The 57,671-nt window shown below is 45.1% G+C and carries 52 protein-coding genes (2 of these 52 cut by a window edge); 39 read left to right on the top strand and 13 right to left on the bottom strand.

Translation table 11 applies throughout. The annotated features are described in order from the left end of the window. From JV36_RS0114175 to JV36_RS0114160, 4 genes are all read left to right on the top strand, one after another. A protein-coding gene (locus JV36_RS0114175; RefSeq protein WP_052010379.1) for a CsgG/HfaB family protein crosses the window boundary here: on the top strand, nucleotides 1-243 show its end. 429 nt of this gene lie to the left of the window's left edge; 243 of the gene's 672 nt are visible here — the last part of the coding sequence; its start codon lies beyond the left edge, outside the window; the stop codon is at nucleotides 241-243. Then, nucleotides 240-590 carry a DUF4810 domain-containing protein gene (locus JV36_RS0114170; RefSeq protein ID WP_442853194.1) on the top strand — a complete coding sequence of 117 codons (351 nt, stop codon included), beginning with the start codon at nucleotides 240-242 and terminating at the stop codon, nucleotides 588-590. Before JV36_RS0114175 ends, JV36_RS0114170 begins: the two co-directional genes overlap by 4 nt. A gap of 3 nt (nucleotides 591-593) precedes the next feature. Continuing rightward, nucleotides 594-1,268 carry a DUF799 domain-containing protein gene (locus tag JV36_RS0114165; RefSeq protein WP_032097680.1) on the top strand — a complete coding sequence of 225 codons (675 nt, stop codon included), beginning with the start codon at nucleotides 594-596 and terminating at the stop codon, nucleotides 1,266-1,268. A 312-nt stretch (nucleotides 1,269-1,580) separates the two neighbouring features. Continuing rightward, nucleotides 1,581-3,665 (top strand): TonB-dependent receptor, encoded by a 2,085-nt coding sequence (locus tag JV36_RS0114160; protein WP_032097681.1) that lies wholly within the window; start codon nucleotides 1,581-1,583, stop codon nucleotides 3,663-3,665. A 101-nt stretch (nucleotides 3,666-3,766) separates the two neighbouring features. On the opposite strand, the gene JV36_RS0114155 is transcribed toward JV36_RS0114160, so the two are convergent. Both JV36_RS0114155 and JV36_RS0114150 read right to left on the bottom strand, forming a co-directional pair. Then, nucleotides 3,767-6,712 carry a TonB-dependent receptor gene (locus tag JV36_RS0114155; RefSeq protein ID WP_032097682.1) on the bottom strand — a complete coding sequence of 982 codons (2,946 nt, stop codon included), beginning with the start codon at nucleotides 6,710-6,712 and terminating at the stop codon, nucleotides 3,767-3,769. Nucleotides 6,713-6,774: 62 nt separating this feature from the next. After that, entirely contained in the window at nucleotides 6,775-9,456 is a 2,682-nt protein-coding gene (locus JV36_RS0114150) for a glycoside hydrolase family 16 protein (RefSeq protein ID WP_032097683.1), read from the bottom strand. 674 nt (nucleotides 9,457-10,130) lie between these two features. Here JV36_RS0114150 and JV36_RS0114145 point away from each other — a divergent pair. Then, on the top strand, nucleotides 10,131-11,093 hold the full coding sequence (locus JV36_RS0114145) for a cation diffusion facilitator family transporter (RefSeq protein ID WP_032097684.1): 963 nt from the start codon (nucleotides 10,131-10,133) through the stop codon (nucleotides 11,091-11,093). A gap of 32 nt (nucleotides 11,094-11,125) precedes the next feature. On the opposite strand, the gene JV36_RS0114140 is transcribed toward JV36_RS0114145, so the two are convergent. Further along, nucleotides 11,126-11,878 carry a sulfite exporter TauE/SafE family protein gene (locus JV36_RS0114140; RefSeq protein ID WP_032097685.1) on the bottom strand — a complete coding sequence of 251 codons (753 nt, stop codon included), beginning with the start codon at nucleotides 11,876-11,878 and terminating at the stop codon, nucleotides 11,126-11,128. A 317-nt stretch (nucleotides 11,879-12,195) separates the two neighbouring features. Between JV36_RS0114140 and JV36_RS0114135 the strand changes: the two genes are divergently transcribed. The 3 genes from JV36_RS0114135 to JV36_RS0114125 all read left to right on the top strand — a co-directional run bounded on the left by JV36_RS0114135 (nucleotide 12,196) and on the right by JV36_RS0114125 (nucleotide 16,592). Next, the gene (locus tag JV36_RS0114135; RefSeq protein ID WP_032097686.1) at nucleotides 12,196-13,281 is read left to right on the top strand and encodes a methyl-accepting chemotaxis protein; all 1,086 of its coding nucleotides are present in this window, start codon (nucleotides 12,196-12,198) and stop codon (nucleotides 13,279-13,281) included. A 64-nt stretch (nucleotides 13,282-13,345) separates the two neighbouring features. Then, the gene (locus tag JV36_RS0114130; protein ID WP_032097687.1) at nucleotides 13,346-14,860 is read left to right on the top strand and encodes a sensor histidine kinase; all 1,515 of its coding nucleotides are present in this window, start codon (nucleotides 13,346-13,348) and stop codon (nucleotides 14,858-14,860) included. A gap of 148 nt (nucleotides 14,861-15,008) precedes the next feature. Further along, a complete protein-coding gene (locus JV36_RS0114125) occupies nucleotides 15,009-16,592 on the top strand; it encodes a methyl-accepting chemotaxis protein (RefSeq protein ID WP_032097688.1) in 1,584 nt (527 codons plus the stop codon). A 14-nt stretch (nucleotides 16,593-16,606) separates the two neighbouring features. Here the strand turns inward: JV36_RS0114125 and JV36_RS0114120 are convergent, their stop codons facing one another. The 3 genes from JV36_RS0114120 to JV36_RS0114110 all read right to left on the bottom strand — a co-directional run bounded on the left by JV36_RS0114120 (nucleotide 16,607) and on the right by JV36_RS0114110 (nucleotide 19,292). After that, a complete protein-coding gene (locus tag JV36_RS0114120; RefSeq protein ID WP_032097689.1) occupies nucleotides 16,607-18,034 on the bottom strand; it encodes an ABC transporter permease in 1,428 nt (475 codons plus the stop codon). Further along, complete coding sequence (locus JV36_RS0114115) at nucleotides 18,028-18,807, bottom strand: ABC transporter ATP-binding protein (protein ID WP_052010362.1); 780 nt, start codon at nucleotides 18,805-18,807, stop codon at nucleotides 18,028-18,030. The genes JV36_RS0114120 and JV36_RS0114115 overlap by 7 nt, the downstream gene beginning before the upstream one ends. A 197-nt stretch (nucleotides 18,808-19,004) precedes the next feature. Continuing rightward, complete coding sequence (locus JV36_RS0114110; protein WP_032097690.1) at nucleotides 19,005-19,292, bottom strand: YebG family protein; 288 nt, start codon at nucleotides 19,290-19,292, stop codon at nucleotides 19,005-19,007. Between the two features lie 343 nt (nucleotides 19,293-19,635). Here JV36_RS0114110 and JV36_RS0114105 point away from each other — a divergent pair, with 343 nt between their 5' ends. The 5 genes from JV36_RS0114105 (at nucleotide 19,636) to JV36_RS0114085 (ending at nucleotide 23,366) form a co-directional block, all read left to right on the top strand. Beyond that, nucleotides 19,636-20,808, top strand: a complete 1,173-nt coding sequence (locus JV36_RS0114105) for a GAF domain-containing sensor histidine kinase (RefSeq protein WP_032097691.1) — start codon at nucleotides 19,636-19,638, stop codon at nucleotides 20,806-20,808. A 179-nt stretch (nucleotides 20,809-20,987) separates the two neighbouring features. Then, complete coding sequence (gene rpsF / locus JV36_RS0114100; protein WP_032097692.1) at nucleotides 20,988-21,389, top strand: 30S ribosomal protein S6; 402 nt, start codon at nucleotides 20,988-20,990, stop codon at nucleotides 21,387-21,389. 11 nt (nucleotides 21,390-21,400) lie between these two features. Further along, nucleotides 21,401-21,628, top strand: coding sequence for a 30S ribosomal protein S18 (gene rpsR / locus JV36_RS0114095; protein WP_012519954.1), 228 nt, complete (start codon nucleotides 21,401-21,403; stop codon nucleotides 21,626-21,628). Between the two features lie 26 nt (nucleotides 21,629-21,654). Further along, a complete protein-coding gene (gene rplI / locus JV36_RS0114090; protein WP_032097693.1) occupies nucleotides 21,655-22,107 on the top strand; it encodes a 50S ribosomal protein L9 in 453 nt (150 codons plus the stop codon). Between the two features lie 176 nt (nucleotides 22,108-22,283). After that, nucleotides 22,284-23,366 (top strand): MBL fold metallo-hydrolase, encoded by a 1,083-nt coding sequence (locus JV36_RS0114085; RefSeq protein ID WP_032097782.1) that lies wholly within the window; start codon nucleotides 22,284-22,286, stop codon nucleotides 23,364-23,366. A 13-nt stretch (nucleotides 23,367-23,379) separates the two neighbouring features. Here the strand turns inward: JV36_RS0114085 and JV36_RS0114080 are convergent, their stop codons facing one another. After that, the gene (locus JV36_RS0114080; RefSeq protein ID WP_032097694.1) at nucleotides 23,380-24,015 is read right to left on the bottom strand and encodes an MOSC domain-containing protein; all 636 of its coding nucleotides are present in this window, start codon (nucleotides 24,013-24,015) and stop codon (nucleotides 23,380-23,382) included. Nucleotides 24,016-24,148: 133 nt separating this feature from the next. Between JV36_RS0114080 and JV36_RS0114075 the strand changes: the two genes are divergently transcribed. The 5 genes from JV36_RS0114075 (at nucleotide 24,149) to dnaB (ending at nucleotide 28,762) form a co-directional block, all read left to right on the top strand. Continuing rightward, complete coding sequence (locus JV36_RS0114075) at nucleotides 24,149-24,724, top strand: RNA polymerase sigma factor (RefSeq protein ID WP_032097695.1); 576 nt, start codon at nucleotides 24,149-24,151, stop codon at nucleotides 24,722-24,724. Beyond that, a complete protein-coding gene (locus JV36_RS0114070; protein WP_032097696.1) occupies nucleotides 24,717-25,298 on the top strand; it encodes a hypothetical protein in 582 nt (193 codons plus the stop codon). The genes JV36_RS0114075 and JV36_RS0114070 overlap by 8 nt, the downstream gene beginning before the upstream one ends. 14 nt (nucleotides 25,299-25,312) lie before the next feature. Beyond that, nucleotides 25,313-26,317 (top strand): DUF4097 family beta strand repeat-containing protein, encoded by a 1,005-nt coding sequence (locus tag JV36_RS0114065; RefSeq protein ID WP_081926634.1) that lies wholly within the window; start codon nucleotides 25,313-25,315, stop codon nucleotides 26,315-26,317. 213 nt (nucleotides 26,318-26,530) lie between these two features. Further along, nucleotides 26,531-27,121, top strand: coding sequence for a hypothetical protein (locus tag JV36_RS0114060; RefSeq protein ID WP_235207850.1), 591 nt, complete (start codon nucleotides 26,531-26,533; stop codon nucleotides 27,119-27,121). 255 nt (nucleotides 27,122-27,376) lie between these two features. After that, nucleotides 27,377-28,762 (top strand): replicative DNA helicase, encoded by a 1,386-nt coding sequence (dnaB, locus tag JV36_RS0114055; protein WP_032097697.1) that lies wholly within the window; start codon nucleotides 27,377-27,379, stop codon nucleotides 28,760-28,762. Between the two features lie 160 nt (nucleotides 28,763-28,922). On the opposite strand, the gene JV36_RS0114050 is transcribed toward dnaB, so the two are convergent. From JV36_RS0114050 to JV36_RS0114035, 4 genes are all read right to left on the bottom strand, one after another. Next, nucleotides 28,923-30,128: an OmpA family protein gene (locus JV36_RS0114050; protein ID WP_032097698.1), complete on the bottom strand. Its 1,206-nt coding sequence runs from the start codon at nucleotides 30,126-30,128 to the stop codon at nucleotides 28,923-28,925. Nucleotides 30,129-30,247: 119 nt separating this feature from the next. Continuing rightward, the gene (locus JV36_RS0114045) at nucleotides 30,248-30,685 is read right to left on the bottom strand and encodes a secondary thiamine-phosphate synthase enzyme YjbQ (RefSeq protein WP_032097699.1); all 438 of its coding nucleotides are present in this window, start codon (nucleotides 30,683-30,685) and stop codon (nucleotides 30,248-30,250) included. Further along, the gene (locus JV36_RS0114040; protein ID WP_032097700.1) at nucleotides 30,675-31,139 is read right to left on the bottom strand and encodes a chemotaxis protein CheX; all 465 of its coding nucleotides are present in this window, start codon (nucleotides 31,137-31,139) and stop codon (nucleotides 30,675-30,677) included. Before JV36_RS0114040 ends, JV36_RS0114045 begins: the two co-directional genes overlap by 11 nt. Beyond that, nucleotides 31,129-31,602: a transcriptional repressor gene (locus tag JV36_RS0114035; protein WP_032097701.1), complete on the bottom strand. Its 474-nt coding sequence runs from the start codon at nucleotides 31,600-31,602 to the stop codon at nucleotides 31,129-31,131. The genes JV36_RS0114040 and JV36_RS0114035 overlap by 11 nt, the downstream gene beginning before the upstream one ends. A gap of 735 nt (nucleotides 31,603-32,337) precedes the next feature. Between JV36_RS0114035 and nudC the strand changes: the two genes are divergently transcribed. From nudC to JV36_RS0114020, 3 genes are all read left to right on the top strand, one after another. Continuing rightward, nucleotides 32,338-33,171 (top strand): NAD(+) diphosphatase, encoded by an 834-nt coding sequence (gene nudC / locus JV36_RS0114030; RefSeq protein ID WP_081926633.1) that lies wholly within the window; start codon nucleotides 32,338-32,340, stop codon nucleotides 33,169-33,171. 298 nt (nucleotides 33,172-33,469) lie between these two features. Then, nucleotides 33,470-34,561 carry a uroporphyrinogen decarboxylase gene (gene hemE, locus JV36_RS0114025; protein WP_052010364.1) on the top strand — a complete coding sequence of 364 codons (1,092 nt, stop codon included), beginning with the start codon at nucleotides 33,470-33,472 and terminating at the stop codon, nucleotides 34,559-34,561. 75 nt (nucleotides 34,562-34,636) lie between these two features. Beyond that, nucleotides 34,637-35,173, top strand: coding sequence for a hypothetical protein (locus JV36_RS0114020; RefSeq protein WP_032097702.1), 537 nt, complete (start codon nucleotides 34,637-34,639; stop codon nucleotides 35,171-35,173). Nucleotides 35,174-35,227: 54 nt separating this feature from the next. Here JV36_RS0114020 and queG read toward each other — a convergent pair whose 3' ends face one another. Beyond that, nucleotides 35,228-36,385, bottom strand: a complete 1,158-nt coding sequence (queG, locus tag JV36_RS0114015) for a tRNA epoxyqueuosine(34) reductase QueG (RefSeq protein ID WP_032097703.1) — start codon at nucleotides 36,383-36,385, stop codon at nucleotides 35,228-35,230. A gap of 6 nt (nucleotides 36,386-36,391) precedes the next feature. Here queG and JV36_RS0114010 point away from each other — a divergent pair, with 6 nt between their 5' ends. From JV36_RS0114010 to JV36_RS0113945, 14 genes are all read left to right on the top strand, one after another. Continuing rightward, on the top strand, nucleotides 36,392-37,894 hold the full coding sequence (locus tag JV36_RS0114010; protein ID WP_032097704.1) for a bifunctional ADP-dependent NAD(P)H-hydrate dehydratase/NAD(P)H-hydrate epimerase: 1,503 nt from the start codon (nucleotides 36,392-36,394) through the stop codon (nucleotides 37,892-37,894). Nucleotides 37,895-37,974: 80 nt separating this feature from the next. Further along, complete coding sequence (tsaE, locus tag JV36_RS0114005; RefSeq protein WP_032097705.1) at nucleotides 37,975-38,457, top strand: tRNA (adenosine(37)-N6)-threonylcarbamoyltransferase complex ATPase subunit type 1 TsaE; 483 nt, start codon at nucleotides 37,975-37,977, stop codon at nucleotides 38,455-38,457. 58 nt (nucleotides 38,458-38,515) lie between these two features. Continuing rightward, entirely contained in the window at nucleotides 38,516-39,877 is a 1,362-nt protein-coding gene (locus JV36_RS0114000; protein WP_032097706.1) for an N-acetylmuramoyl-L-alanine amidase, read from the top strand. A gap of 92 nt (nucleotides 39,878-39,969) precedes the next feature. Continuing rightward, entirely contained in the window at nucleotides 39,970-41,925 is a 1,956-nt protein-coding gene (mutL, locus tag JV36_RS0113995; protein ID WP_032097707.1) for a DNA mismatch repair endonuclease MutL, read from the top strand. A 1-nt stretch (nucleotide 41,926) separates the two neighbouring features. After that, nucleotides 41,927-42,862: a tRNA (adenosine(37)-N6)-dimethylallyltransferase MiaA gene (gene miaA / locus JV36_RS0113990; RefSeq protein WP_032097708.1), complete on the top strand. Its 936-nt coding sequence runs from the start codon at nucleotides 41,927-41,929 to the stop codon at nucleotides 42,860-42,862. A gap of 77 nt (nucleotides 42,863-42,939) precedes the next feature. Then, nucleotides 42,940-43,191, top strand: a complete 252-nt coding sequence (gene hfq, locus JV36_RS0113985; RefSeq protein WP_032097709.1) for an RNA chaperone Hfq — start codon at nucleotides 42,940-42,942, stop codon at nucleotides 43,189-43,191. Nucleotides 43,192-43,208: 17 nt separating this feature from the next. Further along, nucleotides 43,209-44,498, top strand: coding sequence for a ribosome rescue GTPase HflX (gene hflX / locus JV36_RS0113980; protein ID WP_032097710.1), 1,290 nt, complete (start codon nucleotides 43,209-43,211; stop codon nucleotides 44,496-44,498). A 67-nt stretch (nucleotides 44,499-44,565) separates the two neighbouring features. Beyond that, nucleotides 44,566-45,717, top strand: coding sequence for an FtsH protease activity modulator HflK (gene hflK, locus JV36_RS0113975; protein ID WP_032097711.1), 1,152 nt, complete (start codon nucleotides 44,566-44,568; stop codon nucleotides 45,715-45,717). Between the two features lie 5 nt (nucleotides 45,718-45,722). Next, nucleotides 45,723-46,604: a protease modulator HflC gene (gene hflC, locus JV36_RS0113970; RefSeq protein WP_032097712.1), complete on the top strand. Its 882-nt coding sequence runs from the start codon at nucleotides 45,723-45,725 to the stop codon at nucleotides 46,602-46,604. Between the two features lie 307 nt (nucleotides 46,605-46,911). Further along, the gene (locus JV36_RS0113965) at nucleotides 46,912-48,513 is read left to right on the top strand and encodes an AbgT family transporter (RefSeq protein ID WP_326938234.1); all 1,602 of its coding nucleotides are present in this window, start codon (nucleotides 46,912-46,914) and stop codon (nucleotides 48,511-48,513) included. A gap of 185 nt (nucleotides 48,514-48,698) precedes the next feature. After that, a complete protein-coding gene (hemH, locus tag JV36_RS0113960) occupies nucleotides 48,699-49,778 on the top strand; it encodes a ferrochelatase (RefSeq protein WP_032097713.1) in 1,080 nt (359 codons plus the stop codon). A gap of 155 nt (nucleotides 49,779-49,933) precedes the next feature. After that, nucleotides 49,934-50,347, top strand: coding sequence for a DUF4112 domain-containing protein (locus tag JV36_RS0113955; RefSeq protein WP_032097714.1), 414 nt, complete (start codon nucleotides 49,934-49,936; stop codon nucleotides 50,345-50,347). Nucleotides 50,348-50,480: 133 nt separating this feature from the next. Continuing rightward, nucleotides 50,481-52,121, top strand: coding sequence for an acetolactate synthase large subunit (locus JV36_RS0113950; protein ID WP_032097715.1), 1,641 nt, complete (start codon nucleotides 50,481-50,483; stop codon nucleotides 52,119-52,121). 68 nt (nucleotides 52,122-52,189) lie between these two features. Beyond that, a complete protein-coding gene (locus JV36_RS0113945; RefSeq protein ID WP_032097716.1) occupies nucleotides 52,190-53,620 on the top strand; it encodes an aldehyde dehydrogenase family protein in 1,431 nt (476 codons plus the stop codon). Between the two features lie 115 nt (nucleotides 53,621-53,735). Here JV36_RS0113945 and JV36_RS0113940 read toward each other — a convergent pair whose 3' ends face one another. Continuing rightward, complete coding sequence (locus JV36_RS0113940; RefSeq protein WP_032097788.1) at nucleotides 53,736-54,095, bottom strand: DUF2237 family protein; 360 nt, start codon at nucleotides 54,093-54,095, stop codon at nucleotides 53,736-53,738. 205 nt (nucleotides 54,096-54,300) lie between these two features. Here JV36_RS0113940 and ubiG point away from each other — a divergent pair, with 205 nt between their 5' ends. From ubiG to JV36_RS0113920, 4 genes are all read left to right on the top strand, one after another. Then, nucleotides 54,301-55,053, top strand: coding sequence for a bifunctional 2-polyprenyl-6-hydroxyphenol methylase/3-demethylubiquinol 3-O-methyltransferase UbiG (ubiG, locus tag JV36_RS0113935; RefSeq protein ID WP_032097717.1), 753 nt, complete (start codon nucleotides 54,301-54,303; stop codon nucleotides 55,051-55,053). 461 nt (nucleotides 55,054-55,514) lie between these two features. Next, nucleotides 55,515-56,408, top strand: a complete 894-nt coding sequence (locus JV36_RS0113930; RefSeq protein ID WP_235207859.1) for a lipase family alpha/beta hydrolase — start codon at nucleotides 55,515-55,517, stop codon at nucleotides 56,406-56,408. Next, on the top strand, nucleotides 56,408-57,382 hold the full coding sequence (locus JV36_RS0113925) for a lipase chaperone family protein (RefSeq protein WP_032097718.1): 975 nt from the start codon (nucleotides 56,408-56,410) through the stop codon (nucleotides 57,380-57,382). Before JV36_RS0113930 ends, JV36_RS0113925 begins: the two co-directional genes overlap by 1 nt. A 115-nt stretch (nucleotides 57,383-57,497) precedes the next feature. Further along, nucleotides 57,498-57,671, top strand: the 5' portion of a protein-coding gene (locus tag JV36_RS0113920) for a glutathione S-transferase family protein (protein ID WP_032097719.1). It continues 435 nt past the right edge of the window; only the first 174 of its 609 coding nucleotides appear in the window; the start codon lies at nucleotides 57,498-57,500; its stop codon lies beyond the right edge, outside the window.

Below are 57,671 nucleotides of genomic sequence, written 5' to 3'. Positions count from 1 at the left end.
AAAGGAAAGTCACAAATTGCCTATGCCAAAGTCACGCTAAACGTTGTTAATGTAACTACGTCTGAGGTTGTGTATTCGGTAGCTGGAGCTGGCGAGTATAGCTTATCGGAAAGAGAAGTGATTGGATTCGGCAGTACCGCAAGCTATGACGCAACACTCAACGGAAAGGTACTAGACTTGGCAATTAGAGAATCAGTCAACAATCTTGTAAATGGTATTGAGTCGGGCGCATGGACACTGTGAAAATAAAAAAACTATTAATATCTTTTGCGTTTATTTTAACGGTAACTGGATGTAAAACCACAGAGCCTTTGTATTACTACGGAGACTATACTACTGCTGTGTACAGCTACTTAAAGGCTGAAGACACAACGTTAGAAGAGCAAATATCAGCACTTGAAAAGACCATTGAATTAGCGGCTGCAAAAGGGCGAAATATAGCTCCTGGCGTTCACGCCCATTTAGGCATGCTTTATTTTGAAACGGGTAATCCCCAGCTTGGAGCTTCTCATTTTGAGCAAGAAAAACAGCTTTTTCCTGAATCATCACACTATATAGAGTTTCTTTTAAACTCTGCACAAGGAGCATAAAATATGACTTTGCGTTTACTCATAGCGATTGCTCTTATTACGTCGCTAACCGCGTGCGTTAACATGCCCCCAGCTCATGATTACACTGCGTTTAAAGCTGCTAATCCAGAGTCTGTTTTGATTTTGCCACCAGTCAACAACACGCCTGAGGTTATAGCGCCTTTTAGCGTTATGACACGATTAGCTACGCCTATCTCTGAGTCTGGCTTTTATGTATTTCCAGTGGCGCTAGTTAATCAAACCTTTATCAACAATGGTCTAACCGAGGCCACCGATATACACGCGGTTGATACGTCAAAACTCAATGAAATTTTTGGCGCCGACACTGCGCTGTATGTATCCATTGAAGACTATGGAACCAGCTATGTTGTGATTTCTAGTGAAACTAGAGTAACCGTATCAGCCTCTCTTGTTGATCTTAGAACAAACCAGATGCTGTGGACTGGAAAGGCAACTGCGTCGAGTGCTGAACAGCAAAATGCTAATAGCGGTGGACTGGTAGGTATGCTTGTACAAGCAGCCGTTAGTCAAATATTTGAAACAGTAACGGACCGAGGCTTTGATATTGCTGCCATGACCTCTACACGACTACTATCTGCAACGAGCTATAATGGACTGCTTTATGGCCCTCGCTCACCTAAGTATGGACAACCAGTACCAAGTGAAAAAGCGAAATAACGTTCGCTAAAATAGAAACATCGCCGCTCGGTATTCAATCCGTAGTGGCGATTCTTGTTTCTTACCCTCAGTTTTTCACAAACCATCACATCAGCTACGTCTTTTCCATTAAGCATTATTAAAAATATGACTGCATCACTCGCAAATGCGACTCGTTTCCATTATCATCAGCAACATAAATGGTAACTATTCCTATTAACATTAAAAGACGCATTCAACGCGCAATGTTAATTGTGTAAGTCAAAAAGGGGATAACCCCTTATTGCATGCCAGAAACACACATAAAACTTGTAGAACACGTGGAGAATTATAGTGAAATTTAAACTTACGACTATTGCTACAGCCGTAATGTTAAGTCCTGCTGCCCTAGGGGTGGCAATGGAAGATATTGAAAGACTTACCGTTGAAGGGAAGTACCTCTCGGTAAACCAGTCTAACTCTATAAAAAGTCCAACACCTATTCTTGATGTCCCCCAAAGCTTATCTATTATGACGGCAGAAGAAATTACTGCCCGTGGTATTACAAGCGTGGGCCAAATTATCGATTACACCCCTGGGGTAAATACCTCTCAGGGCGAAGGACATCGTGATTCTGTTGTGTTTCGTGGTGTTCGTTCAACCGCGGACTTTTATATAGACGGAAACCGTGATGATGTTCAGTATTACCGTGCGCTGTATAATGTTGAGCAAGTAGAAATTTTACGCGGCCCGAATGCCTTATTATTTGGTCGTGGCGGTACGGGCGGTATTTTAAATCGCGTCTCTAAGAAAGCGACTATCGATCAGCAGTTTGTAAACTACAACGTATCTGCGAATACTTTTGGTGCTTATAACTTACAGCTTGATACTAACATCGACACGGGTGAAGATTCTGCAGTAAGAATTAATGCCATGTATGAAAGTTTAGATAACCATCGCGACTTTTTCGATGGCGATCGTTATGGTTTTAACCCTACAGCGCGCTTTCAGTTAAGCGATGACACTATTTTAGATTTATCTTATGAATATATCGATCACGAACGTTTTATCGACCGTGGTATTCCTACAGGTGCAAACGGCGAGCCGGTAGAAGCGTTTGAAAACATTGTATTTGGCGACCCTGAAAATAACTATCAAACGCTAGATGCCGATGTGTTTCGTGCCAATATACAACACAACTTTTCTGACAACCTAAAAGGTAACTTTAACGCTTTTTATGGTAACTACGATAAAGTGTATGCCAACTTTTACGCCGCTGATTTTGCGCCAGAAACGAATGTAGTTACACTCGATGGCTATATTGATGAAACTGAGCGTGAAAATCTTATTCTATCGGCAAACTTAGTCGGTGAGTTTGCAACAGGTAGCATTGAGCACACGGTGATTTTCGGTGGTGAATTTATTAACACCGAATCGGACCAAAATCGTTTAAACCCAGTCTTCGATTCTAATGGCGACGACCAAGAAGCTTTCTTGGTAAATCGTCCATTAGACTTCAGAGGTCTAACGGGGACTAACGCCGCTGGCACCACAGTTACAACTGCATTTTCAGCGCTTAACGACGATACTCGTGTAGATTTAGACGTATACTCTTTTTACGTACAAGACGAAATTGCCCTATCTGAAAACTTCGATCTTGTATTAGGAGCGCGTTTCGACAGCTTCGACATTAAAGTATTTGACGCTCGTCCTGACGTATTAGACACGCGCAACCGTACTGATGAAGAAGTCTCTCCTCGTGCAGGTTTGGTGTACAAGCCGCAAGAAAATATCTCAATTTATGCCAGCTACAGTGAGTCGTTTCTACCACGTAGTGGTGAGCAATATGCCAATATTAACGGCGATGCAGATAGCCTAGACCCTGATACGTTCACCAATCAAGAAATTGGTGTGAAGTGGGATTTCGCTGACAGCATGAGCTTTACAGCAGCGATATTTGAGAATGAGCAAACTTCATTAGATAACGACCCTACCGACCCTGAAGGCTTCATAGAAGTTGATTCTGACGTGTCAGGTTTTGAGCTTCAGCTGCAAGGTTACATTACAGATAAGTGGTTTGTTACTGCCAACTACAGCAACTTAGACGGTGAAAATGCCAGTGGCGTTGAGCTTCGTGAGCTTCCAGAAAACACCATGTCGGTATGGACAACGTACCAAGTAAGTGACGTGTTAGGCTTTGGCGTTGGCGCAACCTATCAAGATGAGAGTTTTGTGGTGACTGCTACCGACTCGCCAGTATTACCAAGCTATACGCGTGTCGATGCGTCAGCATACTACGAGCTAAATAACGGCATGCGTTTACAGCTTAATGTGGAAAACTTAACTGACACATTGTACTTCCCGAACGCGCACTCTAGACATCAAGCAACCGTTGGTGCGCCAATTAATGCAAGACTGTCTGTTATCGGTTCGTTCTAATAACTACCGAATAACGCTTACAAAAAAGGCCGCTTCATGTAAATGAAGCGGCCTTTTTTAATGGGGCGCATCTTAAAAGACGTGCCCCGTGTTAAACACACTTAGAACGTATAGCGAGCACCTAGCGTGTAACGAGGGCCATATTGGCGAGCAAACAAGAACTGCTCTTCAAAACGACCGTATCCACGTTCGGTTTCATCGTTAATGTTTATCCCTTCAAGGAATACCGTTAGGTGTTCATCAACGTCGTAGTTAATGCTTGCATCAACCTGTGCGTAGGTATCAAACTGAGTGGCTGGGTTATCTGATGAGCCCTGAGCTTGACCAATTCCCACTACGTAGTCTGAACGCCATGCGTAAGTGACTTTCACAGACAAACCATTTTTCTCGTAGAACACTTGGAAGTTGGCAGAGTCACTGATACCGACTAACGGGTCTTGCTCTTCAAGGTTATATGGGTCGTATTCAACGTCGCCGTCCACTAATGTGGCGTTTGCGCCAAAGCCAAAGCCGGTTTCGCCAAAGGTATGTTGAACCGCAAGCTCAATACCTTCTACGGTTTTCGCATCACTGGAGTTACCAGGCTGGGTGGTACGCCATGTAATTAATGGGTCATCTGCATTAGGCGTCACTACGCCATTTTCATCAGCAAATCCATTATCTACAAAGTAACCATAAATAGCGCTGTCAGTAGCCTGCGTGCCGGCCGCTTCAAGTGCACTTACCGCTTCGTTCCAACGTGGGCCTAAGTAAATATCGTTAAGCCCTTCAAACTGACGGTCTTGACCGGTCGTAGTAATGTAGTTTTCTACTGACTTTCTGAATAGACCAATTGACGCATAGCTAGCTTCGTCGTAGTACCATTCAAACGATAAGTCTAAGTTTGATGATTCAAATGGCAATAAGCTGGTGTTACCTGCTGAGGCCGTACGCGATCCAATTTTAGGGCTGCCGCTAAACGCTAGGCCGCCTTGCAATAGGCCGATAGGCGCGCGGGTAATTGATTTACCCCAAGAGAAGCGGGCTACTACGTCATCGGTCACATCAACTTTCACGTCAAACATAGGGAGCAATACGTCGTATTCGCCTGTGAAGTCCTGTACTTGCAGTCCGTCTTCAAATTGCGTGATCCACTCTGAAGCGGCTACCCAGTTAACTTGTTCTGGAACGCGAACTTCCGCAGAGCTTGGTACTTCAGTTTCCTCATAACGCACACCTGCATTTATCTGTACGTAGTAGTCGCCAACTTCAAAGTCCCACTCGGTCTGAACATAAATAGAGTTAGTAATTTCTTCAACGTTACTCACAGCAGGCGCACCCATGTAATAAGGGTCTGTAGAGTAGGCGTTTGCTTCGCCCACGACATCTGATGTGATAAACGCTAATTGTCGAGCAATAGCTTCGTCAAAATCATAGGTGTAGTAATAGCCAGGGTTCATGTTAGCACCGCCGCTACTAAAGGCGTCTAAGAAACCGCTGGTGTCGTTGCGTACGAACATGCTGTCTGGGAATATTTGCGTAAACGATGGGTTGAAGCCCGGGCCGCCACGCAGACCGCTCCACGCGGTAAAGCCGCTAAGCGCTTGCTCTGTGCGCGCAACACCAAAATCAACCTTCATTAATGGAATATCGAATGCAGAGTTATACCAGGTGCCATCCAGCTGGAATTGCTCAATGTCAGAACGACCAGGTGAGTAAATGAACTGACTAAAGTTAGAGTCAATTTCGCCCGGGGCAATTTCGTTAGTGCCGTTATTCCAGTTTACAAATACTTGAGGAATGTCACCTTCGCGGTAATCATAAACCTTAGAGCGAAGCTGGTTTGAACCAAGAATGATTTGACCGGAACTACCTAGCCCTTCGTCATATCCATTGTCAATTTCGTTGTATGAATCGTGGTAATCCACGGCAAAGTGCCAATCGTCGCTAACGGTCCAATCTAGATTAATACCGATTGAGCGAGCGTCTACACGGGTGGTATTTCTGCTTGCAGTGAATGAGCCGTCATCGCCGCTAATATCAGCATAAACAGCCGTGCCGTTGGCATCGAGCTCATATTCATTAATGTTAGCACCAAAGTTATTCCAAATACCCCAACCTACAGTATTAGTGCCTGTGGTAGCGCGAGAAGCGGTATAGTCTACTGTTGCTGTGAAATCATCAATGGGACGAAACTGGAACGTAACTTGTGCGTTTTGACGTTCGCGCTGTACATCGCTAATGCTGTAGTTCATATCTTTTGGAAAGAAGGCTGCATTGGTGATGTTAGAGCGGTTATCAACCACGTTTTCTGCGTCTAATTCAGGTAACGCATCATTTTCTTGCAGCTGCCAACCTTGAATATTGGCGGCTTGCTGTTGAAAATCGCGCTCTTGGTGAGAAAAAGACACACCAAAACCGAACATATCGTCGGCAAACGTGTTGCTGTAAACACCTGCGATTTCTGGCGTTACATCGTCACCTTCTTCGTTTGAGGTATCGTAAATGCCTTTCACTGAAAATGAAGCTTGTTGTCCGGACTGGGCAAGCGGCTTCATCGTAATGATGTTTACCGTAGCACCTAAACCACCACTTGGGTTCTCAGCGCGAGCGGTTTTTTGTAGCTCTAGCGTGTTTACACCTTCAGAAGATAGGTTAGACAAGTTGAATGAACGGGTGAAACCTGTTCCCGGCATTTGACGGCCATTAAGGGTAACTAAGTTAAATTCTGGGCCAAAACCACGTACTGTAATTTCGTTACCTTCACCGTTATTACGGCTAATGGTTACACCCGTTATGCGCTGGAGGGCTTCGGCTAAGTTAGTATCGGGAAACTTACCGAGTTCTTCTGCTGATATTGCATCAACAACACCGCTAGAACTGCGCTTCAAATCCATAGAGCGGATCATGGAACCGCGAATACCGCTTACTTGAATAACTTCTACTTCGCCTTCTTCAGGCGTCGCTGCTTCTGTTTCTTGTGCGTAGCTAGGCATAGCTAAAGTAGAGCCCAACAACAAAGCCATTGATGTGGCAAGCTGGGTCTTTTTAAAAGTTGTGTTTTTCATAATTGCCTACTAATTCTTATCAATTTGATGTGCCGCCAGGCTACTGGCGGCAAATTGCTTTATTACTGAGCTGCTATTTCTACATTATCAATGCGGTATACAGCGCCATTACCTGTATCCCAAGTAGGGAACATCATAAGAACGTTGATTGCACTGATATCTAAGCCTGCATCGTAAAGTGTTTGCAGCGGGAATGTGTATGTCTGCCACTCGCCTTCAACAGGCTCTACACCTTCAAGGCTTGATGACATTGGCAGCTCTACCGCAGAAGACGCGCCGATAGACTCAATTTTAAATAACCACTGACCTGATGTATCAATAGGCATTGCGCTTACTTTCATTTCAAAGCGAACTACGCCAGTTGAAAGCAGTGCCGATGCGTCGTAAGACACCTCTTCATCAGCAAGGAAACCCATTACCGTTGCTGTTTCACCAATTCTGAATTCAGCCACTGTACCGTGCTCAGCGTCGTCTACTTCTTCTGTTGGTGTTGAACCACCACAGCAATCCCAGATAGACCATTGTTCAGCTGCGGTGTCAGCAAAAATGTTCAAGCCTCCAGCTGGCGTTTCGTTGCCGCTGTCAGGGTGGAAGAACTTCGCATTATCAACACGGTATACCGCGCCTTCACCTGTACTCCACGCTGGGAATATCATGATGACGTCAATACCGCTTACATCTAAACCGCGAGATTGAAGTTCGGCAATAGAGAACGTATAAGTTTGCCACTCACCTTCAACCGGGGCTTGACCTTCCACACTGTCGGCAAGTGGAAGCTCAACGGCAGTGGCAGCATCATTGGATTCAACTTTGAATACCCAAGTAGAGTCTGGGTTAGTTGGTGCGCTTACAACTCTCATTTCGAACTGCAGTAAACCACCATCAGTAAGTGCAGTGGCGTCAAATGGTGTTGCACCACCGCCATCAATTGAACGAGTGGTAAAGCCCATGACTGTTGGCTCTGCACCTATACGGAATTCAGCAGTAAGACCGTGCTCTTCATCATCCATTTCTTCAGTTGGTGTTGAACCGCCACAGCAATCCCACATTGGCCAATTTGGATTTTGTCCATCTTCGAAGATAGTGAGCTCAGGATATGACGCACCGCCTTCTTGTGAGATTTCAACATTGGCCATGCGATATACCGCACCGCTGCCCGTATCCCATAGTGGGAATACCATGATTACGTCGATGGCACTGGTGTCTAGGCCTGCCTCGGCTAATACACTCAGTGGGAATTCGTACGACTCCCATACGCCTTGTTCAGGTGTGTCGCCTGCAACGTCAGCAGGTCCAACATAGCCATCCATCAAAGGAAGTTCAGCGAAAGTCGAGCCTTCAGAGCTCTCAACTTTAAACAACCAAGACGTTGCTGCATTGTTTGGTAAGGCAACCGCTTTAAGGTCGAACTTAATGCTGCCTGTTTCTTCCATTGGTGACGCGTCAAACGGTGAAGCTTGACCGTCAGGGTCGGTAATGAACGCTGAGCGGCTAATGAAACCCATTACCGTTGGCGCATCGCCAATACTAAATTCAAATACCTGACCTTCATCTGCATCTTCAACGAGTGCGGGTGTAGAACCACCACAGCAATCCCATGCCGGCCAGTTTGGATTAGGTGTACCGTCAAAAATGGTAAGGTTTTGAGCTATGCCAGTAGAAGGTGGTGATGGAATGGGTGCTGCACCTTCAACTAATGCATCTTCAAGTGAGTCGTAACCTGGGCGAACGGTTTCGCAGCCTTTACCTGTCATTGGGTCTGAACCACACTCGTACACGCGAACGTAGTCAACTTCAAGGCTTTGACCTTCTGCAAATGCGTCGGCATCGATACCGGTTTCATTGACAGACTCAGGCCATGCTCCACCAACAGCAAGGTTCAAAATAAGGTAAAACTCTTGGTCGAATGGTGCATTGTCCCAATGTGTTGTTAACTCGCCTGTGCCTTGTTCGAAGTATTCTGCATACCAGCCACGGTGTGAAAGGCCAGTTGCTTCGCCTTTACTGTTTTCACGTACTTCAGAGCGACGCTGAGTGGCATACAGGTAGCCATCCATATACCAACGAATTTCGCCTTCTTGCCATTCAATAGCATAGGTATGGAAATCGTCGGCAGGGTTAGCGCCACTAGGTAGTGAATAAGCTTGGCCCGAACTGTCGTTGTTAGGCCACTCTTGACCGTAGTGAAGTGTGCCGTAGATATGATTTTCAGGATTGCCGTCAATGTCTGCTGCTTTTAGGTTAACCGCTTCCATGATGTCGATTTCACCAGAGCGAGGCCATCCACCGTATACTTCATCTGTTGGCATCATCCAAAATGCTGGCCAAGAACCTTGTCCTTCCGGCATTTTTGCTCGCATTTCGATGCGACCGTATTTGAAATCACCTTTATAACGTGTATTCAGTCGCGCAGAAGTATAGGGCTTTGGTGCACCTTCTTCTGCTGGAAGCGCGACTATGTTTAACGTGCCGTCCTCAACAAAAGAGTTGCTTTCACTTTCTGTGTAGCACTGAGCTTCATTGTTGCCACCGCCGGCGCAATCTACTTCGTGAGTCCATTTGTTCTCATCAATGCTTGAACCGTCAAATTCGTCGCTCCATACAAGCTGCCAATCTGACACTGGTGCAGAGGCGTCTACCGCGTCTATATCAGTAGATGTGGTGGCACCGCCCCCACAGCCAAATAGGGTTGTGACTGACAACGCGGCAGCTACCCGCGTAATTTTAGATGCATGTTTAGTCATTGCTTTCAGCCTTGCTATAAATGTGTTGTTAAGTGTGTCGTTGAGTGTGTATTAACGACAGCCGCGATGGCTTTTGTGTTTTTGAAAGCGCTTACAAAATTAAGCGTAAAGATTTTGGAAGCGCTTACATTTTCCTAACATTAAGGGAGCGCAACGAAAAGATCAATCATCTTTTCAACTTTTTAACATTAAAACCGTTCACGAATTACCATATCGATAACATTTATTGAAAATGCCATCGCTGTTTGGATAGCGTCTTTAACGATCAGTATTACAGGATTTTTTACTCTATGTTTATGAATTTAATGTATAAAAATGGGTTTTAAATAATTCTTTGAAAAAGCACATAACCTGAAAACGAGTGAAGAGCGCAGGTTAAGTGATTGTGTTATCCCAGTTTTGTGAAAATTATGTTTATTATCACCATCACGAATAGACTAAAGTGTTAATAACACGTTTTTGGGTGAGTTAATTTGCAGTCTTTGTCAAAGATAGGTCGTGAAAATGTGTCTTTGATACATTGGTTCATGAAATTAATCGACAATGGTGTTTTATATAAGGCGTAAGCAGAGCCTATAGTTAAAACAGCCAGTTGATGTTTAAGCTATGTTTTATTTTATAACCCCGCTGTGAAAACACCTTTATTAGCCTAACCGTAAATGGAAAGATTCTCTATGCACCATCATCATGGACATTCACACTCAGGCCATTACCACAAGGGCCATGCAAGCGAAGATAGCCAACGAATTGGGTGGGCATTTTGGTTAAATTTCATCTTTACCATAATAGAATTTATAGGAGGGTGGCTAACAAACAGTGTCGCAATAATGGCTGACGCTGTGCACGATTTAGGTGATTCTTTATCTATCGGGCTAGCGTGGTACTTAAGTAAATTAGGTCATAAAGCCGCCACCGAAAAGTACTCCTACGGATTCAAAAGGCTGAGTCTGCTGGGGGCTATGATCAATGGACTAATTTTAATCGTCGGTTCTGTATGGATTCTGTTTGAAGCAATTCCCAGGTTATTCGAACCTGAAATGCCTGTTACTGAGGGCATGATAGCATTGGCAATATTAGGCATTGCAGTAAACGGGTTCGCCGCCTACAAACTCAGTGGCGGCCACTCCATGAACGAAAAAGTGCTCAACTGGCATTTGATTGAAGATGTACTGGGTTGGGGGGCGGTGCTTTGTGTGGCTATTTTACTGCAGTTTGTGCATTGGCCCATTTTAGATCCTATCCTTTCAATTGTTTTCACTCTGTTTATCTCTATCAACGTTGTCCGATATGTAATAAAAACAATGAAGCTGTTCTTACAGGGTGTGCCCGATTATGAGAGTCGCTTAGAAATTCGTAACACGCTGTTAGCGATTTCTCATGTTGAAGAAATTCACCATCTGCACTTTTGGTCTCTTGATGGCGATCAGCATGTATTAACCGCACATTTGGTAATTGAATGTAGCGTTGATACGCAGACTCTACTCAAGTTGAAATATGAAGTGGCAAAAAGTCTAGAGCCTTTTCATTTAGCCCACACCACCATAGAGTTTGAATTGCCTGGTGAACCATGCCGAGATGAGAAAGACCACCTCCACAGGCATTCCCATGACAATGCTCACGTGGAAATTGAGAATTAATGGCTACATCGATGAGAAAAACGAATATCGTTTTACAGCGTAATATTTTGAATGATAAGCAAGCTGCCGCTTAGGGTGAGCATAAGTAAGGCCAGTAATTTTATGTGTTTTGCAGAGACTTTTGCTGCCAGTAAACGGCCAATACGGGTAAAGAGTAAAACGATGGGAATGGCAAAAAGAGTTGAAAGGACAATGTCGTAGGAGGGCAGCGTACCAAAGGGCACCACAATTAAGCGCATTAGCGACGTTAAGCAGAAAAAAGCGAGCAAGGTAATGCGTATCTCTGTTATCGACCACTGCTGTCTGTAGCATTGAAATACCACAGGGGGGCCAAACGTAGAAAAAAGCCCGCCTAGTAGACCGCTCATTGCCCCCGCAACACCAAAACTTATTGAGGGTTCAGAGCGCTCGGCAGCGCTGCGTTTAATAACGAGCAGCCCACAACACAGTAAAATCACACTCCCTAACATAATATTGAGCCAGTGGGACATAGACTGAGAAAGATATTCCAGCAATACGTATCCCGCAGCCATAAATGGAATTGCAGTGACAAGCAGTATGTTGAAGGCGCGTTTGTTCACATGATGAGTGTTTTTAAAAACCAAGCTAACAGAGTTAAATAAACTCAAAAAGCTCACTAAAAACGTTGTTGCAGTTAGCGGCATAATATCTAGTAGTGTGAAGCTTGAGACAACGATTAAACCAAAGCCAAAGCCACTTAGTGTTTGCAACAATGTGGCTACGCCAAGAAGCGCAAACGTTAAAAGAAGTGTCTCAATAACCATGTGAAAAGCTCACCAGTAAATGTAGTTGTCGATATAAAGATAGTGGCGTTGATAGCGATGCTAACCTTACTGACTATGTTAACGCGTTTCTGTGAACGAAAGGGGTAACTTATAAGTTTATGTATGCCATTCGCCGAAAAGGGCTGCAAATGCGTTAATCCCTCTCGCTCACGCATATTTTATTAATGGGGTAGGTAAAACGGTCGATAATTTTAAACACGGTTTTACACTCGTATTCGACTTCAGATTAATAGTCACATCTACGTATTTTCTGTTACTCTGAATAAAACGAATAACAATAATTTTCGGAAAAACATATGTTTGTTTCACGCGGTAAGTATGATGAAAAAGAGGCGTTGGCTAAGCAATTAGAAACGCGTCTGCAAGAAACCTTAGATAGAGTCGCAGTATTAGAAGCTGAAAATACATCGCTGGCAAACGAAGTTGAACATTTACATGCAGCCTCTGCACAAATGAATGATTCTGTTTTGCTTAAATGCATTATCGATGCGCTTCAGCAAATTGATGGCATTCGAGAATCAGTGCTTGCTGCGTTTCACAATATTGATTCAGAAAATCAGTCTATTGCAGACATTGATAGCCTATTTACACACTCAGCATCGACGCTAAGCAATATTGTCAATGATATGAGCGGCTTGAATGTGCAGATGGGCAGTATGAGCGAGCGTATCTCCGGGCTTTCTACTACCGCTGACAATATTAATAAATTTGTCACTACTATCACCAGTATCTCAGATCAAACAAACTTACTTGCTCTTAACGCCGCTATTGAAGCAGCGCGAGCGGGCGATGCCGGTAGAGGATTTAGTGTTGTTGCTGATGAAGTAAGAGCCCTTGCCACTGAAACGAATAAGTCGGCTACCGAAGTATCTGAATTGGTTAATGGTATTATTCAAAGCACCGCTAAAGCGGTATCTGGCGTTAACGAGTTGCGCGGTAATAATGAAAACTTAGAAGCTGGCATCAATGAACTCAACGGCAGCTACGAGGGCATGGTGGCTCACTGTACCAGCATGAAGTCGACAATTACCAAAGGTTCTTTTAGTACGTTTATTCAAACTGTTAAGCTAGACCACGTGGTGTGGAAAGCTGATGTGTATGCTGTGCTTTGTGGCTACAGCGACAAATCTATCTCGGAATTGTCAGATCATTCAAGCTGTCGCCTAGGTCAGTGGTACAGAGAAAGTGCTAGCAGTACCATAGGCAAGACTGCAGCGTTTAGAGAGCTCGACACTCCCCATGCAGCCGTTCACCAAAGTGGTAAAGCAGCGATAGAAGCAAAATTGGCGGGTGATCAAGCTAAATCTGATGCTAAGCTTATGGAAATGGAGCAAGCAAGTGGGCGAGTCATGCAACTTCTCGACACGCTAGCCGGTTATTAGCGGTAATAATGACTATGTGGGTGCGCACGAGAAGCCACCCATTTAGATTTTAAGGTAGCTGACCGTGAGTGATGAGAACCAGAGCATTGCAAGTCAAAAGATAAGCGAGCTTGAAGCACGTGTTAACTCATTGGAGCGACAGCTCAAACGCCAAAAGCTAGCGCGGCAAAGTGCTGAAGCATTTTTGGAAACCTACTCTCAAGATGCTTACTTAGCAAATCAAGCCCTCAGAAAATCCCTTCAGGCCTCCAAACAAAGAGAGCGAGAGTTACTTTATTTAAGTCGCTCGGCTTCTCAACTTGGCGCTAACAGCACCGTGGCCTCTTTTATCTTTTCTGCATTAGAGTCTGCCGTGGAGTTTTGTCAGGCAAGCTGTGGTAAAGCAGTTATCATTAAAAACGGCCACATGGTCGTGGGTGATGATGACAAAGTGCTAACTTCAGATAATGGCTGGGTAGAAGCACCACAGCTCTCCACCCTTATTGTGGATGAGTTACCGTTAACGCTCACAGAGAGTTACTCACATTGGTGCGTTAATGCGGTGGAGCGCCAAGATGTAGGGCGTGAAGCCCGTGTTATCCATCTTATGCACCAACTTTCAGATAACGAATACGCGTGGTTAGCCCTTCTCACTGCCGATGATATCCTAGAGGAAGAAACGCTCTATATCCTCGACACCACCAAACATTACTTAAACTTTGGTCTTCGCGATAAAGACAAATCTCACAAGTTGAGTCATCAAGAAGCTGCCATCTCCTCGATGGAACAAGATAGAAAGCATTTAGAGGAGCGGTTGGTTAGCGCTGATAAAATGGCCATGTTAGGCCAGCTTGCCGCAGGTATTGCTCACGAAATAAATAACCCTATAGGTTATGTAAGAAGTAACACGGCGGTAGCGAAGGAAATATTCAGTGATTACCAAAGCGCATTAGATCAAATTGGTGATTTATGTCGAGATGCGGGTGGTCACATAGCGGAAACCTTCCAAAAATTAGAAAAAGACTTTTCTCTTGAAGATAGCGCAAAAGACATTGCCGAAATGTTTGAGGAGTCTTCTGAGGGCATTGAGCGAATCATCGATATAGTTAAAGCGTTGCGAAGCTTCTCATATCCCAGTTCTGGAAAGCCGGCGGATATCAGCGCTACAGAAGCCATGCAAACCGCAATTAAGTTGACGAATAATCTGCATCGATACAAAAACACAGTACATTTCAAAGCGCCTGAACACGATGCAACCTTCAAAGGTAATGCGGGGCAAATTCAGCAGGTGTTGGTCAACTTTCTAACGAATGCCATTTACGCCACCGCAGAAGGTAAAAGCATTACGCTGAGTGTTGAGGTGGACGAACCTATAGTGCGCCTCATTGTAGAAGATGAGGGGGAGGGAATGCCCCCCGAAGTGCTCAATAAAGTCTTTACGCCTTTCTACACCACTAAGCCGCCTGGCGATGGAACCGGGCTTGGTATGTCAATTTCACTCACGATTGTGGAAGAGCACGACGGAACGGTAGATATTTACAGTACTGAGGGTGTGGGTACCCGCGTTGTTGTTTCTCTTCCTCTTGCTGACGAAAGTTAGTTTTTTTCACCGAATTCCTACTTAAACACATAACGCGATACTAAAGTTTCATTAAAACTAGACGTTAACTAATATTGTTCTAGTCTTAAGTATTAGGAAGCAGTGCTGCACCAGCAGCAATGATGAGTTCTAATGGAGCCCGTGTTTAATGAGAAATAATCAGCCAGTTACTCAAAAAGAGTATAAGTTTCCTCCTCACTTCAGACTAATTTCGTCAACCGACAGGCGAGGTGTTATTCAGCATTGTAATGACGAATTTGTTGAAGCGAGTGGATTTAAGCGAGATGAGTTAATTGGTAAAAACCACAACTTAATTCGCCACCCGGATATGCCACCCTCGGTGTTCAAAGAAATGTGGGCAACCCTTGAGTCTGGTCAATGCTGGCTCGGATTAGTCAAAAATAGACGCAAAGACGGTGATCATTATTGGGTGTCGGCATTTGTCACTCCAGTTTATGATAAATCGACTATTGTGGGTTACGAGTCAGTGAGAGTGCCTGCACTTGCAGAAGAGGTTCAGCGTGCTACTGACATGTACGAGCGAATTCGTGCGGGCAAATCTGCCACATCAGTGTCTCATCAAATAGCACACCGCCTCGGTCATGTTTGGCCGTCGCTATTCATTGGCTTTGTCGGGGTCGCAGCGGTGTGGTTTACATCTAATACAATAGCCGCCGCTATTTCACTTATTGCATTGTTAGTGCTTATCAGTGCACAGGCTGCGAAAACGCGCAGAGAGTGGACAGAGTTCTTATCGTTAAGCCCTGAGAGCTACAGCAATGACATTGTGGCACAGACGTATTTTGCAGACCCTCCTCATATTGCACAGGCAAAGCTGGTTCTTGGCTGTGAACTTGCAAGAACACGTACTGCACTTACGCGAATAAAAGATGCATCCGCGGGGCTTGAAACCGTGTCTCGAACCACTCACACACAGGCTGAAAACACCAGTGCAGCTGTGGTGCAGCAAAATCAGGCTACTCAGCAAATAGCATCTGCGGTAACGCAAATGAGTCAGGCTATTCAGGAGGTTGCTGAGCGGGTAGAAAGCAATGCGAAGAGTGCTAGAACTGCTGCCATGAACGTGGACACGGGCAATAAAAAAGCCGAAGAGGCCATGCAGGCTATTGTGTCATTACGAGGAGCGGTTGAATCAATTTCAGAAACCGTGACTGAGCTAGCGCAGTCAACGAGCGATATTGGCGAGGCTGCCAATATTATTTCCGCCATCGCAGAACAAACAAACCTATTAGCGCTTAACGCGGCAATAGAAGCCGCGAGAGCGGGTGAACAAGGTAGAGGTTTCGCCGTGGTTGCCGATGAGGTAAGAACGCTTGCGTCTAGAACTCGAGACTCTACCGATAGAATTCACAATATTATCACTGAGCTGGCTGAGCGTTCAGACCGTGCGGTACGGGTATCTACCGATGGTTTAGCGTCGGCAGAGAGAGGCAGTTTGATAGTAGAAGAAACCCGCGGTGCCTTGTTTGAAATTAATAACGCAGTAAGCGGTATTGCAGACGCCACGGTGGAGATGTCATCAGCAGTTGAAGAGCAAAGCACGGTTGCTGAGCACATTAATCAACAGCTTGTCGATGTTGCAGACGGTGCTGAGGAAACCCAGCGTTCTTCAGAGGCCTCACTGGCCGCAAGCGATGATTTACGTGAAACGGTTAATCGCGTTCACGAGCTTATTTTGCGCTTTAGTACCGACAAGCGTGTGGGAGAGTAACAATAACTTGCGTGTTATTGACTGTTTAATTCAGCGTGTAAGCCGCGTTTATACGCGGCATAGGCTGGAAAAAATGACACTATGTAAGTGCTTAATAATACAAGTATAACTATTGCTAGGCTGTTTGAAGACAGAAGAGTATCACTTAAAAATAAGCCAAACTCAGCGCTTAACCATGGCTTGAGCACAGTGAGCAAGCCTGTTACCAGCAGCATACTGACACCGCATCCAGCCAACGCGATAAGCAGCGCCTCTAGCTGTACTAATATAAGAAGGGCGGCTGGACTTGCGCCAATAGTGCGTAGTACCGCGATTTCTTGATAACGCTCTCGCATGGTCGCCAATAGCATGGTGGCTAGGCCAATAAGGGCTGACACCACAATAAGTGAAGACAACAGCAAAAGCAGGGCCTCCACATTCCCCATAATTTGCCATAACTCAGCGAGTGCCATGCCCGGCAGTATGGCGAGCACGGGTTCATTGCTTCGCTGATTAAGTTGATATTGTAGTTGCAGAGCGGTTACGCGATTTTTAAGTCCCAGCATCACCGCAGACACCGATGAAACATTATTGTTTTCAACGTTCATCTCACCCATGCGTTGGCGATCAGGTTCCTCTTCGTGGGAATGGGGGGGATTATCGCCCTCGTACGACTCTTTTTCATGGCCAGCTTCTTCGTGACTGATTCCTTTATGCTCACTGTTACCGTGAACAGCAGTTTCACCGTCAGTATGTGCGTGTGCCTGAGCGTGTAAGTTTGACGGGCGCTGGATGGATTGGGATGGCTTAACTATGCCGGAATGGCCAGCATGTTCATGGGCTCTTTCAAGGCCAATAAGCGTGACATACACCGCTTTATCAACAGGAGTGCCTGTTTTCTCTAACACGCCAGCCACTGAAAAAGGAAAGCTGTCGTGCTGACGAAAGGACACATTTCCTAAGCCATGAGATATAACAATACTATCGTCAACGCGGTAACCTAAAGACTCTGCAACGTCAGCGCCAATAACTGCTGAGCCCACGTGGGCGAATGGGCCCCCTTCAGCAAACACCAAAGGTTGTTTATCGCCATATTTGAAATGCTCAAAGTAAGCGTTAGTAGTACCGATGACGCGATACCCGCTGTGTGTATCGCCAAGCGATAAAGGAATTAGCCAAGATACACGGGGGTCGCTGTTGAGCGAAATTACGCTGTCCCAACTAATCCCTTTCGACGGTGTGGTTAAGTTAAAGACAGACGACAGCAATAAATTAAGCTGGCCGCTTGGCGCTCCTACAATCACATCAACGCCCGACACCGTGCGCGTGAAACTGTCTTTCACCTGAGAACGAATAATATCAACACTAAGCAGTAAACTCACACTAATCACAATGCTCACTAACGTAAGAAGTGCAGTGTTCTTGCGGCGCTTTAAACTTTCTATCGCGATTGTGGTTAACACGGTGATACGTCCCTAGAGGCAGTAGGCACATCAGTGACTTTTTGATGATTCGGGGTAAATTGGTGCATACTTATATGCCTTGAGAAATACTTCTTTAAGTAAGGGTCGTGACTGACAAAAACCAACGCACTGTTTTTGGCGAGTTTTTTTAGCACGTCCATGAAGCTATCTCTTGCTTTGGCATCAAGGGCTGATGTGGGCTCATCGACAATTAAAATATCAGGCGTATTGATGAGTGCGCGGGCAATGGCAACGCGTTGCTGTTGACCCACGCTTAGGGTGTCTGCTTTCGCATTTAACAGTTGGTTTGATAGCTGTAAGTCGTTAAGTAGCGTCAATATCCGCTCATCAAGGGCTTTGTCCTTTATATTTGCACCGGCAAAATAGAGCGCGGCCTTAATATTTTGTTTAACAGACAGGTAGGGAATGAGATTAAACTGCTGAAACACAACGCCAATATTGTTAGCGCGAAATCGATCCCGCTGCTTATTAGAAAGTGCAGAAAAAGGCTGTTCCAAGAGTGATATTGTACCGCTGTCAGGTGTAAGTGTGCCGCTTAGCAAGTTTAAAAACGTGCTTTTGCCGCTTCCCGATGGGCCGGAAAGAAACACATGCTCTCCACGGTACAAATGCCACTGATCTATTTCAATAAAAGGGCGGGCTCTTTCACTATGAGCAGCGTTATGGGAAAAGCTAACGTTATCTATAGCAATGGCAATGTTATAAGAACCGTTTGTCTTTGGGCTTTCTGTTGCACTAACGCCTGCTTTCACGCTAACTCCTAACTACTATCTCAATCTTCATTCTTCTATATTATCGAATAACGAAGTGACTTACATGTCTTAGATGTTCAGCCCTAATCAAGATTATTGAGATAGTAAGTCATAGAAAGCGAGCCCTAGCTTTAGGGCAGCTTAATATAAAGGCAGGAGCAAGCACCGTAGAAAGCACGCGTGCTAACGGCTGTTTGCTAGCCGTTAGCTTTGAGTTTTACCACTTCTGCGCTTTCGTCTTCCAGTACGCTTTCAGCAGACGAGCCCTTAAATATTTTACTGATCTTGTCTTTGTTTTTAGACAGCAAGATTGAGAGTTCTTCTAACGCGCTGTCATCAAGACCAATACCCTTCGCTTGGATATATTGCGCTAAGTTATCTGCTGCATCGAGCATCTTGTCGTACTGATCAGCTTCTTTTTTGTCGGTAGTTACCAATTTTTCTACCCCTTTGTGCGTAACAACATACTGTGTGGTAATGGCCATGGTAGGTCCCCTTCTTTTAAGTTCTCGAAAACTGTACAGTATTTAACTGTATAAATAAACAGTTATTAGGTTAATTCTTCTTCGCTGCATAATATTTAATATTCGCTTTTTAAAATGTACGTTGTGTAGAGCACTCGGGACGTCACAGCCAATTCATAAACATAAATAACACCTTTTATTTTGTAGGGTTCAGTGTCACCATATGGATGGGGACAATGCTAATTCCATGGCGATGCTGCTTTTTCTTCAATGGCCTTTTAAGAAACAAATTGAGAGTAAAAAACAGATTGAGAATAAAGAATAGATTGAGAAACGGAATACTCAAAAATGGAGAAAGCTGCCCGTGAGCATTAAAGTCCCAAAGGATATTAGCGTTATACAAACTATTGATGTTATTCCGCACATTATGGAAATGCTTGCGGATGTAACAGGATTACGATTTATTTGTGTGGCTCGAGTAACCAAACAAGAATGGACTATGTGTTCTGTACTCGACCGTATCGAGTTCAATCTGAACCCAGGTGACAAGCTTGATATACAAACCACCTTCTGTAATTCGGTAAGAATTTCTCAGCAGCCCATTATTATTGAACATGCGTCTGAAGATGACGAGTTTAAGCAAAGCCCGATCCCACAAATGTATGGCTTTGAAAGCTATTTCTCATACCCTATATACGATACTGACGGCAATTTTTTTGGCACTATTTGCGGTTTAGACCCTCGTCCTGCAACGCTTAAAACCGAACTTATTACTAATCAGATATCTTCTTTCGCTGCACTCATCTCTCGCCAAATCAGAATAAGCGAGGCCCTAGAGGATACAAAAGCGGCCCTTTTTGACGAGCAGTCGGCAGCTAAGTTGCGTGAGCAATACATCGCTATTTTAGGGCACGATATTAGAACGCCTCTATCGTCACTAAAAATGGGGATCGACTTTTTATCTGATATTATCCAGGACGATACGGCCAAAAACGTGCTAACACGTATGGATAACAGTGCAAGTAGAATGTCTAGGCTGATATCAGATGTTATGGATTTCACCCATGGCAAAATGGGAAGTCGTATTCCCCTTAACACGCAGTATGTTGACAACCTCAATAGCGTTTTACTGCATACAGTGTCAGAGTTAACGCTGCTGCATGAGCAGTGCAATATACAATGCGATATCAATGTAAAGGGTAAGGTGCATTGCGACCCTGAACGGATTAGCCAAGTACTGTCTAACCTTTTAATAAACGCCATTGTGCATGGCGATGATACCCGGCCGATTCAGGTGAATGGGAATATTGTTGATAACAGCTTGGTCGTCCGAGTTTCCAATCACGGAGATGCCATTTCACCTGATGCGATGTCACGACTATTTCAGCCGTTTTGGCGACAGCAAAATCATCGAGATACAGGTGGCCTAGGGCTTGGGCTTTTTATCGCATCGCAAATTTCCAGCGCCCACAACGGAACGTTAACTGTAGAATCAGATGCCTCGAAAACAGAATTCTCGCTGAAAATTCCTATCTAAGCCGTCCCCCAATAACAGTAAAGTGTACATCCCTCCAGAACTGTTAAATATGGCAGTGATTAATGCTTGTGCAATTTTAACGGTATGCGTATAATGCGCGCCCTTACAGCCATCCCAATTCGTTCCTTGTCTCCATACAGTTGGCTGTACTGTCGAGGCTACAACCGTAAGGAGCTATAATGCGTCATTACGAAATCGTATTTATGGTTCACCCTGATCAGAGTGAACAAGTACCTGGTATGATCGAGCGTTATACTACTATTCTTAAGCAAGACGGTGGTCAGATTCATCGTTTAGAAGATTGGGGCCGTCGTCAATTGGCTTACCCAATCGAAAAGCTACACAAAGCACACTACGTACTAATCAATGCTGAAGCATCTGCTGACGCCGTTGACGAATTGGAAAATGCTTTCCGTTTCAATGACGTGATCTTGCGTAACATGGTAATGCGCACTAAAAACGCTGTTACTGAGCCTTCTCCAATGATGAAAGAAGAGCCTCGTCGTGAGCGTCGTGAAGATTCTGCACCTCGCACAGAGCGCGCAGAAAAGAAAACTGAAACCACTGAAGACAACGCTTAAGGAGATCACCCATGGCTCGTTTTTTCAGACGTCGTAAGTTCTGCCGTTTTACAGCAGAAGGTGTGACCGAAATAGATTACAAAGATATCGCTACTCTTAAGAACTACATTACTGAGAGCGGTAAAATTGTCCCTAGTCGTATTACTGGTACTAGCGCAAAATATCAGCGTCAGCTGTCATCTGCGATCAAGCGCGCACGTTTTCTTGCGTTGCTTCCGTACACTGATTCACACAAGTAATTTGGCGAACTTAAGGGGTAGCTTAGATGAACATCATCCTACTAGATAAAATCGCCAATCTTGGCGGCTTGGGCGACCAAGTGACTGTAAAGTCTGGTTATGCTCGTAACTTCCTTTTCCCACAGGGTAAAGCGGTTCCTGCAACTAAAGACAACGTTGAAAAGTTCGAAGCACGTCGTGCCGATCTTGAAGCGAAAATTGCTGATCAGCTAGCTGCTGCAAACGCAAACGCTGAAAAAATCAACGAGTTGGCTGAAGTTACAATTGCTGCACCTGCTGGTGAAGAAGGCAAGTTGTTTGGCTCTGTTGGTACACGTGACATCGCTGATGCAATTACTGCAGCTGGCGTTGAAGTACAAAAAGCACAGGTTAAACTACCTACCGGTACACTTCGTGAAACTGGTGAGTACGACATCGACGTACAGATTCACTCTGATGTAACCACTTCAATTAAAGTGATCATCATTGCTGAAGCGTAAGCGTTCATGTAATTAGAAAAACCGCTCTTATGAGCGGTTTTTTTATGCCTAAAAATCACCTATACACACTGGTATTACTTACATTTTTATACTTGTGCTAGGTAAGGTATAAATACAATACTATCAGTGTATTAATTCTCTTTGAGGTCGCTATGCAGCTCGCTATTACGTTCGCTATGAAGTTCGTCATTTTATCTCTCGTATTGCTTTTATGTGGATGCGCCGCAAAAAACCACGTTAAGACTAATGCTCCTTCAGAGTCGGTGATAAAGCGAGATAGCACGGATGGATTTGAAGAGCGATTCAGCAACCTTTACGCTAACTTTCCAAGCTATCCAATTACGTGTACTACAAATTGCTATGCGCCTACTGACAAAATAAAGTGTGAAGGCGATATGGAAGACTGTGTCTATCGCGGTGACAATCCGTCACTGGCTATCGATAGCGGCTTTACCGTTCGTTGGTTAGGGCATGCTAGTTTTGTGGTGACAACCGAAGAGGGACAGCAGTTTCTGTTTGACCCCGTATTTGAACAATTTGACTGGCCGGTAAATTGGGCATTTAAATTAGCAGATGGTTTTTTCCGCAACCCTGCCTCAGCGCTATCATCACAAGAAATAGAGCAAACTGACGCCGTCATGTATTCCCATATTCACTACGATCATTTTAATAAATCGGATATCGAGCACATTGGTAATATGCCCTCCTATCTAGTACCACTAGGGTTTGGTGAGCACTTTCCTACTGGCGGCTATAACATTACCGAAATGGCTTGGTATGCAAAAAAAGCACTCGGCGATACCACCATACACTTTGTTCCTGCCCATCATTTCAGCAGTCGTATAATGGTGCCCTTCTTGTATGAAGATAATGACAAAGCGCTATGGGGTGGTTGGGTGCTAGAGCGCAACGGTAAAACCTTGTTCTTTGCCGGCGACACTGGTTACTCAGCTCACTTTAAAGATATCGGCGATCGATTTGGTCGTATCGATGTTTGCCTACTTCCTATCGCCTCGTACTTCAGTGAGTCGTCTCCTAAATGGTATCGCAATGTGCACACCACGCCAGAAGATACGCTTGTGGCTGCAAAGGAATTGAACTGTGGCGTGATTGTTCCGTGGGGTTATGGCAATGCGAGTTGGCAAATGGGTGATAAAACCTCCCACTCAGCACTGTTTAGGTTAATAGAAATGGACAAGCAGTTAGATAACACCATCCCGCTGTATATTCTCAATGAGGGGGAAGAGGTGACCTTTTAAGGCCACCTAGTTCTTAACGTTTGCTAATTTTTTCACACTTCAATCGCCATTCATCATCAAGAACGGAGAGCGAAGACAGTGCTGTTGCCAAGGCTTTATCTGTTTTTGTGTGCGTACACTGCATGAGTTCATGCACACTAACGGTGTTGTCCTGGCGTTCAATCAAACGCACCTCATCGCCGGGATGAATAACGCCGGTTTTTAACACTCGGTAATACCAACCTGTGATGCCTCTTTCACCCACAAATCTGTCTAAATTTGATATACCAAATCGTTGAGATATTTTGCTGCAAGGCGCTCTTGGAGCACTCACCTGTAATTGAACCTCACCAAATTGCCAAATATCGCCAATGAAAACTGTTGCGTCGTCCATGCCCTCAACACTCAGGTTTTCACCTATGCTGCCGGGTACAAACTCTCCCTCGGGGAAATGTTTGCGAAGGGTAAGGTAGTTAGTGGGATTATATTGATGCAGCACTTTTTCAGGGCCACCGTGAAGGCGCTTGTTTGCCTGTAAATCTTCATCAGTTTTATCGGTATGCACAGTGAGTTGAGACACCGGCTCTTTTACAATACTGCTGGGTGCTCCTCTCGGCCCTAAAGGGCTTGGTTGACCTGCAAACAGTGCATTGACTTTAAATTCTGACATACCGACTCCGCGTTTTTGAAAAAACTTATTTTTTTCTTTAAACCTTTCTACTATAGGCTACGACTAAGGTTATAACACTAACAAGTGCCACACTGACATTTTCTATTACAGTGTACACAAAAAAGAGAGCGTAATGGAGCAAGGCCACCAACGCATTTGTTGCGACAGAGCGGTTTTTACCGCTAAATCACAAAGCGAGGTAATCGCTGACGTAAAAGCGGGCAGTAAATACGCTTTTAAGACGCTATACGAGCAGCATATAGGCCGCGTCTATGCACTATGTTACCGCTTAACTGGCGACAAAAGCTTAGCCGAAGATGCGTCGCAAGAGGTGTTTATTCAGCTATGGAGAAAAATTGCCAGCTACGATGGCAATAGTCAATTTTCTACTTGGCTACACAGCGTGACGGCGAATGTCACTATCTCCTATATGCGTAAGCAGCGCAGTTGGTTTCAGCGCATGCTAAATATAGAGACCAGCAGCATTACAGAGCCTGTAGCGCCTCAAGAAACAAATGATCATGATTTAGACACGCATATTCGCGCGTTGCCAGAACGAGCCCGACTTGTGTTCGTACTTTATGCAATAGAAGGCTATCGACATGAAGAGATAGCCAGCATGCTCAATATGGCGGTGGGCTCGAGCAAAGCACAGCTGCATCGAGCCAGAGGGCTTTTAAAACATGCAATGGGGTGTACCGATGAGTAATGCGGATAAACAGTTGTTACAGCGCCTTAACGAATTGAAAAAAGAACGTCAGCCAGAGCGAGATCTTTGGCGTGGTATTGAACTAGGGTTAACCCGTCAAGATGACGGGGCAGAAGGTAGCGCTGTAATCAATGAGCATGGCGGGCGTCAGGCAGTGTTCGCCTCAAAAGGCCTGTGGGCAGTGGCTGCCGCGTTTGCTGTTGTGTGCTCCATGCTGTGGTTTTTAACGCCTATTGGTAACCCTTCAGCATCACAACCTACTGATATGTTGGTTAACGCGCCGGGCTCAACACATAAAGATGGTTCAGTGAATAACTACGAACTTGTTGAAGCACAAAGCTTACAGCAGCGTCAATACATTACGGGATTACTCGCAAGTTATGAAACTACGCCAGCGCTAACAAAAGACTGGCAGCAGCAATTAAATGAATTAGATACGGCAGCAGATGCCATCAAAGCAGCATTAAAAGAGGACCCTGATAATTCAGCGTTAATCAAAATGCTACACCATGTTTATCAACAACAAATTGCCTTAGTTGAGCGAGTGCACGCGCCAAAATGGCAGCAAATTTAATAAGAGGTAATCTAATGAACGCAAAACTGAAAAACAGACTAACACCTAAGGCGATAGCAGCACCTAAGGTAGTAGTAGCATTTAGCACCGTGATATTACTCGCGCTTTCACCTACTGCGCTTGCAGGTGAAAAAGTCGATAAAACCATTGAGACTTCATTATCACCAAAACTCGATATTGAACACGTAAACGGCAGTGCCGAAATCAAAGTGTGGGACAAGTCACAGGTTCGCGTGGTCGGGGAGCTCGGCGATCGAACGGAAGAGTTTATTTTTGAAAAGCGTGGAGATGTGGTTGTTATTCATGTTGAGGTAAAGCGCAAGTCGAAACAGTGGTATGGGAATAATAACGATGGCGATGAGCTTACCATTTATGCGCCTGTTGGCAGTGACCTTCACTATACCGCAGTGAACGCTGATGTCATTGCTACAGGGATTCAAAATGCTGTAGACATTGAAGTCGTCAATGGCGACGTAACCATTGAGAATTCGGGTTCACACATTGAAGTAGAGTCGGTAAACGGTGATATTGAGTTGTTAAATGTAGTGGGCGACCTCGATGTGGAAACCGTTAACGGTGATATAGAGGTAACGCATACAGGCAGTAATGAAATTTCATTTACTTCGGTTAATGGAGACCTAGACGTCAACACAACAAGTCCAGAGGTTGCGGTTGAAACGGTCAATGGTCGTATTGAGCTTACATTAGCAGCAATAGATAGATTAGAAATTGATACGGTTAATGGGAAGACGACGGCTAGTATGTCGTTAAACGACAACGGACAAGTAAAAGCAAACTCCGTTGGTGGTGCTATGTCCCTTGCCTTTCAACAAGGTGTTTCAGCGCAGTTTGACATTGAGGCCCATGCTGGCGGCAACATCAAGAATAATCTTAGCGACGATGAAGTGAAGAAACCGAAATACGGTCCAAGTCGTTGGCTTCGCTTCATTCAAAACGGTGGCTCTGCAAACGTTGACATTTCTACCGTGCACGGGCGAATTGAAATAGACGAAAAGTGAATAAGCTAGTGCATTTCTAATTCGTTTACTAGGTTGAATAATCAGATTTAGTCCGCATTTATTAATCATGATGTGGTTCGCTAAAAATCGATAGATAAAAAGCTGCTCACACAAAGGCAGCTTTTTTTTTGATACAAATTAAGAGATAAACCGTACAGATTTTCTCTTCGCTCCCCCAGCTTTCCTTGAACTCAACGTCAAAGCGATAAGGTTGTGTTAGATCAACACGTACTAAATAGCAGCAGTTATGATGAGAGCGAGTGTGAAAGCGAAGGTGATAGCAGTGATAGGTTGCAGGAAGCCACAATAGATTTAGAGATAATGGAGACAGCAGTGAAGATTATTGGACATGTTAAACGCTTTTGGAAATTTCATAGCCTTATTATAGGCGCGTTTGGCATCTGCGCATTAACGTTAGGTTGCGCTATCCATGAACCGTCCTTTTATGAGGGAACATGGGTGATAACAGATACTTATCAAGATGAAAAAAGTAGCCAAAATACGAGTAAGAGTCGCGTACTTGGGAGCTCTTTCACCTACTCGGCCACGTCCGCTCAGCTAGACCAATTTGCCTGTGAAGTGCCTGAATACGACACTCAACGGTTAAGTTTAGATGACTTTTATTCACAATATAAGGTAGATCCGCAGCGTATTGGTTTTTCACGGGACGACGTCACTAAGATTGAACTAACCTGTGCATCTGATGTTGCAACGTTAGGCAGAACACTGCTCATTCAGCAAAGCGATAACGCAGTTATACCCGCTAATGGAACGTTTTTTCGCCTAGAAAAAGCAACGATTTAAAAGCGGTATTCCACAATACGGGACCTTTTGTGTACGCTAAGAGGCAACTCTCCCTAAGTCGTTTTCGTATTATGGTCGTGAAAACGCAAAGGGTTTATACCACTTACAGTGGTGTTTGGCGTTGTCATTACTGGCTTAAAACATCTGTGTAAATATTGTCCTGTTGCAGAGAATGCGGTGTAAGTTTATTGAGAGACGCGTGGTAAAAGCGCATAATAGTTCACTGTTTTTGTTTCATCACAATAGGTTTCATACGTGGCTTCTCCCCCCCAAGGCGATAAGAATATAGAAAAATTGAAGGTTCCCCCTCACAGTATAGAGGCGGAGCAGTCTGTTTTAGGCAGTATGCTTATCGATCCTGAGAGTTGGGATAAAGTAGCGGAACTCGTCACTGAAACAGATTTCTACAATCGTTCGCATCAAATTATATTTAAAGCCATAACTCGTCTTTTAAATATCAGTAATCCCATCGATCTCATTACCGTATCTGAAGAGCTAGAAAAGCACGATCAGCTTGAAGATGCTGGTGGGTTTGCCTATCTCGGTGAGCTGGCGAAAAACACACCGAGTTCGGCTAACGTGGTTTCTTATGCTCAAATTATTAGCGAGCGTGCAATAACCAGAGAGCTTATAGGCGTTGCGCACGAGATTGCAGAGGTTGGCTACAACCCAGAGGGCCGAGATAGCGCCGATATTCTCGATTTAGCAGAAAGCCGAGTGTTTGAAATCGCCGAGCGAAGAACCGGTGAAAATGAAGGTCCTCGCAATGTTGAGTCTGTTCTAGGTAAAACTATTGACCGACTTGAGGAGCTGGTTAAGACAAATAAAGAGGTGACCGGTGTTACAACAGGGTTTACCGATTTAGACAAAAAAACCAGTGGCCTGCAGCCTTCCGATCTTATTATTGTTGCAGCTAGACCATCAATGGGTAAAACCACGTTCGCGATGAACTTGGTCGAAAATGCCATGATGGCAGAAGAAAAGCCGGTTCTCGTATTCAGTCTTGAGATGCCCTCTGAACAAATTATGATGCGTATGCTTGCATCATTAAGCCGTGTTGACCAAACAAAGATTAGAACCGCTCAGCTAGATGATGAAGATTGGGCGAGAATTTCAAATACGATGGCGATGTTAAAAGACAAAGACCGCCTTTTTGTTGATGATTCTTCAGGCCTAACACCCATGGACGTGCGCAGTAGAGCAAGAAAGCTTGCCAGAGAGCGCGGCGGTATCAGCCTAATCATGATTGATTACCTTCAGCTAATGCGGGTTCCTTCGTTAAGTGAAAATCGTACTCTTGAGATTGCAGAGATATCACGCTCGCTAAAAGCACTAGCAAAAGAGCTGGAGGTGCCGGTAGTGGCCCTATCTCAGCTTAACCGTACCCTAGAGCAGCGAGCCGATAAGCGACCGGTTAACTCGGACTTACGTGAATCAGGCTCTATCGAGCAAGATGCCGACTTAATTATGTTTATCTATCGTGATGAGGTGTATCACGAAAACAGTGAAGATAAAGGTATCGCGGAAATTATTATTGGTAAGCAGCGTAACGGGCCTATTGGTACCTCTCGACTTACTTTCCAAGGCCAGTTCTCGCGCTTCGACAATTACGCAGGCCCCGCCATGGCCGATGATTATTAGCGCTACTAAAGAGTAGGGTATACCACCGCTAGTGCTTAAATCGCCGCGCTCTGTAAATTAATCAAAGCATCAGTTAGAGCGTCAGTTGAAACACAGTAGTAAAAAAGACAGACACAAAAAAGGCGCCCTTAGGCGCCTTTTCGCGTTAGCTGGTTGAGAATTACTTCTCTTCAGCTACTTTAACAGTGTCTTTAACTGTCACTGATATGCGACGGTTTACACGATGTGCTTCAGCGTTACTTGCTGAATCTAGTAATTGTGTCTCACCATAACCTACTGTCTCTAGACGAGTAGAATCGATACCATACATATCAACCATTACGTCTTTAAAGTTAGCAGCACGACGCTCAGATAAGTCCATGTTGTATGACTCAGTACCTGGCGCAGAAGTGTGACCTTCGATTACCGCTGTAGTAGAAGGATACTGCTTCATGAAGCCAGCAAATTCAGAAATTTCTGGATCTTTAGGCATTTTAACAACAGCACTTTCACTGTCGAAAAGAACGCGTAGTGTAATTTCTACCGTCTCTTCGTCAAAAACAGTACAACCTTTCGCATCAACTTTTACGCCAGCTTCTGTATCTGGACACATGTCTTTGCTATCTACAACGCCGTCGTTGTCTGCATCTTTAATTGCACAACCCATTGCATCTACTTGCGTACCTGCTGGTGTGTTTGGACACTGATCAACGCTGTTCATTACGCCGTCGTTATCATTGTCTACAGAACAACCTGTTGCATCAACGCGAACGCCGGCAGGTGTCATAGGGCACTGGTCTTTACCGTTTACAACACCGTCGTTGTCGCTGTCCATTGGCGCTGCTGGTGTGCTTTTACCAAATGGTACTGCAATACCTACTTTAACGCTGTAGTCGTTATAGTCTTCGCCAAAATCGTGGTAAGCGGCAATTTCTGTGATAAGTCTTACAGACTCATGTACGTTCCAGTGCTTACCAATACCGACGTTACCTTGAGTAGTCGATACACCTACTGATTGGCGCTTAACACCAGCAAATAGGAAGTAGGCGTCATCAGGCATGAAGTACATAGCGTCAACGCCAACCATCTCACCGTCTGCGTCATTTGCAGGGATGCCGGCTGCATTATCTAATTCTAAATCAGTGAACTCTACGCGAGCTGCCCAGCTTTGTGTGAAACGAAAGCCGTATTCTAGTGAAAGGCCTTGACCCTTATCGTAGGTTCCGCCTTCAGTGAGTGACAAAGGGCGAGATTCGTCTGCATTGTAGTACATGCCTGAAAGACCAATCCAGTGCTTGTAATCTGGTTCTGAAGATTCTTGTGCAAACGCATTTGTTGAAGCCATTACAGCAAGAGATAGCGCTGCTAATTTTAAGTTGTGTTTCATAGTCACATCCTGTTTAACGTTGAGTGATTATCAAATTGATAATTATAGTTGTGCTTGCGAGCTTAGTTTTGAACTAGTTTCCTAGGACAAAGCACAAAGCATGCCATTTATTATGCGGGCTAAGCTGCTGTCCCTTGTAGTGTGGCAATAATAGTGCGTCTTCCACCGCTGTCGCGGTGCTCGCCGAGCATGATACCTTGCCACGTGCCAAGTGCAAGTTTTCCTTGCTGTACGGGCACAGTTATTTCGCATCCTAATAGGCTAGATTTAATGTGGGCCGGCATATCATCGCTTCCCTCATAGGTATGCCTAAAATACGGGGAGTCTTCTCTTACGCTGTGGTTAAGATAATCTTCCATATCTTGACGAACCGTAGGGTCAGCATTTTCGTTTACCGTGAGGCTGGCGCTTGTGTGCTGTAACCACAAATGCAGCAAGCCAACCTCAACAATATGCAGCGAAGGAATGGCTTCTACAATTTTTTCAGTGATGAGGTGGAAGCCTCGTGGGTAAGAAGGCAGTGTAATTTTTTCAGACTGCCAGACATTATTTGTCAAAGCAGATTTCCAAATGAGCGAGTCCTTCGTCACACATAAACGGCAGAATGATTTTCGCACCGTCTACTTGGTGACTTATTGTGTGCTGATGACCAGACACTACAATAGGTGTTGCCATACCAAATTCGTACCCTCGTTCGGCAAGGTCTCGTTTGGCATTTCCGCAAATCATGTTAGTGACTTCACCGACCATATCAGCCACTTCAGCGTCAAGCTTCTCAGGTCGCTCTCCTACCATACGTTCCATGATGGTAAGTGCTAGCGCCTCATCAAACGTAATCGACATAGAGCCCCTTACGTTTGGACCTACCATACCAATAAGTCCTGACACATCACCTTTAGCCACGTCGCTTTGTTTTTTCTTTGGTTTGCCCGGTGTAAGTTTGGTCTGCGCCATTGTTTCCATTACGTTGAGTAAACCGCCGATAAACGGATTTACAAATTCAGCATTCATGTACTTGCTCCTTAAGTGAGGAATCTTCCGTTTTCTGACATTCTGCGCAAAGTCCATGTGCTTCAATAGTTTGCTTAGAGACCCGAAAGCCGTGTGCTTCAGCCTGACTGTCAAGCGTATCCTTAAGGCCTTCCGATTGAATCTCTGCCACATCGCCACAGCTATCGCAGATTAAAAACTGAACCGGGTGATTACACCCAAAGTGATAACAGGCTACAAATGCGTTGGTAGATTCTAGTCGATGAATAAAACCAAAATCGAGTAAAAAATCTAATGCTCGATAAACGGTGGCCGGCTTAGCGCTAGACTCGGTTTCTTTTAGCGAATCAAGTAGCTCATAAGCACCCATAGGTCCGTGTTTGGCAAGCAGTATTTCGTACACTTTCTCTCGCAATGGCGTAAACCTTGCCCCGCGCTGTTCGCAGTAGGCACGCGCTTTGTGAATGAGTGTCATATTATTCATTTATCGCTACCGTTAGCTCGGCCATCACAGTAGCTACCTATATACTATATAGGTACCACCTAGGCCATTAATTAGGCTATTAAAAAGTCTTCTTTTAACAATATTATAGAGCACTTTAGTTAAGCATTTCTTTTTCGTGCTTTTTTACAAAATTAGCGCATTGATTCTTTAATGGCGGTACTTCAATGCTAAAACCTTTCATACTTTTAGTTCTGATACTGACGTAACCACTATTTTTTCAATAAACTCGCACAGAGAAAAAGCGTACCTGTCAGTCTCAACGTGGCTGCCATAAGTGCAGTAGCCCGCGTCACTTCTATTTAAAAACAACTATTTAAAACAGCTATAAAAAACTGTTATACAAAAATAAGTACAACTTTTACGAAACCCTATAGTGAGGGATCGCACGGCGCGAAAATAAATCTACCGTACCTGAGATTTTGCTCTGTTTATTACAACCGATGAGACGTAAAACCGGAATGCAAAAACTGAACTGTCACACTATTTTTTACAATACGTTGCTCGCAGTATAACACTGTGCTTTTACGACACAAATGCCAAGGCTATTTTATCCACCATTATCCAAAATAATGTGAATCATTAAGTCGTACAGTAAGCGTACTTTCGTTTATGCTATGTGAAGAATGTCAGCGTTTTTCATAAAATGAGCAGCAAAGGCCCAAAGCTTTGTGATTATGATGAGCAAGAGCAAGAAAATTAGAAGGCACTTAATCTATGATGATTAATTTATCTGGTACTGAAATCAGTAAGCGCAGAGCAATATGGGTAATCTTTAGCCGTGGAAAAATTGTGGTGCGAGAGAACGATCCTATATTGCCTGAGGCGCACTTTGAGGAGCTTTCGTTTCTCGCATCGTATCACGAAGACGTGCATGAATTGCCTCCTCTTAATGATGCTGCTGTAACCGAAGCGCCCATATACGTGGTTGACGTTGGCTCTGAACACATTGAAAGCCCTGGCTGGGAACGAGTTTCACTTCGCCAGCTTCTATTTACACAACAAAATATAGCGTTTTCTGTGCTAGGTCGAGCTTGGCAATATATCCATTTTTTACGAACCCACAAGTTTTGCGGGCAGTGTGGCGCTGAAATGGAGCGTGTAAACTGGGAGATGGCAATGCAATGCCATCGCTGTAAGCATCGCACGTATCCCCGAGTATCGCCCTGTATCATCGTTGCCATTCACAATGGAGAAAAGCTGTTATTGGCCAAAGGGGTCAGGCACAAAGAAGCAAATATGTACTCTACGCTGGCTGGGTTTGTGGAAAGCGGCGAGAGCCTTGAAGAAGCCGTTCACAGAGAAGTTTTCGAAGAAGTTGGGGTAAAAGTAAAAAATCTACGTTACTTCAACAGTCAGCCGTGGCCATTCCCTCATTCATTAATGGTTGGGTTTATCGCCGAATACGACGGTGGCGATATCGTGTGCCAAGAAAATGAAATAGATGATGCTCAATGGTTTGACGTGGATGCGCTACCTAATATACCGCCTAAGGTTTCAATTGCTGGACAGCTTATAGCGGAAACGTTGTCGTTGATAGGCGAAAAATAACCCGCCCTGTCGTCAATAAGCGACAAATAAAAAACCCTGCCGGAGCAGGGTTCTAGGTTTTTTTAGCACGGTCCTCTGAGAGGCTTCTTTTTATTAGCGTGTATAGTAATAGCAAAGGTATTTTAAAAGCGCAAGTAAATTTGTGCATTAGGGTTGTCGCTATTTACACACACTACTCATCGCTCTGTGCAGCGCATACATCGAAAGCATGTGTTTGAATTAAGGTTTTTCACACACACAGTGATAATTACTGGTATAATTTTGCCGTTTAATTTTAATCTCAAATCAGGTGAGTTATATGTCGCAAAATATTCCAAATGTCGATAAGCCAGCGTTAAAGAACGATCGTTATTTACGGGCGTTGGAAAAAAAGCCGGTTGATGTAACACCCGTATGGATGATGCGACAAGCAGGTCGATACTTACCAGAATACAAAGCAACACGTGCTGTGGCAGGTGACTTTATGTCACTGTGCAAAAATGCAGAGCTAGCTTGCGAAGTGACGTTGCAGCCCCTTAGAAGATTTCCTCTCGATGCGGCAATTTTATTTTCAGATATTCTAACTATTCCAGATGCCATGGGATTAGAGCTGTACTTTGAAGCAGGGGAAGGCCCACGTTTTAAAAAGCCTATTACCTGTAAAGCCGATGTAGATAAAATTGGTATTCCCGATCCTGAAGGCGAACTGCAGTATGTGATGAACGCAGTGCGCACTATTCGCAGAGAGTTAAAGGGCGATGTTCCGTTAATTGGCTTTTCTGGCAGTCCGTGGACGCTAGCGACTTATATGATTGAAGGTGGCTCAAGTAAGGCGTTTACAAAAATTAAGAAAATGGCGTTTGCAGAGCCTGCAATACTGCACACCTTACTGGAAAAATTAGCTGATTCAGTCACCTCGTATCTTAATGCGCAAATTGCTGCCGGTGCTCAGTCTGTCATGATTTTTGACACGTGGGGTGGCGTTTTATCGCCACGTGACTACAAAGAGTTCTCGCTACAATACATGGAACGTATCGTGAGTGGGTTGACGCGAGAAAACGAAGGTCGAAAAGTCCCTGTTACCTTGTTTACCAAAAATGGCGGCATGTGGTTAGAGTCTATCGCAGCAACTGGCTGTGATGCAGTTGGCCTAGACTGGACTATCGACATCAAAGAAGCCCGCGCCCGCATTGGCGATAAAGTTGCTCTGCAGGGGAATATGGACCCTTCAATGCTGTATGCGCCGGCTCAGCGAATTGAAGAAGAAGTGGGCACCATCTTGAAAGGATACGGAGAAGGCTCTGGTCATGTGTTCAATTTAGGCCACGGTATTCATTTAGACGTTCCGCCTGAAAATGCAGGTGTCTTCGTTGACTCTGTGCACAAGTTAAGCAAGCAGTACCATAAATAGCCTTAATTCTGTTTAAATAAATCAGCAGGCTGGGTCAACACGCCCTAATCATTAGCAGGTGAAAAAGGATAAACGATGAAAACCTGGCTGTTAGTGCTGCTTGTCGCTTTTTCTGTTATTGCCGGTTTTAAGGTGGTCTCTTATCAACAGAAACTAGATCACTCAAAAGTAGAACACGAACGCCTAAGCGATGTCTTAGCGCGTTCTCGTTCTACACAAACCAGCGAGCTAAAAATTATAAAGCCTATCAATAAAGTGAAAGAAGTAAGAGAGACCGCTGATGTGTCGGCGGCTCATAAAGATTTGCTTCACTTTTTTGATACATCGCCGTACGAGCAACTATTCTCCCTTGATAATATCGCCTGTACTCAAGTCGCTTGCGAGATTGTGGGTGTATTTATTGGCACGGTAGATGAGCTCAACGATGCAGTAAAAAGTCTTCCAAATCCTACATGGTGGACGTTTGGGGTAATGGAATCATCAGATGAGGCTTTACAAACCGAAGTGGTAAAATTTAGTGCTACTTTTATGCCTCATAAACAACAGACAGATAAAACCGTTTCCCAAGAACAAACAACTTCGGTTAAAAACCCGTTAACCAAAAGCGCTTGAGAACACGATTAAGTGGGCTTACCTTGTGAACATGCCCGAGCGAATAATTTTTAGCTAGGCGTCTCGCACAAGTCCCTTCTCGATAACTCTGATCAGCCTTTGTTGCTTGCGCTGTTCGTTTCTTTGGTGATGTTCTTTTGCAGTTTGTTGAGTCATAGCCCAATCAATATGCCTATCAACTTGCTCGCTTACCATTCCTCTTTGTGCCTTTAATAGCGCTATATTATCTTCACTAAAATCAGCATTACCGATAGCAACAGCAATATTACGCTGCCATTTTTCATACCCAATGCGGCGAATAGGTGAGCCCAGTGTGTTGGCTAAAAAGGTTTCCTCACTCCAAGAAAATAAGGTTAAGAGGGATTGTCCGTGCAGTACTTGTCTTGGATGAAAATCTTCTTCAGTTGTAACATCGGCATAGCGGTTCCAAGGGCAAACAAGCTGGCAATCATCACAACCATAAATACGATTGCCCATCAGGGGTCTAAGTTCCTCGGGAATATCTTCGCCTGACTCAATAGTAAGATAGGAAATGCATCGTCTCGCATCCACTTTGTAAGGGGCTACAATGGCATTGGTTGGGCAAATAGTCATACAGGCTGTACAGCTTCCACAGCCCTCTTCAATAGGAGAGTCGGTAGGCAACGGCAGGTTGATAAAAAGTTCGCCTAGAAAGAACCAAGAGCCGGCCTCTTTATTCAGCGTTAAACTGTGTTTTCCGGTCCAGCCTAGTCCAGCTTTTTCGGCAATGGCATGCTCTAGCACAGGGGCAGAGTCTACAAAAGGCCGATATTCAGTATCACGATATTCGATAGCACTTAACGCAGCAGTAATTTTCTCACCCAGTTGCTTAAGTCGCTTGCGGAGCACTTTATGATAGTCTCGCCCAAGCGCATAGCGACTGATGTAGCCAATGTCTGAGGTTTTAAGGTGTTTGGCAAAAGATGCATCGGGAGGCAGGTAATTCATTCGCACGCTGATTACTCTTAGCGTACCGGGCACCAATTCGTCTGGCCGAGCCCGTTTCATGCCATGAGCTTTCATGAAGTGCATGTCACCGTGGTAGTCGTTGTCTAGCCAATCTTGTAGATGAGCCTCGTGCTGATGTAGATCAATATCGCTGATACCAACCTGTTGAAAGCCTAGCGCAGCTCCCCAAGCCTTGATATTGTGGGTTAACTCAACGAGATCAATAGAATTAATTGCGGACATTTTCTCATGCTAGATACTCAACTCACGTCAAGTTTATCATACAAACTATTTCGAGCCGACCAAGTTCGGGAAAATGAAAAGTTAGCTGCTGCTAATTCAAACTGTGACATGTTCACATTGATGCAGCGCGCGGGAGACGCGGTTTTTAAGCAATGCTTAGAGCTCATTCCAAACTCCGATGTCTATCTTGTTCTTGTGGGTCAGGGCAATAATGCGGGAGACGGTTACATAGCCGCAATGAACGCAAAGCTTGCAGGTAAGCAAGTGTTTGTGTGTGCTATTGAGCCTGAGCGAGTGTTAGAAGGCGATGCCGGACTCGCGCAAAAGCGATGGGTTGACTCAGGTGGCGCTGTGGAATGTTTCGATGCATCACTGCTTGAGCGAGCCGATGTGATCATTGACGGGCTATTGGGCACGGGAATTAATAGCTACATCAGAAACGAGTTTGCCGATGTTATCGATGCCATAAACAGTAGCGATACCCCTGTGGTGAGTGTTGATGTTCCCTCTGGTTTAGATGCCAATACCGGCCAAAGCCTAGGTCGCTGTGTGCAAGCTGATATTACGGTGACTTTTGTCGGCATCAAGCCTGGGTTAGTAACCGGAGCGGGTAAGCAGTCTTGTGGTAAATTGGTTTATGCTGATTTAGGCATTGGTAACGCGTTTCAATCGTTAGCAAAGGCGAGCGCTACCATGCTAAACATAGACCATTTCAAAGGCATGGGACCACGGGACGTGCACAGTCATAAAGGCACCTATGGTCGATTGCTATGTATAGGTGGTAATAAGGGCACTGCCGGAGCCATTCGTTTAGCGGGCGAAGCGGCGCTTCGAAGTGGTGCGGGTATGGTGCGTGTTTATACTCACGAATCTTCCGTTGTGCAGGTAAGCGCTGGTCGCCCTGAATTAATGGTGACCGATAGCCAGTTAGACGATGCTCTTCAGTGGGCAAGTTGTGTGGTTATCGGCCCTGGGCTTGGTCAGAATGAGTGGGCTGAAGACGCCTTTTCAACCACGCTTAAGCATTGCCAACAGACGAATAAGCCTATTGTTATTGATGCTGATGCGCTAAATATACTGTGCAAGCAGTCTACGGCGTTCACGCTATCGCAAAGTATTCTTACCCCCCACGCGGGGGAAGCCGCTCGTTTGTTAGGCGTGTCCATAGATGACGTTGAAAGCGACCGGTTTAACTATGCTCGCCAGTGTTCACAGCGCTACCATTCGGTGTGTGTGCTCAAAGGTGCAGGTACGTTAATCGACAACGAGAAAAAGACGTGGGTGTGTCGACACGGTAACCCTGGCATGGCAACCGCTGGCAGTGGCGATGTACTAAGCGGTATTTTAGGCGCGTTACTCGCTCAAGGGGTAGAGACCGATATTGCGGCTAAGTACGGCGTTGTACTGCATGCAAAAGCGGGCGACGATATTGCCCAACAGTATGGACAACGTGGTATGATAGCGAGTGATTTTTATGATGCGGTTCGTAGCTTGATAAACCACAAATAAGTGCCTTTGTAATAAGGCCTTCCTGATTTGCGGTTTGTAAGATATTTACTGCACAGTTTAGTTTCAGTGGAATAACGTAGATGTCTTACCCGCAGTCCTCCTATTTTGCTAGCGATGTTGATGATACATCGCTACTAGCTCAAGACCTTGCTCAAGCAGTGTCTAGCCAATTGCCCGCAAATGTGGTCGTTTTTCTCAATGGCGACCTCGGCGCTGGAAAAACTACCTTTAGCCGATATTTTATTCAGGCACTTGGTCATTCAGGTAGTGTTAAAAGTCCTACCTATACACTGGTTGAACCTTATGAGTTAGACAGCGTCAATATATATCATTTTGATTTATATCGGTTGTCAGATCCTGAAGAATTAGAGTTTATGGGCATACGCGATTATTTTGGCGGTGATGCGATTGCACTTGTTGAATGGTCACAAAAGGGGGGAGAGTACTTGGCATCCCCTGACTTAGTGATTAATATAAACGCAACGCCATCGGGTAGGCAGTTTGTTTTAGAGTCAAAATCTGCACTTGGTGCCAAGCTGCTCCAGCAATGTAAACGTATATAAAAACGATAAAATCACATCTTGTGTAATCCACGTGAGAGTGAAGACGTAAAGGCAAATTATGGTGCGCAGTATAATATCGGTTTTAATGTTGTGTCTTATGGCGCAAGTTGTCAGTGCTGCACAAAACACGATTAATGGTGTAAGAGTATCACCAGAGGCCACCAAAACACGTATTGTCTTTGACGTAGATTCTGCACCAGATTTTACCTACTTCACACTCAAAAAGCCGCTGCGAGTGGTCATAGACTTCAAAAATACTGCGAATACGTTCGCACTTTCTTCGGTTGAAAATAGTGGCAGCTTAGTTCGAAAGCTTCGCTACTCAACACCTAAACGTGCAACTTCTGCACGTGTTGTCGTAGAGCTAAACCGCAATGCCGCCCCCTCATTGTTTGCAGTAGCGCCAAATAAGTCCTACGGCCATAGACTTGTGCTTGATTTAGCCGATAGTGCGCCCGAAGTTGCACAAAAGCCAGCTTCCTCTTCAGCCACTTCGTCTTCCAAGCAGCGTGTGATTATTGATGAATCTAGCAGTACTCGCGACCGCGACATCATCGTTGCCATTGATGCGGGACATGGCGGCCAAGATCCTGGCTCAATTGGTCCCGCTGGCTCGTTTGAAAAGCACATAACCCTGAGTATTGCCAAACGGCTTCAAGCTATGGTCGATGCAGAAGATGGTATGCGCGCCATTATGACGCGCACTGGCGATTATTACCTTTCACCCAATAAACGCCCAGAAATTGCACGACAGAAAAAAGCGGATTTACTCATCTCCATTCACGCTGACGCCTTTACCCAGCCACAGCCTCGCGGTGGCTCAGTCTGGGTGCTGTCCATGCGAAGAGCTGACACAGAACTAGGACGCTGGATGGAAAGAACCGAGCGACACTCGGAGTTGCTTGGCGGTGCCGCTGAAGTCATAAGTGATAAGTCCAGTGAGCGCTATTTAGCTGAAACTATATTGGGACTTTCTATGGACCATTCCATGGCAACAAGCCACGATTTAGGCAACAAAGTAATAGAAGAGTTGAAAGCCGTAACGTCATTGCACAAGCGCAAGCCGCAGGCTGCGAGTTTGGCGGTGTTAACATCACCAGATATCCCGTCAATTTTGGTGGAAGTTGGGTTTATTTCAAATCCTCAAGAAGAAAAGAATCTCAATTGGTCTAAATATCGAGAGCGATTAGCAAAAGCCATGTTCAATGCGGCTAAGCGCTACTTTAGACAGGTTCCTCCAGATGGGACGCTGTGGGCTGCTGAAAAAGCAAAAAATCGAACCCACCGTGTTCGCTCCGGAGAGTCGCTATCGTTATTGGCTCAGCGTTACAACGTAAGAGTGAGCAGTATTAAAGCAGCGAACAACTTGCGTAACGATGTTGTGCGCATCGGGCAAGTGTTAACTATCCCCAGTACCTAAGAAACAATACTTTTTATTCGTTGTTCATCATTCGCCATCGCAATGCTTGATTAACAAAACAACGCCTATTTATTTTCAAGACAGAGGTTTCCTTGCCAATACAGCTTTTATCGCCCCAACTTGCAAACCAAATTGCCGCTGGTGAAGTGGTAGAGCGGCCTGCGTCTGTTGTTAAAGAACTGCTCGAAAACAGTGTCGATGCTGGTGCTACAAAAATTGAGATCGATATTGAAAAGGGCGGGCATAAAAGAATTCGCATTAAAGACAACGGCAGCGGTATTGCGAAAGATGAACTACAGCTTGCATTGAGTCGCCACGCAACCAGTAAAATATCGACGCTGGACGATTTAGAACAAATTCTTTCACTGGGCTTTCGTGGTGAAGCGCTCGCTAGTATCAGCTCAGTAACGCGTCTAACGCTTACATCTAAAACACAGTCGCAAAGCGAAGCATGGGAAGCCTATTGTGAAGGCAGAGATATGTCGGTGGCGGTTAGACCGGCCGCACACCCTGTGGGAACCACAATCGATGTTGCTGATCTGTTTTATAATACGCCGGCCCGGCGCAAGTTTTTACGAACGGAAAAAACTGAATTTCAGCATATTGAAGAGGTGATTAAACGTGTGGCGTTGAGCTACCCTCACGTCTCTTTCATTCTTAGGCACAACGACAAGGTCATTAAGCGGTATATCGCTGATAAAGCGGGCAGTATGGAGCGTCGTATTGCTGCAGTAGTGGGTCAAAAATTTATTCAAAATGCAGTGCATATTAATACGCAGTACGACGGATTGATTATTGATGCATGGCTAGGCAATGAAGTTATGCTAAGAAGCAGCAACGACTGTCAGTTTAGCTTTGTAAATAGTCGAGGAATGCGAGATAAGCTTATTACTCACGCTATTCGCCAAGCCTATGAAAGCGTGTGGGGCGTGGTTGAGCAACCCAGTTTTGTTGTTTACCTGAGTTTGAATCCAAAAGATGTCGACGTAAACGTTCATCCCGCAAAACACGAAGTGCGATTTCAACAAAGTCGCCTGGTACATGATTTTATATGTAAAAGCGTTTGCGACGCATTATACGCGTTAAACAACGACACCAGCGACCCAAGCGACCCCAATCACCAGCACCATGGCGAGAGCCAAGTTGGCGGCGAACAACCTTCCGATTACATGAATCCCAAAGTGGAGCATGGCTACATCCGCCCGTTAGACACAGCCAATTCACGCTCCCCTGTCTTACATACTGGACATGCGCATACTGAGCATGCACACATTGAGAATCCTCACGCCAATGACAATTCGGGTTCTGCTCATCAATTGCATACAGGTCCATCTCACTCGTATCCAGATAGAGTAGGTGAAGGTACGCCAGGTGCTGGCGAGAGAAGTGGGTCGCCTTCAGCTAACCGAATGGCACAATTTCAACGGCAAAGTAAAGGGCCCTCTGCAGCTTATCAGGCTGGGTTCAACGCCTTAATGACGCCAAACAAAGACAGGTTAAACGAGAGCGGGCTTGATCAAAATGGGCTACACCAAAACGATAGTGGGCTAGACGGGCTGGCGTACACAAGTCTTACCGCCATGCACAGATTGTATCCAAAACAGGATAGCGTATTCCTACTCTCTGCAGATAACCTCATTGGGTTATGGTTAGCAGAACTATTCTGTAAGGCCCAGCATGAACAGCCCTTACTAATGCCGGTGGCAATTCATGCCGACAACGTAACCCAATCTACGCTGGACGTGCTGTCACAACTGCACTTTGACATCAACAAAGTGGCGGGAAAGTATCGCTTGCAACAAGTGCCGGCAGGCTGCAGGCATTTGCCTTGGATAAAGTGGTTTGAACACCTGCTGTGTGCCTCGCTAACAACGCCTCAAAGCATCGCCGATAACGTCGTTATCCCAAAAGAAGATATTGATGAACAATCGTCAGCGGCAGTATGGTACTGGTTGGAGCAGCAAAGTCTGTCTAAACAATGGGAATATATTGAGCAATTTGCTAAAGTGCGCTCGATAAACGACATACTAAAAGCGTGGGGAGAATAATATGTCTATTGGCATAGAAACTGCTTCTCCTGTATTGGCAATTATGGGTCCGACGGCATCAGGCAAAACGGCTTTGGCACTAGACGTTGCTAAGCACACTGAATGCGAAATTATCAGTGTTGATTCTGCCTTGGTTTACAAAGGCATGGACATAGGTACGGCAAAACCCACTGAGCAAGAACAGTCGGTGGTTCACCATCACCTTATCGATATAATCGACCCCGCTGAAAGTTATTCGGTGTCGCAATTTGTGAACGATACAACGCGACTTATTGGTGAAATACATGGTCGTGGCAAGCTACCCATGTTGGTAGGAGGTACAATGATGTACTTTAATGCCTTGATAAATGGAATTTCGTCACTACCTAAGTCAGACGAAGTTATTCGCGAGCAGATTAACCGTGAAGCACAAGCGTCAGGATGGACGCATTTACACAACGAACTCAAGGATGTCGATGCGGTAAGCGGAGAAAGAATTCATCCAAACGATCCTCAGCGTATCACGCGAGCGCTAGAGGTCTATCGCAGTACAGGAAAAACCCTGACTCACTGGCAGCAGCAAGAGGGTACAAAGTGCCCTTATGAGATAACACAGTTTGCTATAGCGCCCGAAGATAGATCTATACTACATGAGCGAATAGAACGCAGGTTCGACTTAATGCTTGATGATGGCTTTGAAGACGAGGTAAAAAAGTTATACGAGCGAGGTGATCTTTCTGACGAGTTACCTTCTATTCGATCTGTGGGTTATAGACAGATGTGGCAGTACTTTGAAGGACAACTTAGTTACGATGATATGCGTGAACGCGGCATCATTGCGACTAGGCAGCTTGCCAAAAGACAGCTTACTTGGTTACGTGGTTGGCAAGATGTGACGTGGTTAGACACATTTGCTAACGATAAATTGACTAAAATTGCAGCACGAGTCACACTCTAAACGATTGAGTGTGGTATACAATAGACGTGAGGCGGAGTGAAACAGCGCCCGCTAATAATAAAAACTAAGGATTACAAATGGCTAAAGGGCAATCTTTACAAGACCCATTCTTGAACGCTTTGCGCAAGGAACGTATCCCAGTATCTATTTATCTGGTAAATGGAATTAAACTTCAGGGACAAGTTGAGTCTTTCGATCAATTTGTTATTTTACTGAAGAACACAGTGAGCCAAATGGTTTACAAACATGCAATTTCAACCGTTGTTCCAGCACGTGCTATCACAATGCCAAGCACAACAGGAGATTCCGAAAATACTAAAACTGAATAAACTAAAAGGTAACGCGCTTGTTTGACCGTTATGAAGCCGGTGAACAGGCTGTACTTGTTCATATACATTTTTCTGATGAGAACAGCAAAGAAGACTTAAGTGAGCTTGAACTACTTGTGTCTTCAGCCGGTGTTAATGCCGCTGAGGTTATTACTACCTCGCGCAGTGCACCCCATGCAAAATTCTTCGTCGGATCAGGTAAAGCAGAGGAAATAGCTGCTGCTGTTAAGGCACACGATGCCAACGTAGTTATTTTCAATCACTCCCTCTCTCCCTCACAGGAGCGAAATCTCGAGGCTGTGTGTAAATGCAGAGTATTAGATCGCACCGGTCTAATACTCGATATCTTTGCCCAACGCGCTAGAACTCATGAAGGTAAACTTCAAGTGGAGCTAGCACAGCTACGCCATATCTCTACTCGTTTAATACGAGGCTGGACTCACCTTGAGCGCCAGAAAGGGGGTATAGGATTACGCGGGCCGGGTGAAACGCAGTTAGAAACTGATCGTCGCTTATTACGCGGGCGTATTAAAGCCATTCTACGCCGGTTAGAAAAGGTTCAAAAACAACGTGAACAAGGAAGACGTTCGCGCAAACGTGCCGAAATACCAACGGTATCCTTAGTTGGCTACACAAACGCGGGTAAATCGACACTGTTTAATACCATTACAGATTCACACGTCTACGCTGCCGACCAGTTGTTTGCCACCCTTGACCCTACACTCAGAAAAATTGATCTGCAGGATGTTGGGCCGGCTATTCTTGCCGACACGGTTGGTTTTATCCGTCATCTTCCCCACGACCTTGTTGCCGCATTTAAAGCGACGCTACAAGAGACTCAAGAGGCTGACCTATTGCTTCACGTCGTCGATATTGCAGACGCCAAATATCGTGAGACGATGGATGAAGTTAATAACGTATTAGAAGAAATTGACGCAGGCGAGATACAACAATTACTAATCTGTAATAAGATTGATAAACTAGACGATGTCGAACCGCGTATAGAAAGAAACGAGGAAGGTATTCCAACCCGAGTGTGGCTGTCAGCCCAATCTGGTGAGGGTACTGAGCTTCTTGGTCAAGCACTCACCGAATGCCTAGCCAAAAGCATGGTAAATTATACCTTGAAGATACCTCCGGCACATAGCCGTCTTCGTGGAGTGCTTTATGAGCTTAACTGCATTTCCAACGAAGAGTATGACAATCAGGGCGATTGGGTAGTGGATGTGAGAATGCCAGCTGCCGATTGGAATAGACTCGAAAAGCGTCTAGAAAACGGAATATCAGAGTATGTTGTGCGACATTAATCAGTGCGAAAGCGTTGATAATGCATGCGAACTTAAAAAATAAAACTGTAATCTATGGAGTATCAGCATGGCTTGGAATGAGCCGGGTGGCAATAAAAACGACCCGTGGAAGAATCGCGGAGGCCGAGAGCAAGGTCCCCCAGATTTAGATGATGTATTTAAAAACTTATTCGGTAAGTTTGGTAAATCAGGTGGCAATGGTGGCGGTTCAGGTAAAAGCCTAGGCGGTATCGGTGCTGGTATTTTAGCTGGGCTACTCATAGCCATTTGGGTTATAAGCGGCTTTTACACTATTAGAGAGGCTGAGCAAGGCGTTGTTTTGCGTTTTGGTGAATATCATAAACAAGTTGAGCCAGGTTTACGCTGGGCCCCAACGTTTATCGACTCTGTGATACCGGTAGACGTTCAGTCTATCAGAGATCAATCTTCATCAGGTTCAATGCTGACCGAAGACGAGAACGTGGTTAGCGTTCAAATGGAAATGCAGTTTCGCGTTGTTGACCCTGTTCGCTGGACGTTCGCAGTAGAAGATCCAGACCGTAGCTTAAGTCAGTCATTAGACAGTGCAATTCGCTATGTTGTTGGTCATTCTAGAATGGACGACGTGCTAACAGACGGTCGTGAGCTAACTCGCCAACGTGTGTGGGAAGAGCTTCAAGGTATTATTGAACCCTACAACATGGGTGTATCAATTATTGATATGAACTTCAGGGATGCCCGTCCGCCAGAGCAAGTTAAAGATGCATTTGATGACGCGATAGCGGCACAGGAAGATGAGCAACGTTTCATCCGTGAAGCTGAAGCATATGCAAGAGAGATTGAGCCACGAGCGCGTGGTCAGGTCAATCGTATGAATGAAGAAGCGCAAGCATACAAAGAACGCGTTACCTTGGAAGCCCAAGGTGAAGTAGCACGCTTTGAAGAGTTGCTGCCTCAGTTTGAGCGTGCGCCTGTGGTAACCCGTGAGCGTATTTACCTTGAAACAATGGAAGAAGTGCTGAGTAACTCTAGCAAAATCCTTGTGGACAGTAAGGGCGGTAACAACATGATGTATCTACCACTTGATAAGATCATGGACCGTCAGCGTGAGAATGCTAAGCCAACGTCGAGAAGTACGCTGGAAGGACTACAAATGCCGGTAACGAATGAAGGCGGTCGTAACCTTAACAGTACTCCGACATCCGGTTTGCGCGGCGAATCATTTAGAGAAGGGAGATAATCGCTATGAAAAACATAATTATTGCTGTTGTCGTTCTCCTAGTGCTATTGGCGTCGGGCTCTCTGTTTGCCGTTAAAGAGGGCGAACGAGCTATTGTAATCCAATTTGGTAAAATACAACGTGATGAAGCCACTGGCGAGACACGAGTATTTACGCCAGGCTTACACTTTAAACTACCGTTTATTGATTCTGTGCGTCGTTTAGATGCGCGTATTCAAACGCTAGATGGCTCGCCGGATCGTTTTGTAACCAGTGAGAAGAAAGATCTGATTGTTGACTCATACGTGAAATGGCGCATCGACGACTTTGCTCGTTACTACCTATCTACGGGTGGCAACAAGCTACAAGCCGAAGCACTACTGAAGCAAAAAGTGAATAACGGTCTGCGTTCAGAGTTTGGTACTAGAACTATTGCGCAAATTGTTTCAGGCGAGCGCTCAGCGCTAATGAACCAAGCAATGGAGCAAGCGTCTACGTCATCTGATGAGCTGGGTATACAGATTGTTGATGTGCGAGTGAAGCAAATTAACCTGCCAACAGAAGTCAGTAACTCTATTTTCCAGCGTATGCGTGCCGAGCGTGCAGCTGTTGCTCGTGAGCACCGTTCGGAAGGTCAAGAGCAAGCGGAAGTGATCCGCGCAAACATCGACGCGAAAGTGACGGTAATGCTTGCTGATGCCGAGCGTAATGCGAGACAGCTACGCGGTGAAGGTGACGCTCTAGCAGCGCAAATATACGCTGACGTGTACTCGAAAAATTCAGATTTTTACAGCTTCCTTCGCAGTATGGATGCCTACAAAAAGAGTTTCTCTAGTAAGCAAGACGTCATGGTTATTGCGCCAGACAGTGATTTCTTCAAATATATGAACCAATCACAAGCTAAATAAGTCAATTTATGTTTTGAAAAGCCAGCCTTCAGGCTGGCTTTTTTGTGCCTGCTGTAAAGTGGCAAGTATCTGTTTTAGCGACATATCTTAATGGTTTACTCTGGATGTCTTTGTAAGATAAATACCTCATTTATACCTCGCTCTGCCAAATTCGTGTTAAATCCGATAAAATGCCATGGAATTTACAATAAAAGTGCCGCTAACTACGCCGTGATCTTTGTTGCGTAATGCATATCACACAACGCATCTTTGCCTTCCCAGCAACGAGTATATTAAGCAGGCACGCTATAACGACAGAGGGAACGTTTTGACAACGGACAACAAACAAATAAAGTCTGCCGATAATAATGGCGGACAAGGTGGTTTATTTTCGCGGTTTCTGGCAACGGTAGAATGGTTAGGGAATTTACTTCCACACCCCGTCACCCTGTTTGCACTGCTATCGCTATTTATCGTCTTACTTAGCGGTATTCTCGGTTATTTTGACTTAGCTGTGGTCGACCCTCGCCCAGAGGGTGCCAAAGGCCGAGAAGCTGATGGAATGATTGAAGTTATCTCGTTAATGAGCGCAGAGGGACTGCAGCGCATTGTGACGGGCTTAGTGACCAACTTCACTGGTTTTGCTCCACTTGGAACGGTATTGGTTGCACTACTTGGCGTATCGGTAGCGGAGCACTCTGGGCTGCTTTCGGCGGCCATGCGGGCACTCGTGATGAATGCGTCTAAACGCGCTGTGACTTTTGCTGTGGTGTTTGCGGGTATTGTGTCAAATACCGCATCTGAGCTGGGCTATGTTGTTCTTATCCCCCTTGCGGCAATGATATTTCATTCTCTAGGACGACACCCTTTAGCGGGCTTGGCGGCAGCCTTTGCTGGCGTATCGGCGGGATACAGTGCCAACTTGCTGCTGGGCACAGTGGATCCACTTCTTTCTGGTATAACCGAAGCAGCGGCGCACATGATAGACCCAGACTACGCGGTTGGTCCTGAAGTAAACTGGTACTTCATGTTTATTAGTACCTTTGTAGTGGCCACAATGGGCGCGCTGGTTACCGAAAAGGTGGTTGAGCCGCGACTTGGGCAATACGACCCTTCTGAAGCGTCTATCGACCTAGGCAGTCAGTCAATGGATGCGCCTACCGACCTTGAGAAGAAAGGATTGCGTTGGGCAGGTATTTCATTTGCCCTAGTGTGCGCTATTTTGGCACTTACGGTGGTTCCTGAAAATGGCATCTTGCGCCATCCTGAGACAGGCGAAGTTGCGGGTTCTCCCTTCCTAAAAGGCATTGTCGCCTTTATTTTTATCACCTTTGCGGTTCCCGGCTTTGTCTATGGCAAGGTGACAGGCTCTATGAAAGGCGATAAAGACGTTATCGACGCTATGTCAAAAAGCATGGGCGCAATGGGGTTATACATTACGTTAGTGTTTTTCGCCGCTCAGTTTGTAGCATTTTTCAAATGGACAAACTTAGGTACGGTATTGGCTGTAAAAGGCGCGGCGCTATTACAAGCCGCTGGCTTAGATGGACCCTCTGTATTTATCCTGTTTATTTTGATGTGTGGCGTGGTCAATCTTTCACTAGGCAGTGCTTCAGCACAGTGGGCTGTTACCGCGCCCATCTTCGTTCCCATGCTTATGCTGATTGGCTATGCGCCTGAAGTTATTCAGGCGGCGTATAGAATTGGTGACTCAGTGACCAATGTTATCGCACCTATGATGAGTTATTTCGGGCTTATATTAGCCATGGCAGCGCGGTATAAGAAAGATTTAGGAATGGGTACACTCATCGCAATGATGCTGCCTTATTCAATGGTATTTGTTATTGGGTGGACTATCTTGTTTTACGTATGGGTCTTCTTACTAGGTATGCCGGTAGGGCCAGGTGCTGCAACCTACTATCAGCCTTAGCCTTTAACCTCTGAAAGTGATAAGTGTTTGTCAGAAAAGGGCGTGAGATTTTATCTCGCGCCCTTTTTGTTTTAATCTTAATATCCTATCAACTCAATTGCGTATTTATAGGCGTACAAGAGATCATAACGGCCCTTAATTCAGTATAATAGTGTCATTACGTTGTACTTTTCGGACTGCTTTTAATGAAATACAAATCGAATAAAGGTTTTACTCACGGCCAAGCGGATAAGATTGGCGTGCTGGTGACCAACTTAGGTACTCCACAAGCACCAACTAAGCAAGCGCTACGCCCTTATCTGAAAGAGTTTTTATCAGATCCGCGAGTTGTGGAAGTGCCTCGTATTATTTGGTGGTTTATTCTAAATATGGTTATTTTGAATATTCGCCCGAAGCGCTCTGCCGAAGCGTATTCAACGGTATGGACAGATGAAGGCTCACCATTACTATCAATTACAAAAGCCCAGTCAGAAGCTATCGCGCAGCGCTGTAAAGAAAAGTACGGTGATGATGTTATTGTCGATTTTGCTATGCGTTACGGTCAACCGGCCATTAGCGATACTATTGATAAGATGTTAGAAAACGGGGTGAGAAAACTGGTAGTGCTGCCCCTTTATCCTCAATACAGTGCATCCACTACAGGCTCTACGTTCGATGCGATAGCAAATGACTTTACGAAAAGACGTTGGTTACCTGAACTGCGTTTTATCAACCACTACAATGATAGAAGTAACTTTATCGAGGCCCTTGCCAATAAAGTGAAAGCACACTGGGAACAACACGGTCGTGCCGATAAGCTAATTCTTTCTTACCATGGTATTCCTAAGCGCTACTTGATGAATGGCGACCCGTATCACTGCGAATGCCACAAAACATCACGCTTACTTGCTGAAAAGCTCGGTCTATCTCATGATGAATACATGACGACATTCCAATCCCGCTTTGGGCGAGAAGAATGGTTAAAGCCGTACACTGACGAAACGTTAAAAGGGCTTCCTGGCAAAGGGGTTAAGTCAATCCAAGTGATGTGCCCGGGCTTTTCCGCTGACTGTCTAGAAACTATTGAAGAGATAGGCGAAGAGAACCACGAGTACTTCATGGAAGCAGGCGGAGAGCGTTATGAATATATTGACGCGCTAAATAGCGACGAAGAACACATCGATGTGTTATTTGATATTGTCCAAGAAAACCTTCACGGTTGGACAGTGGAATCTGACAATTCGGTGCGCGCAGGATTAGCCAAGGCGCTAGGTTCTGAAGTATAAGCTCAAAGAAATAGCGCCCCGAAGTACATGTCTTTATTCAGGCCCTAAAATATAGGGCTTGGTTTTTTGAGCTCTGGTCATCCAAATGGGGCATGGTAATGTTAATGCCTCATTGTTAATTTACATCAGGGCAGTATGCCCAAAAAGGAGTGAATATGGACGTTAAAGCACCACCGGCATTACTGAAGGCGCAAAAGCTCGCCAACTTATTAGATACTGCAATTAAACTCCCTTTCATCCCTATCAAAATTGGCTTGGATTCTATTGTCGGCCTAATCCCTGGTGCAGGTGATGCACTCATGTTATTCGTTTCTTTGCGCATTGTTTGGCTTGGTAAATCTCTTGGTATGCCAAGCGCCTTAGTTGCTCAGATGGTAAAAAATTCTGCCATCGATTTTGGTTTAGGTTTTATTCCCTTTGTTGGCGACATCATCGACGTGTTTTACAAAGCAAATCAAAAAAATGTGCGAGTAATGGAACGTTGGTGGATAAGTGAGAATAAAGCATCGGTAGATGCAGCCACCAAAGAAAAGCTCGAACAATGGGAAGCTGAACAGCAAAATAGTTAGGCACAAATTCCACGTTCATTGGGCACAAACACCACAATTCACCTATTGTTATAGCCACACCAATCGATTTTTGGCTTAAGTGCGTAGCAATAGGCACTATTTGAATATTATTCAACAAAGGAGTGTGTGGTATATGAAAGCGTCTGATTTATTTGTGAAGGCACTTGAGGCCGAAGGCGTTGAGTACGTGTTCGGTATTCCAGGTGAAGAAAATTTAGACCTGCTTGAATCATTGCGTTCCTCATCCATTAAGCTTGTGCTTACGCGACACGAGCAGGGTGCGGGCTTTATGGCCGCTACCTATGGGCGATTAACCGGTAAGGTAGGGGTGTGTCTGGCCACCCTTGGCCCAGGAGCAACGAATTTAGTCACGCCCGCTGCCTACGCGCAGCTTGGCGCTATGCCCATGTTGATGATAACGGGCCAAAAACCTATTAAAACCAGCAAGCAGGGGCGCTTTCAAGTCATCGATATAGTGGACATGATGCGTCCTATCACCAAATTTACCACGCAGGTGGTAAGCGGTGACAGAATACCCTCAACGGTGAGGGAAGCATTTCGACTGGCTCACCAAGAGCGACCTGGTGCGGTTCACATTGAACTACCAGAGGACATCGCTGCAGAACAAACTACCGCGCACCTCTTAGAGCCAAGTGTGGCAAGACGACCTATTGCGGAATATAAAGCGGTGTCTTCTGCTGTATCTATGATAGAAAATGCAACTTCGCCACTGCTATTAATTGGTGCCGGTGCTAATCGAAAGCTTACCGCTAAAATGCTCCGCGAATTTGTGGATAAGACCTGTATTCCATTTGTGACCACGCAAATGGGTAAAGGCGTGCTTAACGAGAGCGACCCGCGATTTGCCGGCAACACGGCACTATCGGACGGTGACTTTGTACACCGCGCTATCGAGCGGGCAGACCTTATTATTAATGTAGGCCATGACGTGGTAGAGAAGCCGCCCTTCTTTATGCATCACAACGATAAAAAAGTGATTCACGTTAACTTCGACCCCGCTGCAGTGGACCCTGTGTATTTCCCGCAGCTTGAAGTTGTTGGCGACATTGCTAATAGCATTTGGCAAATCAAAGAAGAGATTACGCCGCAAAAAGACTGGAAGCTCGATTTTTACAAAGACGTTCATGAAGCTTATGTGCATCATCGTGCAGAGGCCGAAGACGACAATCGTTTTCCAATATTGCCAGAGCGCTTTGTGAGAGATATTAGAAAGGTGATGCCCGACAACGGCATAGTGACCCTTGATAACGGTATCTATAAAATTTGGTTTGCTCGTAATTATCCCGCTTATCACCCCAATACCCTTTTACTCGACAATGCGTTAGCCAGTATGGGCGCCGGATTACCATCTGCAATGGCTGCAAAATTAGTGAACCCAGACGTTCCCGTGCTAAGTGTATGCGGCGACGGCGGTTTTATGATGAATAGCCAAGAAATAGAAACCGCCGTAAGGCTTAAACTTGATCTCGTGGTGATCATTTTACGAGATGACGCCTACGGCATGATCAAATGGAAGCAGGCGAATATGGCGTTCGACGAATTTGGGTTGGACTATGGCAATCCCAATTTTGTCAAATACGCTCAAAGCTACGGTGCGCAGGGCTGGAGAGTGGATGACACCGACGTGCTTATTCCCATGGTTGAGCGCTGTTTACAGACCCCGGGCGTTCACATCATCGATTGTCCCATTGATTACAGCATGAACGATGAAACGCTCAACCATACCATTAAAGAACTCAGTGCTAAGTTGTGATATTGCGCGCTTAATTAGCAACTGCATGCAGCAATTTAAAACAGCAAAGCAAAACAGAAGGAGCCAATATGTTAAAGGAAAGCTATCCGTACTACCTCGCCAGCGAGGCGTGTTACGCTAATACTAATCTTGACGTGACAAATAAATATACCGGTGAGGTAGCCACTCAGGTTGCCATCGCCGACGCCGATACCATCGACAAGGCCATTGCGGCGGCAGAAGCCGCCCAGCCAGCAATGACCGCAATGGCACCTTACGAGCGCCAAGCAGTGCTAGAGCATTGTGTAAAGCGGTTTCAAGAGCGCGCCGATGAGCTTGCACAAGCGCTGTGTATAGAAGCGGGCAAGCCAATTAAAGATGCGAAAGGCGAGGTAAGTCGCCTTATCGACACGTTTAAAATTGCTGCTGAGGAATCGGTTCGCATTAATGGCGAAGTGGTTAATTTAGAAATTTCAGCTAAAGCCAAAGGGTATCAAGGTATGACGAAGAAGGTGCCAATAGGGCCTTGTTCGTTTATTTCTCCCTTTAACTTTCCCCTTAATTTAGCGGCGCACAAGGTGGCCCCCGCTATTGCAGCGGGTTGTACATTTGTGCTTAAGCCTGCGTCACGCACACCCATCGGTGCACTTATTATTGGTGAAGTGCTAGCTGAAACCGCACTACCCAAAGGGGCGTTTTCTATTTTGCCTTGCAGCAGAGATGGCGCAGACCTTTTTACAACAGACGAGCGCTTGAAACTGCTTAGTTTCACAGGTTCCCCTGATGTAGGTTGGGCCCTCAAGGCCAAAGCGGGTAAAAAGCCGGTAGTGTTAGAACTAGGTGGCAACGCTGCATGTATTGTAGATGAGGATGCCGACCTTGATGATGCCGTAGAGCGTATTATCATTGGTGCGTACTATCAGTCAGGTCAAAGCTGTATCAGTGTGCAAAGGCTACTGGTACACAGCGCCATTTATGAAGACTTTAAAACGCGCTTCGTTGAAAAAGTAAAAGCGCTGGTCAGTGGAGACCCGTCGAGTGAAGATACCTTTATTGGGCCAATGATTTCTGAGGGCGAGGCAGAGCGACTTCACGACTGGATTATTGACGCTGAAAAAGCAGGCGGAAAAATTCTGTGTGGCGGTACCAGAGACGGTGCCATGCTTGATGCAACGGTAATGGAAGGGGTACCCAAAGACTGTGATGCTAGCGCGGAAGAAGCGTTTGGTCCGCTATCAGTGCTTTACTCTTTTGATAGTTATGAAGAGGCGCTAGATGAAGTTAATAACAGTCGTTATGGACTGCAGGCTGGGGTGTTTACCCGAGATATTTATAAAGCACATAAGGCATGGAACGAGCTAGATGTTGGTGGTGTTGTCATTGGTGATGTACCAAGCTGGCGCGTAGATAATATGCCTTATGGCGGAGTGAAAGACTCTGGTTTGGGCAGAGAAGGCATACGTTACGCCATCGAGGATATGTCAGAGACACGGCTGATGGTGTTGCGAACGCCGCAATAATTGTAGAGCTAAAATTAAGGCGCTAACAAGCGCCTTAATTTTTTGTGCTTTGTATAAGCTGATAATGCTACATTTCGAGAAAGACATGTTTTTAACATGTCATTTTTCGATAAAATTAGGTTGCTGCATACTCTTCAAGTATCGCTAGCGGAATAACGTCCAACGCTTTTTCATGTGTAGCCTCTAGACGCACGGTAGGTGCCACACCAGCTTCATAAGCTTGTAGCCATCGACTTGCACATAAACACCATCTGTCGCCCGCTAGTAGGCCCGAAAATTCCATGCTCGGCCACGGCGTTATAAGGTCATTACCCTGGCGCAAAGAGAATTGTAAAAACTCATCTGTTACTACTGCACATACGCTATGATTGCCCACATCAGCCGAAGGCACATAGCAAAAGCCTTCTCTCGTAAAACCGGCGTTGCCGCAGCAAAGCTGAAGCGGTCTGCCATAAACATTTTTTGCATTCGCCAAAATCAAATACCTCGCTAATTGCGTATCTAGTAAATCTAGAGTGTATACGGTTTTGTGTAAAAAGGGATGCATCCCTTTTTACACATCATTTTGATAACCCCTTTTTGTACACTCCATTTTTCGAGATACGCTTTTTGAGATACGCTTCTCAAAATATGAGTTTCGAAACATGCTTTTCGAAATACGAACTTGAGGTAACACATACATGTTGGATAAAAGCACCAAAAGCGGCAACGTCAACTTTTCTCAAGAGGAAATAGCTAGATTTGATGCACTTGCTGAAACCTGGTGGGATCCAAAAGGTAAATTTAAAACGGCGCTAGACTTTAACAATGCGAGACTTGACGTTATCGAGTCCCAAATACGCTCACACTTTACATGCCAAGAGAGCTCGACACCCTTTTCTAACCTATCAATCATTGATATTGGCAGTGGCGGCGGCCTAATCAGTGAACCACTAGCGTCAAAAGGCGCAACGGTCACGGGTATTGATGCCAGCGCAGTAAGCGTACAGGTGGCTAAACGTCACGCTAAGCAAAGTAATGTGGATGTGGAATATCGCCATCAACTCTCTAGCGAGGTCGTTAAAGAGGGTCGACAGTTTGACGTGGTGATTAATGCAGAGGTGGTTGAACATGTGCCAGATCAAAAGCAGCTAATCAATGAGTGCGCTAGCATGGTGAAACCCGGTGGACTGCTAATATTAGCGACGCTAAACAGAACGGTGAAAAGTTTCGTTATTGCTATTGTTGGCGCTGAATACGTTATGCGCTACCTGCCTATCGGTACTCATGACTGGCGCAAGTTTGTCACCCCTAAAGAGCTTATTAATTGGGTGGGCGACGACTTTAAAGTACAGCATCAAGTGGGCATGAAACTCAATCCGTTCACTTCAACGTGGCATACTACATCAAGCCTCGCGGTGAATTATATTCAGGCTTATGCGCATCAACAGTAGCTTTCGTGCACCTCGTTTAAAACACCGCTGACGTAACACTTTTCGTAGAAATTGACAGTTTACCCTAGTGGGTATATTCATAGCGAATGGTCACTATCCATAGTAAAAATAGTATGGATAGTCATACGCTGCAATTGTTATAACTTACTGATTATTAGATATTCACTGCCTCCGTATTGCTTAAATCACCTCGAATATCTCTTTTCTGCATATTAATTATTTTTCTCCTCCCTTGATATTTACAATATATTTACATAATCATAACAAAGGTCTGACATCGGACCTGTTTGGACATTTGCCGTTCATAAAGGCCGGCTCAATGAGATTAAAGGTTGATACGATTCTAATTCGTTCGATAAAAGGTCGTGGAATAGAAGGTCGATACGAGTGAAGGTCGTGCGATTAAAGGGGAACACATGAAAACAATTAAAAGAGTGTCACTACTACTCGCTGTGATTTGCATGGCATTTGCCAGCCATGCTTCAGCATCCACATACGCAAAAACAAAATACCCTATAGTGCTAGTACATGGCCTATTTGGGTTTGAAGATATCTTATTTGTAGATTACTTCTACAAAGTACCGCAAAAGCTGACACGCAATGGTGCCGTTGTTTACATTGCCGAAGTATCACCTGCAAACTCAACGGAAGTGCGTGGTGAGCAGTTATTGAACTATATAGACGAAGTGCTTGCATTATCAGGCGCTGAAAAAGTGAATTTGATTGGGCACAGCCACGGTGGTCCAACTGCACGCTATGCGGCAAGCGTTGCACCAGATAAGGTTGCTTCAGTAAGCTCAGTAGGCGGTGTGAATTGGGGCAGTAAAGTCGCAGACCAACTGCGTAATGCTATTGCTGAAGATTCTTTTCAAGAAGATGCTGCTGGAGTTGTTGTCAACGCGTTTGCCAACATTATTGAGTTTGCCTCGGGGTCAGATCCTAGAGACAAACCCACCGACGCTATTGCTGCGTTGAATTCGTTATCAACGGATGAAACCGTGAGATTTAATCAACGCTACCCAGAGGGTATGCCATCGGCGTACTGCAGAAATGATGGCAAAATGCTGGCGGAAAATGGGGTGTATTATTATTCATGGAGTGGAGGTAAAACTTTTACCAATGCCCTTGACGTTGTTGACCCTTTCTTAGCCATTACCGGCACTGCATTTAACGAAGCCAATGATGGATTAGTGGCTACCTGTAGCTCTCACTTAGGTAAAGTACTGCGAGATAACTACAGAATGAACCATCTTGATGAGGTTAATCAAAGTTTTGGTATTACCCACTGGTTTGAAACCAACCCAGTGAATGTGTTCGTGCAGCAGGCTAACAGACTGAAACGTCAAGGGCTGTAGTGAAAGCGGCGGTTATAGGAGGGGGGCTATTAGCCCTCCTTATCATTGTTGTGTTACTGACGGTTGCTACACCACAGAGCGATACAGAAACTTCTGTGGTGTCTACTTCAGACCCACAAAGCACCACTAGCAACGGCGGATCCCCATCGTTACACGCTGCTGTAAAAAGCACTGCTGCAAGTAAGGCAGCCTCATCCACTGCTGAAGGTGAAAATACCAAAAACCTCATTCCATTTGTGCTAAATATTTGGGTAAAGGACAGGTTCGAGCTCTTTATTGCAGAACACGCTGAGCAAGCGCCGTTGGCCGTACAAATTGCCTATGTGACCCACAGTGAATCGCTACATACCAAAGATACCCATGATTACGCAGTAGACTTGTTTTCCCGTTTTGTTAACTACAAAGTGGCATTAGCCAGCGAAGATGTAGAAATAGATACGGATCACACATCACTCAAAAGTGTTCAGGAAAAGCTAGACGCCCGATATGATTTACGACGGCAGTTTTTCAGTCATCAAGAGTATGAATATTTATTTGGTAGTGATGCGGCCTCTGATAACGATGCGCTAGCAAGGCTTGCCATAGCCCAAGACAACACCCTTACTCGTGAGGAAAAAAAGAACACCATCGTCGAATCTCTCGCTATTGCAAGCGATAGTAAAGCCTTTAAGCCGACGGTTGATATGCACAGAATTCAACAAATAAAGCAGCAATACCGTGATAACAATTCTCGCTTTAGCGCAATAAGCGCTGAATTTGGTTATGAAGTGGCCGAGCGTTTTAATACATTGTGGGAAAAGCAGGGCGCGTGGGAACAAAAAGTAGAAGATTACCGCGCACATATTAAAAAGCTGGAAAGCGCTAATCTTTCAAAGCAAGAATACAGCAAATTGATACGAGAATATGAGACCTCGGATTTTACAGAAAATGAAATTAAGCGTCTTAGAGTAGTTGTGAACGGCAATAATCAATAATTGGGCAAACAGGTATAACCATTCAGTGACTGAATAGACTCACCTTAATTTAGAGTGATTTGATCCCTGTTTTACTAAGTTCTAATCTACTTAAAACAAATAAGGCCCTATAAGTATGAAAATTTACGAAACCAAAACCGCACCCAATCCCCGTCGCGTTCGCATGTTTCTCGCCGAAAAAGGTATCGATATGGACTATGTTCAGGTCGATATCCAAAAAGGTGAAAACTTGAGTGCAGAAATGCGTGCGAAAAACCCCCTTGGTAAAATACCTATTCTTGAGCTTGAC

This window comes from Alteromonas sp. LOR (genome assembly GCF_000753865.1).
Classification (GTDB): Bacteria; Pseudomonadota; Gammaproteobacteria; order Enterobacterales; family Alteromonadaceae; genus Alteromonas.
This window is presented reverse-complemented; position numbering and strand designations above follow the sequence as displayed.

Excerpts from the sequence above, each read along its gene's own strand:
- JV36_RS0114155 (WP_032097682.1), bottom strand. The coding sequence starts at position 6,712 with ATGAAAAACACAACTTTTAAAAAGACCCAGCTTGCCACATCAATGGCT.
- JV36_RS0114010 (WP_032097704.1), top strand. The coding sequence starts at position 36,392 with ATGCTAGATACTCAACTCACGTCAAGTTTATCATACAAACTATTTCGA.
- JV36_RS0113955 (WP_032097714.1), top strand. The coding sequence starts at position 49,934 with ATGGACGTTAAAGCACCACCGGCATTACTGAAGGCGCAAAAGCTCGCC.
- rpsF (WP_032097692.1), top strand. The coding sequence starts at position 20,988 with ATGCGTCATTACGAAATCGTATTTATGGTTCACCCTGATCAGAGTGAA.
- queG (WP_032097703.1), bottom strand. The coding sequence starts at position 36,385 with ATGTCCGCAATTAATTCTATTGATCTCGTTGAGTTAACCCACAATATC.
- JV36_RS0114020 (WP_032097702.1), top strand. The coding sequence starts at position 34,637 with ATGAAAACCTGGCTGTTAGTGCTGCTTGTCGCTTTTTCTGTTATTGCC.
- JV36_RS0113950 (WP_032097715.1), top strand. The coding sequence starts at position 50,481 with ATGAAAGCGTCTGATTTATTTGTGAAGGCACTTGAGGCCGAAGGCGTT.
- JV36_RS0114075 (WP_032097695.1), top strand. The coding sequence starts at position 24,149 with ATGGAGCAAGGCCACCAACGCATTTGTTGCGACAGAGCGGTTTTTACC.
- JV36_RS0114140 (WP_032097685.1), bottom strand. The coding sequence starts at position 11,878 with ATGGTTATTGAGACACTTCTTTTAACGTTTGCGCTTCTTGGCGTAGCC.
- rpsR (WP_012519954.1), top strand. The coding sequence starts at position 21,401 with ATGGCTCGTTTTTTCAGACGTCGTAAGTTCTGCCGTTTTACAGCAGAA.
- JV36_RS0114125 (WP_032097688.1), top strand. The coding sequence starts at position 15,009 with ATGAGAAATAATCAGCCAGTTACTCAAAAAGAGTATAAGTTTCCTCCT.
- hemE (WP_052010364.1), top strand. The coding sequence starts at position 33,470 with ATGTCGCAAAATATTCCAAATGTCGATAAGCCAGCGTTAAAGAACGAT.
- hflK (WP_032097711.1), top strand. The coding sequence starts at position 44,566 with ATGGCTTGGAATGAGCCGGGTGGCAATAAAAACGACCCGTGGAAGAAT.
- ubiG (WP_032097717.1), top strand. The coding sequence starts at position 54,301 with ATGTTGGATAAAAGCACCAAAAGCGGCAACGTCAACTTTTCTCAAGAG.
- JV36_RS0114150 (WP_032097683.1), bottom strand. The coding sequence starts at position 9,456 with ATGACTAAACATGCATCTAAAATTACGCGGGTAGCTGCCGCGTTGTCA.
- hfq (WP_032097709.1), top strand. The coding sequence starts at position 42,940 with ATGGCTAAAGGGCAATCTTTACAAGACCCATTCTTGAACGCTTTGCGC.
- JV36_RS0114080 (WP_032097694.1), bottom strand. The coding sequence starts at position 24,015 with ATGTCAGAATTTAAAGTCAATGCACTGTTTGCAGGTCAACCAAGCCCT.
- JV36_RS0113945 (WP_032097716.1), top strand. The coding sequence starts at position 52,190 with ATGTTAAAGGAAAGCTATCCGTACTACCTCGCCAGCGAGGCGTGTTAC.
- hemH (WP_032097713.1), top strand. The coding sequence starts at position 48,699 with ATGAAATACAAATCGAATAAAGGTTTTACTCACGGCCAAGCGGATAAG.
- JV36_RS0114165 (WP_032097680.1), top strand. The coding sequence starts at position 594 with ATGACTTTGCGTTTACTCATAGCGATTGCTCTTATTACGTCGCTAACC.
- nudC (WP_081926633.1), top strand. The coding sequence starts at position 32,338 with ATGATGATTAATTTATCTGGTACTGAAATCAGTAAGCGCAGAGCAATA.
- JV36_RS0114110 (WP_032097690.1), bottom strand. The coding sequence starts at position 19,292 with ATGGCCATTACCACACAGTATGTTGTTACGCACAAAGGGGTAGAAAAA.
- JV36_RS0114070 (WP_032097696.1), top strand. The coding sequence starts at position 24,717 with ATGAGTAATGCGGATAAACAGTTGTTACAGCGCCTTAACGAATTGAAA.
- hflC (WP_032097712.1), top strand. The coding sequence starts at position 45,723 with ATGAAAAACATAATTATTGCTGTTGTCGTTCTCCTAGTGCTATTGGCG.
- JV36_RS0114085 (WP_032097782.1), top strand. The coding sequence starts at position 22,284 with ATGAAGTTCGTCATTTTATCTCTCGTATTGCTTTTATGTGGATGCGCC.
- tsaE (WP_032097705.1), top strand. The coding sequence starts at position 37,975 with ATGTCTTACCCGCAGTCCTCCTATTTTGCTAGCGATGTTGATGATACA.
- JV36_RS0114035 (WP_032097701.1), bottom strand. The coding sequence starts at position 31,602 with ATGAATAATATGACACTCATTCACAAAGCGCGTGCCTACTGCGAACAG.
- rplI (WP_032097693.1), top strand. The coding sequence starts at position 21,655 with ATGAACATCATCCTACTAGATAAAATCGCCAATCTTGGCGGCTTGGGC.
- JV36_RS0114135 (WP_032097686.1), top strand. The coding sequence starts at position 12,196 with ATGTTTGTTTCACGCGGTAAGTATGATGAAAAAGAGGCGTTGGCTAAG.
- JV36_RS0114040 (WP_032097700.1), bottom strand. The coding sequence starts at position 31,139 with ATGAATGCTGAATTTGTAAATCCGTTTATCGGCGGTTTACTCAACGTA.
- JV36_RS0114050 (WP_032097698.1), bottom strand. The coding sequence starts at position 30,128 with ATGAAACACAACTTAAAATTAGCAGCGCTATCTCTTGCTGTAATGGCT.
- miaA (WP_032097708.1), top strand. The coding sequence starts at position 41,927 with ATGTCTATTGGCATAGAAACTGCTTCTCCTGTATTGGCAATTATGGGT.
- JV36_RS0113930 (WP_235207859.1), top strand. The coding sequence starts at position 55,515 with ATGGCATTTGCCAGCCATGCTTCAGCATCCACATACGCAAAAACAAAA.
- JV36_RS0114145 (WP_032097684.1), top strand. The coding sequence starts at position 10,131 with ATGCACCATCATCATGGACATTCACACTCAGGCCATTACCACAAGGGC.
- JV36_RS0114000 (WP_032097706.1), top strand. The coding sequence starts at position 38,516 with ATGGTGCGCAGTATAATATCGGTTTTAATGTTGTGTCTTATGGCGCAA.
- JV36_RS0114065 (WP_081926634.1), top strand. The coding sequence starts at position 25,313 with ATGAACGCAAAACTGAAAAACAGACTAACACCTAAGGCGATAGCAGCA.